This window comes from Deinococcus sp. YIM 77859, assembly GCF_000745175.1.
Taxonomy (GTDB): Bacteria; Deinococcota; Deinococci; order Deinococcales; family Deinococcaceae; genus Deinococcus.
This window is the reverse complement of the sequence record NZ_JQNI01000002.1, coordinates 1,863,432-1,918,631: the sequence shown is the minus strand read 5'-3', so window position 1 is coordinate 1,918,631 and position 55,200 is coordinate 1,863,432. Positions and strand designations below refer to the sequence as shown.

Sequence of the window (55,200 nt, the reverse complement as noted above, 5' to 3'; positions counted from 1 at the left end):
CAGCGAGGTCACGCCCTCCCAGGTCCGCACGTGGGCGATCCCCGCCCGCAGCAGGGCGTCTCCGCACCCCCGCCCCCGGGCCTCCGGCTGCACCGACACGCCGAAGATGCTGGCGCGGTGCCTGAGGGCGGCCCGCTCCTCCCGCACGATGGTCAGGAGGCCAACCAATTCACCGGCCACGAACGCACCGAAGGTGACGGCGTCGGCGCGGGGCTCCAGCTGGGCAGCCACCTCTGTCAGGGGCCGCCCGGCGAATTCGGCAGCGGTGGTGATAAAGGCGAGCGGGTCGGTCTGCAACGCCCGGAGACGCACCTCGCGGTAGGCGGGCGCATCGGCGGCGGTCAGGACGCGGACGGTGGCGGCTTCAGGCACGGACGGCCTCACCCAAGGTCACAACTTCTGCCGGGCCGGGGCGCGTCTCGCTGGCGGTGCGGTCACGCCAGTTCAGCACGTGGCCGTCCTCGCGCACCTGCCGGATGAGGGTGAGGTCGAGATCGGTGACCAGCCAGCCCGGTTGCCCCCAAGCCCCCTCGGCGATCAGGCCCGTCTCGGGAAGGCCGCCATCGGCGGGGGCGTACACAGCCGCCTGCCCCACCGCCTGCTCGACGGCATAGGTCCAGTCGGCATCCGCGAGGAGAGGGGCGTGGACCGCGTAGATCTGGTTTTCCAGCGCGCGGGCCATGCTCCCCACTCGCACGCGGGTATAGCCGGACCGCGCGCCCGTAAAGGACGGCACCACCAGCACCTCGGCTCCCCCCTCGGCCAGCCGCCGGGCCAGCGTGGGAAACTCGCTGTCGTAGCAGATGGCAACGCCGAAGCGCACCCCGAACAGCTCAAACACACGGGTGCCCGCTCCCGGCGAGATCAACCACTCCTCGGCCTCAAAGCGGGTCATCAGCAGCTTGTCCTGGTGGCTCTGCTGGCCGTCCGGGCCAAACACATAGGCGCGGTTCACAAAGCCTTCTCCCTGCGCCACCGGGAAACTTCCCGCCACGATGCCAACCCCGTGCTCACGGGCAAGGCGGGCGTGCAGGGTGAGAAAGTCCGGCAAAAAGGCCTGCAGGGCCGGGCGCATCCCCAGGATGTCGTGGTGCAGCTCGCGGGGCAACAGGCTGATCAGTTCCAGCGAGGCGTACTCCGGAAACACCAGCAGCCCCGCGCCCCTTCCCGCTGCCTCCGCCACCCAGGCCGTCACCTTCGCCTCATAGGCACGCTTGTCCGGGTGGACATCCACCGGATACGCCGCCGCCGCCACACGCAAGACCGTCATGGGAACGAGTGTAGCGGCCTCCTTCCACGCGCTGGGCTCTCCCTCGCCTCCCTGGTGTTCGTGGCCCTGGCCTTTTTCGTGGGCGGGATGGACGCGAGGGGGGAGGGGATCAGCCCTCAGCAGGAAAAAGATGCCTCGGCAACGGCCGGGGCCTTTTTGTTTGTTCTGCTGACTGCTGACGGCTGACCGCTGGCCGCTCTAGAGTCCCCCCATGACCGGACTGGTGTGGCTTGCGCTCGACGGCGTGGGCCACCCGCAGGACGCGCCGCGGGAGTCGGTGTGGGAGGCAGAACTGCCGGTGCTGCGGGCGCTGGTGGAGGGGGCCACGCGCTGGACGCGACGCTGGGCGTGCCGGGGCTGCCGCAGTCGGGCACCGGGCAGGCGTGCTGGCTGACCGGGCAGGACGCGGTGCGCCTGATGGGCGAGCACTTCGGGCCGTACCCGGGGCCTACCCTGCAACGGCTCCTGCGCGCCGAGGCGCTTCCGGGGCGGCTCGCGCAAGCTGGGGGAAGGGTCGCCCTGGCGAACCACTATCCGCCTGCCTACTTTGCGGCGCAGGCTCGCCGCCCCCGTATGGGCTGCTTTCCCTACTCGTTTCAGGCTGCGGGTCTTCCCCTCAATCCGCCCGCTGTTCCTCCGGTTTCCCCCACGCTTGGTCTAGGCTACGCCGAACCCTGGCCGGAGCAGACCTCCCTGGCGGAGGTGGCGCGGCTGGGCGAGGCGCTGGCCAGGGCTGCCCGCGCGTATGACCTCCTCGTCTGTGACCTGTGGTTCGGAGATCACCTGGGGCACCGGGGCCGTGAGCTCCTCTCCCCGGAGGTTCACCGGGCCGGTGCCGCCTACCTGCAACGGGTGGACGCTCTCCTCAGCGGCCTGCTGGAGGCGGGCGCACGCGCCGTGCTCAGCAGCGACCACGGGAACCTGGAGAATCTGCGGATCAAGACCCACACGGCCGCTCGGGTGCCCTTTGCCGGGGTGGGCATCAACCTACGAACTCCGCAGAATGTGGTGCAGGGCGGGCAGATCATCGCCCACTCGCTGGGCCTGGCCGAGAACAGCGGCGGCAACGAGAAAAGGTAACGCAGGGCAGGAGTTATCCACAGGGTTATCCACAGCTGGTGTGGATAACTCCTGGGTGAGCCTGCTGCTTCCGCCCAGTGCCAGTGCTCTTTTTGGTGTGTCAGACGCTCTTTTTTGGAAGCCTCTGCGGCAGGGGGCTCGACCGTGGAGTTATCCACAGGAGCAGGTTTCACTGTGGATAACTCGTTTTCACGCCTGCCGCGCCGCCCGCACAAAGGCCCGGACCCGCTCTGGATCCTTGATGCCGGGCTCCTGCTCGAGGCGGCTCACGGCATCGACACCGGCAGGTGACAGCACCCGAATGGCCTCGGCCACATTCGCTGGCCCCAGTCCTCCCGCCAGCCAGGCTCCTGCCGGAACCCTCTCCCGCAGCGCCAACCAGTCGAGCGGTACACCGCTCCCCGGTTCCGGCGCGTCGAGCATGGGCGTGACTCCAGGCCAGCCCAGTGTTTCCAGCACGTCCTCCCGCCGCAGGTCAGCGGGGCTCAGAACGCGCAAGACGGGATAATAGCGGGCGACTTCCCGCACGTAAACCCCCGGGCAGTCCCCGTGCAGCTGCACGGCGCTCACCCGCGCCGCCTCGGCCGTTCGCAGCACCTCGTCCAGCGGCTGATTCAGAAAGACGCCGACGCGCCCCACCGCTGGACCCACCCGCAGCCCTGCTTCCCGCGCCACCTGTGGCGAGACGAGACGCCGACTCACCGGGGCGAAGATAAACCCCAGGGCGTCTGCACCCGCTTCGGCTGCCAGCAGGGCGTCACGAACCGAGGTCGTCCCGCAGACCTTGACCCGCACGCTCAAGGCCGCGCCTCCAGGGCCGCCACCCGCGCTTCGAGGTGACGAACACGCCGGGTCAGTGCCAGCAGCAGCAGGGCGTAGTGGTCGTACAGCTTGGGGCGTTCCATCCGGATCTCACCGGACATCCAGTCCAGAAGGAGGCGCTCGGCCTCGCGCAGCACCTCCTCATCGGGCACGTCACGGAAATTCCGCTCGCCCAGAATGGCGCGGGCAAAGTTGAGTTCGCGGTCAGAGGCTGGCATGGCTCTATTGTGCCGAAGTCACCTCGCTCCCCGGCACCCCGGCCTCCGCAAAGGTCCGCATCTCGCGCAGAGTGGCGGCGGCCGCGAGCAGCAGGGGCGCGGCCAGGACGCCCCCGGTGCCCTCGCCCAGGCGCAGGCCCAGGCGAAACATCGGTTTGAGGCCCAGGTGCGCGAGCTGCGCGCCGTGGCCAGCCTCGGCACACTCGCCCGCCGGAAACAGGAAGTCGCGCAGGAATGGGGCCAGGGCCACGCCGATCAGGGCCGCTGCCCCCTCCACGAAGCCGTCAAGGATCACGGCCCGGCGCAGGGCGGCTCCCTGGAGCATCATCCCCAGCATCGCCGCGATCTCGAAGCCGCCCAGGTCGGCGAGCACGCCCAGGGGATCGGCGGGTGTGCTCGCCTGCCGCTCCAGTGCCGCCCGCACGGCGGCCACCTTGCGCCCCAGCGCCGTGTCGTCCACCCCGGTGCCCCGGCCCGTCACCCTGGCTGGATCGAGGCTCAGCATCCGGGCGGTAATCGCGGCGGCGGGCGTGGTGTTGCCAATCCCCATCTCGCCGGGAACGAGGAGGTCAGCCCCCTCCTCCACCGCGCGGCGGGCGAGGGCCGCACCCGCCAGCACGAGGGCTTCTGTCTCAGCGCGGGTCATGGCCCCCTCGCGGCGCAGATCGCGGGTGCCGCGCCGCAGCGCCGCCCGCACCAGCCGGGGGTGATCGGGGAGGTCGGCGTTCACCCCCGCGTCCATCACGTAGACGCGGGCCCCCACGGTGCGGGCGATCGCGTTGACGGCGGCGCCGCCCGGCCCGGCGGGGGTGTCGGCCAGGAAGTTCGCCACCATCGCGGGCGTCACCTCGGGGGGATAGGCGCTGACGCCCGCCGCCGCAACGCCGTGGTCTCCGGCAGCCACGAGCACGGCCACACCGCGTGGATGGGGCCGGGGGCTTCCCAGAACCCCGCTGAGACGAATGGCCAGGTCTTCGAGGTCACCCAGCGCCCCAGCGGGTTTGGTGAGCTGGGCCTGGCGCTCCCGGGCGGCCTGCATGGCGGCGGAGTCGGCAGGACGAATGGCGGCGATCAGGGCGGCAAGGTCAGGGTGCATAAGGCTCCTTTTGCAGGGGGAAAAGCGGCGCGGGGTTGAGCTGGAGGGGCAGGCCGCTCAGCAGCAGCCAGGCTTCGTCGCTGGCGGCGGCCGCCTTTTGATTCACCCAGCCCAGCAGGTCGCGGTAACGCCGCGCGAGGGCATTGTCCGGAACGATCCCGAAGCCCACCTCGTTCGTCACGAGGACGGTGAGACCGGGCCGAGCACGGGCGGCGGCAAGCAGGGCATCGGCACGGGACAACACCGCCGCGTCGGGAAGGTCCGCGAGCAGCAGGTTGCTCACCCACAGGCTCAGGCAGTCGAGGAGGACCGTGGGGGTGGGGGCGGCCTGTAGGGCGGCGGGCACGTCCAGCGGCTCTTCAGCCGTGAGCCAGGAGGCTGGGCGGTCCGCGCGGTGGCGGGCGATGCGTTCCGCCATCTCGGCATCCAAGGCCTGGGCAGTGGCGAGGTAGGTGACCTCCGCACCGGCCGCGGCAGCGCGGCGCTCGGCAAAACGGCTCTTGCCGCTGCGGGCACCACCCGTCACGAACACGATCACAGCAGCCCCCGCACAAAGTCCCAGTCCAGGCTGGCCCGCACCCGCTCGGCGATGGCGTCAAGGCGCGCGTCCAGGCTGGGGAGGGGCGTGGGCGGCGTGAGACCCGCCCAAGCCAGGAAGCGTTCGAGGTAGGCCGGATGTTCAAGCAGGCCGTGCAGGTACGTGCCGCGCACGTTGCCGCTTCGCCACAGCTGCCCCGGCACGAGTTCTTGCACCCCCGGGCCGCTCACCGTCTGCCCGTGGTGAATCTCGTAGCCGGTGAGGCGCAGGCCGGTTTCGGGATCGGTGCAGGCCGTCAGACGGGTGGTTTTGTCCGGCGCGAACTCGGTCTCCAGGTCAAGGAGGCCCAGGCCAAGCACCTCTCCCCCGCCTTCCACCCCGTGGGGATCGCGGATGCGGCGGCCCAGCATCTGGAGGCCGCCACACACGCCCAGCACCGGCGTTCCCGCCTGCGCCGCGCGGGTCAGCGCCCCCGCCAGTCCGCTTGCCCGCAACCAGGCGAGGTCGGCGGCGGTGCTCTTGCTCCCGGGCAGGATGATCGCGCGGGCCCCTGCCAGCTCGGCAGGCGTGCTGACCCAGCGCGCGAGAGAACCGAGGGGAGCAAACTCGTCCAGGTTGGACACCCGCGGCAGGCGGGCGAGGGCCACAAAGCCGTCCTCTGCGGTGCTGGGCCGGTCTTTCAGGGCCACCCCATCCTCTTCTGGAAGGGGGATGTCCAGCAGGGGAACCACGCCCACGGTGGGGACGCCGGTCTGCTCTTCGAGCCACGCCGGGGCGGGGGCAAGAAGCGCCGGATCGCCCCGGAAGCGGTTGAGGAGAAAGCCCTTGAGGTGGGCGCGTTCCTCTGGCGTCAGGCAGTGCCAGGTGCCCAGCAGGTGGGCAAAAGCGCCCCCCCGATCGATGTCGCAGGCGAGGAGAACCGCAGCCCGCGCCTCGCGCGCCACCCGCATGTTCACGATGTCGGAGGCGCGCAGGTTGACCTCGGCGGGGCTGCCCGCCCCCTCGATCACGACGGCGTCGTACTCCGCAAGGAGGCTCTGCAGCGCCTCCCGCACGTGGGGCCACAGGTGCGCCTTGCGTTCGCGCCAGCCCAGGGCGGTGAGGCCAGCGTCCGCGCGGCCCAGCAGCACGACCTGCGAGCGGGTGTCGGCCTCGGGCTTGAGCAGGACCGGATTCATCCGCACGTCGGGCACCACCCGCGCGGCCTGCGCCTGCACGAGCTGAGCGCGGCCCATCTCCAGCCCCTGGGGCGTCACCCCCGCGTTGTTGCTCATGTTTTGTGCCTTGAAGGGGGCCACCCGGCAGCCCTCGTTCGCCAGCAGGCGGCACAGCGCCGCCGTGAGATAACTCTTGCCCGCGTGGCTGGTGCAGCCCTGAATCATGATGGCTTTACCCACAGCATTCCTCCTGGACCTCCAGCAGAGCGTCCACCAAGCGCCCATTCTCCTCCGGCCGCCGGGTCGCCACCCGCAGGCGGTCGGGGAAGCCGTAGCTGGTGCAGTCGCGCACCCGCACGCCGCGCGCGAGGAGCGCCGCAGCTCCCCGCGCGGCGTTCCCCACGGTCAGGGTGAGGTAGGGCGTGCCGTGATGTTCCACCGGGCCCAGCGGGGCGAGGGCGGCGGCCAGCGCCCGCGCGTCGCGGGCCACGCGCGGCAGGGTGCGTGTCAGAAAGGTGGCGGCCTCCGGCAGCGCCGCAAGCACCGCCGCCGTGCCCGCGGGCAGGTGCCAGGCGGGGGCGAGGTTATCCAGCCGGGCCACCACCTGCGGCGCGGCAAGGGCGTAGGCAGGACGTACCCCCACCAGGCCGTGGGCCTTGCCGGGGGACAGGACCCGAACCACTCCCGGGTGACGAGGCGGGGGAGGCGCGCCAGTAAAGGGCGCATAGGCCTCGTCCACGATGAGGAGAGCCCCGCTGAACAGGCAGCGCTCGGCCAGCGCCCGCAGCTCGGCGGCCCCCAGCGCGTGCCCGCTGGGATTGTGGGGGTGACCCACGTACACCAGGCGCACGCGGGGCGGCAGAACGGCCGGAGCTCCTGCCACCACCTCCACCCGTGCACGGGCCAGAGCGGCGGCACGGGCGAGCTCGCCAAAGGGGGCGTGCACGCTGAGCAGGCTTCCGCCAGCGGGCAAAAAGGCGCGCACCAGGCGGTGCAGCAGGTCCGAAGCGCCCACGGCGAGGGCCACCTCGTCCGGCGTGACGCCGTGCCCGGCGGCGAGGCGCTCGCGCACCGCTCGGTAGGTCGGGTCAGGGTAGTGGGCATGGTCGGCGCGGCGAGCGGCCCGCAGCAGGTGGGGGTTGGGGCCGTAGGGATTGGTGTTCACACTGAAGTCGAGGCCATCAAAGGGCTCGGAGGTGGGCCCGCCGTGGGGAGAACGGGGGAGCAGGGGTGGCAACTCAGCCACGGCGTCTCCCGGGAAACACGAGGGCCACGAGGGCCAGCGTCAGGGTCCAGCGGGCCAGCCGGCGGGCGCGGGCGAGGTCGGCCGCGCCGGGAGGTCGCCCCCCGGCATTGAGAACGTACACGCCGCGCTTGTCGAGCCGCACACCAAGCGCCCCAGCAAAGGCGCTCATGGGGTGGCCCGCGTTGGGGCTGGGGGTCTGCCGGGCCTCCCGGCGCCACACCCGCCAGGCTCCGCGCGCGTCGAGCCCGGCAGGACCGGCGGCAAGCACCGCGCACAGGCCGGTCAGGCGGGCGGGGAGGAGGTTCAGTAGGTCGTCGGTGCGGGCCGCCAGCTTGCCCGCATGTTCCAGCTCCGGGGTGCGGTAGCCCCACATCGCGTCGGCGGTGTTCGCGTAGCGGTAGAGCGCCGCGAGGGGCAGTCCTCCCACCCGGAACCAGAAGAGCGGGGCGACCACGCTGTCACTGAGGTTTTCGGCCAGGCTCTCGATCGCTGCTCCGGCCACCTCCGGCGCGGTGAGGGCCCCGGGATCGCGGCTGACCAGGTGCCAGCCCAGCAGCCAGCGGGCCCGCTCCAGGTCGCCGGCTTCGAGCGCGGTCTCCACCGCGCGTGTCGCCTCAAAGAGCATCCGGCGCGCGAGGAGCGGCTTGAGCAGGGCGGCCTGCCACAGCCCGCCTCCCTGTTCAACCGGAAGCCGTGTCAGGCGCGTGCCCAGCAGCCCTGCTCCCACGGCCAGGGCCGCGCCCGCCCCCCAACCGAGCGCCCCCTCAGCGACCTGTCCGGCGGGCGTGGTTGCTCGCCAGCGCCGCCGCGCCCCCCGCAGCCAGCTCCCCATCCAAACCACCGGGTGCAGCCGGGGGGGCGGCTCGCCCAGCTGGTCGAGCAGGAGGGCGAGGAGAAGCACGCGGCCCCTCACCGGCAGGCCTCCACCAGCCGCTGCGCCTGTTCGGGGGTCGCGCCCCAGTGCAGGTGCAGGTAGCTCGCGAGGAGATTCCCCTCGGCGTAGCCCTCCTCCACGCGGGAGCCGCTCGCGTCCACCCAGGTGTAGGCGGGCCGGGTGGGCGGATGGGTCAGGACGCTGTGGTGAAACTCGTGCCCGCGCAGCACCGCCCCCGCCGGGGCGAGGGGCGAAGGCGCAAGCGCCGTCGCCTCGCGGTAGCCCAGGGTGAGGCGCGGGGCCATGCGGGTGCGGTAGGGAACGGCGCCGCACATCTCGAACGTGCGTCCCGCGGCGTCTTCCAGGGTCTCTCCCAGGTACATCAGGCCGCCGCACTCGCCGATCACGGGCCGCCCGCTCGCCGCAAAGGCCCGGATGGCCGCGCGCATGGAGGCATTGGCACTCAGCTCGGCCGCGTGCGCCTCCGGGTAACCGCCCCCCAGGAGTAGGCCGCTTGTCCCGGGGGGCAGGCCCGCGTCCCGCAGGGGGCTAAAGGGCACGAGCTCGGCCCCTGCCGCCCGCAGCTCGTCCAGGGCGTCGGGATAGTAGAAGTGAAAGGCCTCGTCGCGGGCGTAGGCGAGGCGCACGCGGGGCCCGCTTCGAACGGGCAGGGGCGGGGGCAGGGGCAGGGGCGGAGCGTCCGCCGCCGCAAGCAGCGCGCCGAGCTTCAGGTGACCCGCGAGGCGCCGCGCCTCCTCCTCGTTCCAGCTCGCCTGCTCGGCGCTCAGCAGGCCCAGGTGCCGCGCGGGCAGGTGCAGGGCTGCGTCCCGGGGCACAAAGCCGAGCACCGGCAGGTCAATCTGCGCGAGCGCCACCTCACACAGGGCGGCGTGCCGCTCTCCCGCCACCCGGTTGAGGATGACTCCCGCCACACGCAGATCCGGACCAAAGACGCGCAGGCCCTGCGCCACGGCGGCCACCGTACGGGCGCTTCCCGAAGCGTCGATCACCAGCACGACGGGTGCTTGAAGCAGGCGGGCGAGGTCAGCGGTGGAGTGGGCGTCGCTCGCGGGGTCGCGGCCGTCGTACAGGCCCATCACGCCTTCGAGCACGCTGATCTCCGCCCCGGCTGCCGCCCGCGCGAAGAGGGCGCGCAGGCGCTCGGGGGCCAGCAGGAAGGAGTCGAGGTTGCGAGCGGGCTGCCCCGCCGCGCGGCCGAGGTGGGTGGGGTCGAGGTAGTCCGGACCCAGCTTAAAGGGGGCCACGCGCAGGCCGCGGTGCCGCAGCGCGAGACAGAGCAGGGCGGCCACGGTGGTCTTGCCGCTGCCGGAATGTGGAGCGGCGAGGATGAGACGTTTCAAAGCGGGCCTCCCAGCGTGGCGACTTCGGCCCCCAGCGCCTGCGCGAGCCGCGCGGCGCGCTTCAGCCGAACATGCCCCGTCTCGGTATCCACGACCAGGGCGGGCACGCCGCGCAGGGCGCGGGCCATCTGAAGGGCCTCGGCCCAGGCGTCCCCGCCGGGCGTCAGGGGCACATTCGCCCGGCCATCGGTAAAGAGGACGAGTTGGGCCTTTGGCTCGCCCGCCAGCACGTCGGCGGCCAGCCTCAGCGCGTGCGCCAGGGGCGTGCGGCCCCCGGTGGGCGCGGCGGTGATGGCCGCCTCGGCCGCGGCGGCGTCTGTGGTGAAGTCCAGCACCAGGGTCGCCCCCACGCCCCGAAAGGTCAGCAGCGCTACGCGGTCACGCCGTCCCTGTTCACGCAGCACGTCCAGCATCGCCCCCTTGACGGCCCCCATGCGTTCGCGGGTGCCCATGCTGCCGCTCGCGTCCGCGACAAACAGCACGCGGCGGCCCGCCACCTCCTCCCGGAGGGGCGCGTGAAAATCCTCGCGGGTGAGGGTCAGCGGGCCGCTTCCCCTGCGGGTGAGGGCCGCCCGCAGGGTGGCGGGCACCGCCAGGGTGCTGGGGTGGGGATCAGGCACACTGCTCAGCACGCGGCCTGGTCTTCCCTCCCCCGGGAGGGCCCCCGCCGCGGGAACGGAGGGCAGGAGCAGCGGCGCCGCCTGCGGGGCGGGCGCGAGGACGTCCTCGGGCGTCTCCTGCGGGCCGGAGCCGTGGTGTTGGGATTCCTCCGGTGCGGGCGGCCGCTGTGCCGGCGGGGGCGGCGGCGGCGGCAAACGGGGATCGCGGCGGTGACTGAGAACCAGGGGCGCAACCCGCTCCAGGTCAGCCGTCTGGACCTCGCTGCGGCCCTCCAGCGCCGCCTGGGCGCGGGCCGCGCGGTAGAGCACGAGGTCAGCGCGCAGGCTGCGAACACCCGCCTCGGCGCTGAGGACGGCGATGCGGCTCAGCAGGGCCTCGGGAACCGTCACACCGGGCAGACGCTCGCGGGCCGCGGCGAGCCGGGCCGCCCAGGCCGCCTCCTCGGGCTGCCAGCGCTCGACAAAGGCGCAGGGGTCGGCCTCAAAGGCCACGCGCCGCCGCACGATCTCGGCCCGGGCCTGCGGGTCACGGGGCGCCTGCACGTCCACGCACAGGCCAAAGCGGTCGAGAAACTGCGGGCGCAGCGTTCCCTCTTCAGGATTCATGCTGCCCACCAGGGCGAGCCGAGCGGGATGTTCGGCGCTCAGGCCGTCACGCTGCACCCGGTTCACCCCCATCGCCGCCACGTCGAGCAGCACGTCTACCAGGTGATCGGCGAGCAGGTTGACCTCGTCGATGTACAGCACCCCGCCGTCCGCCGCGGCCAGAAGCCCCGGCTGAAGACGCAGTTCGCCCCGCAGCGCCGCCTCGAGGTCGAGGGTGCCCACCACCCGGTCCTCCGTGGCCCCCAGGGGCAGGTTGACAAAGGGGGCGGGCGTGCCGTCCGGACGGGGCGGCAGCAGGGCAGCCAGGCCACGCGCCGCCGTGCTTTTGGCCGCGCCCCGATCACCGCGGATCAGGACGCCGCCGATCTCGGGCGCGACCGCCAGCAGCGCGAGCGCGAGGTGCAGGTCAGGCTGATGCACGACCGCCGAGAAGGGATAGAGGGGAATCACCGCGAACCTCCGCGAGGAACGTGAGTGGGCGGGCTCGCCCGGCTGCTGGTGAGAAAAGGGGCCCGGCGCCCGGTCATCCTCGCCCCCCATAGGTCTCGTCCTGTGCCTCGAGCAGGCCCTCGCTCTCGGCGAGCAGGCGTTGCAGGGCCTCTCGGGTTGCCGGCTGCGGCGCCCACAGGCCACGTGCCTCGGCTTCCAGCAGCCGCCCGGTGATCGCGTGCAGCGCCCAGGGGTTGGACTCGCGCAAAAAGGCCTGGTTCTCGGGGTCGAGGGCATAGGCCTGCGCCACCCCCTCGTACATGAAGTCGTGGGCGATGTGGGCGGTCGCGTCAAACCCAAAGAGGTAGTCCACCGTCGCCGTCTGTTCCAGGCCGCCCTTGTAGCCGTGGCGGCGAATCCCCTCCAGCCACTTGGGGTTGACGACGCGCGAGCGGTACACCCGCAGGGCCTCCTCGCGCAGGTCGCGGACGCGGGCGCGCTCCGGGTTGGCCGTGTCGCCGAAGTAGTGCCGCGGCTGCGCCCCGCTGAGGTGCCGCACCGAGGCGATCATGCCGCCGAAAAACTGCAGGTAGTCATCGCTGTCAAAGACGTCGTGCTCGCGGTTATCCTGGTTATGCAGCACGAGTTGCGTCTGGGCGAGGCGGGCCCGAAAGTCCTCGCGGGCATCGGTCCCGGACTCGGCGGCGGTGTAGGCGTAGCCCCCCCACTGCACAAAGGCGCGGGCGAAATCGGCCTCCCCCTGCCAGTTGCCCTCGTGGATGAGATCGAGAATGCCGGCCCCGTAGGTGCCCGGCGCGCTGCCGAAGAGGCGGTAGCTCGCGCGGGTCTGGGCCTCTTCGGGGGGCAGCTCGGCGAGGCGCCCCGCCAGGTCCGCGAGGTAGTGCTTGCGGGGGAAGTTCTGGTCTTCCGGCTCGTCCGCCCCCATGGCGAGGTTCACCGCCTCGTCCAGCAGGGCGATCAGGTGGGGAAAAGCGTCGCGGAAAAAGCCGCTGATTCGAACCGTCACGTCGATGCGGGGGCGGCCCAGTTCCTCCAGCGGGATCAGCTCCACGCCGGTCAGGCGGCGGCTCTGGGGATGCCAGACGGGCCGCGCTCCCAGCAGGGCAAGCACCTGCGCGACGTCGTCCCCCTGCGTGCGCATATTGGAGGTGCCCCAGATGCTGATGGCGACGTGCTCGGGGTAGGTGCCTGCCTCCTTCAGGTGCCGCTCGAGGACCTCGCGGGCCAGGGCGCGGCCCACCGCCCAGGCTGCCGCCGAGGGGAGCGCGCGGGGATCCACCGCGTAGAAGTTGCGCCCGCTGGGGAGGATGTGGGCGAGGCCACGCGACGGGGCCCCGCTGGGTCCGGCGGGAACGTAGCGCCCGGAGAGGCCCGCCAGGAGGTGGGTGATCTCGTCGGTCGTCGCGTCCAGATTGGGCTTGAGGACCCGGCAGGCGTAGTCCAGGGTGGCGGGCAGGGTGCCGTAGTCTTTCTGCACGCCGAGCGTGAGTGCCAGCGTGTCGGGGATGGCCGCTGCGTCAAAGCCGCGCAGCTGCAAGGTCTGGTAGAGGTGCAGGGCGAGGTCATCGAGGAGGTCAAGGGCGTCCCCGTGGGTGAGGACGGGGCGGCCCGCGAGGTCCGTCAGCGCGGGGGGCGCTTCCAGCCGCGCGCCGGGGCGGTCCAGCAGCGCGGCGAGGTCCAGCCCAAGCACTTCCGCCAGCCCCGCGTGCAGGCCGGGCACCTCGGCATTCGCCAGCCGGGTGAGCGCCCGCAGCATCTGGGGCAGCGCCTCCCCCTGCGGCGCCTGACCCAGGACATGCAGGCCGTCTCGGATCTGCGCCATTCCGAGTTCGCAGAGGTAGCCGTCGAGGTCTTCCAGAAAGTGGGCCACGTCCGCCCCGTTCATCTCGCTGAGGGTGACGGGCACGCCGTCCTCGGTCACCGTCTCGTCCCACTCGTGGACGTGGTCACCGTGGTCGCGCCGCAGCAGGGTGCCCAGGTCGGTGCCCAGGTTCGCCCGCTGCACGAGGTCCCAGATCTGGCGCTGGAGGAGGGGCAACTTGGAGGGGTCGAGCAGTTCGAGCTGGTAGTACTCGTCCACCAGCGCGGCGAGCTCGGCCAGCGGCCCGTAGGTGTCTGCGCGGGTCAGGGGCGGCGGCAGGTGGTCGAGGATGGTCGCGTGGGCCCGCCGCTTGGCCTGGGTGCCCTCGCCGGGATCGCTGAGCACAAAGGGATAGAAGAGGGGCAGGTCCCCCAGCAGGCTGTCTGGAAAGCAGGCGGCACTCAGGCCCACGCCCTTGCCCGGCAGCCATTCCAGCGTGCCGTGTTTGCCCATATGAATCAGGGCGTCGGCTCCGAATCCGCCCGCCTCGGGGGGCTCGCGCAGCCAGCGGTAGAGGGCCACGTAGTGATGGGTGGGAGGCAGGTCGGGCGTGTGGTAGATCGCGTCGGGATCCAGGCCGTAGCCGCGCGGGGGCTGCAAGCCCACAAAGACCTTGCCGAAGCGCAGCCCCGCCAGGGCGAGCTGCCCGTCATGAACGTACGCTTCTCCCGGCGGCTCGCCCCACTGCCGCCGCATCCGCCGCTGCTGGCTTTCGGGCAGCTCGGCAAACCAGCGAGCATAGAGCGGGGCCGGAACGTGCGCGGCGGCCTGCGCGAGCTGCGCCGGGGTAAGCAGCGTCTTGTCGTAGGTGGTGCGCTCCAGCAGGGCGTGCATCAGCTCGTCACTCGTGGCGGGCAGCTCGCCCACGTCGTAGCCCTCCTCGCGCAGCGCGTGCAGCACCCGCAGCAGCGAAGCCGCCGAATCCAGCCCCACCGCGTTCCCCACCTGCGACGCTTTGGCGGTGGAGTTGGTGAAGAGGACGGCGAGGCGCTTTTCGCGGTTGGGAAGGCGGCGCAGCCGAGCGAGGCGCACGGCTATCCCCGCGAGGCGCGCCGTGCGTTCGGGGTCGGCCTGAAGCCGCCGGACCTCCCCGGCCTCCTGCTCCTTAAAGGCAAAGGGCACGCCGATCAGGCGCCCGTCGAATTCGGGCAGGGCCACATTCATGGCGGTATCCAGAGGACTGAGGCCGCGCGCGCTCGTCTCCCAGGGACCGCGCGGTCCGCCGCTCGTGAGGCCCTGCACGGCGGGCACCCCCAGCCGGGCAAAAGCCCCCACGTTGTCCCCCGCTGCGGTCACGGCTCCGGCCTGAACGTCGGCCATCGCAAAGGAAAGGGTGGAGATCAGGGCGTCTATCCGCCCGCGCAGCAGGGCAAACGCCTGGGGATCGCCCGCCGCGTCCACGTCCTTGAGGCTGGTTGTAAAGACCGGTAGGGCGTCGGCTCCCGCCTCATCGAGGGCGGTGACCAGAGCGTCCACAAAGGCGGTGTTGCCGCTGAGGGCATGGGCGCGGTACAGCAGGATGCCGACCGCGGGCCGCTCGGGGCGGCGCAGACGTTCCCAGTCCTCCGGGGTGGCAAATTCCGGCAGGTCGGGGTGGTAGAGGCCGTGTTCGGGGAGGGCAAGGGGCGGCTGCGCGCCGTACCCGGTCAGCCGCAGGGAGTCACTCAGCGAGAGCAGCAGCTCCCGCATGTTTTGCCAGCCGCTTGCGGCGAGGTAGGCGCGGGCCGTGTCGAGGGCGTGCAGCGGCGCGAGGCTGAGGGCCGCCAGCTCGGGGTCAGGCTCATTGGTGCCGCTCACGAGCAGCAGTTGCTGACCGGCGCGGCGGGCGTGCGAGCGCAGCTCCTCGGCTCCGGGCACCGCCGTGAACCTGCCGTGAATCCGCACCAGCACGATCGCGGCGCGGCCCACCGCCCCGGCGAGCAGCGTGGCCATCTGCGCCTCGCTGCGAATTCCCCCGAGCGCGGCGCCGGTGACCGGCCCGAAATCCGCCGGAAGGGTCTCCTGCGCCGCCCGCAGGTTGAGCAGGTCGGTGTCGGCGTGGGTGAGCAGCGCAAAGCCCGCGAGTTCGCTGGGGACCGCCGGAGCGCTGACCGCGCTGGGGGCCGCCGCGCTCGCCGCCTCCCAGCTGTAGCCCTGAAAGGTGTACTCCACCAGTTCCGGAGGCGGAGGCTGGTAGCCGTCTGCGGCGAGCATCGCCTCGATGTAGTCGAAGATGGCCCGCACCAGCCAGGGGTCATTCACGGAGTGAAACCACACGTCGTGCCCGTCGAACACGAGGTGGGCGACGTTGGCCAGGGGGCAGGGCCCCAGGCAGCCCGACTTGGTGAGGTGCACGGCGTTGCGGATGCGCCGCCGCACCCACTCCTCCTTGTACACATCGGCGGGCGCGGGGGCGTAGCCGCGGTCGGTGCGCCCGCAGCAGCAGCCGTGAAAGCAGTAGCTCAGGTGCCCACGCTTGCGCACCACGTTGATGACGCGCCCGTCGGCCCGAACCACACGTTGCCGCCTCATGCCCGCCGCGCCCGCGCCCAAAGCTGCGCGCCTCCGTACAGCAGCAGGGTGAGGCCCGCCAGCCCAAAGCCCAGCGGGGAGACGTCCACGTCCTGCAGGGCCGCGAGAGCCAGGCCCGCCGCCGGGAAGTGCTCGCCCGCCCACTGCGCGAGGGTAACCGTGCCGATCACCAGGGCCACGGCGCCCGACAGCCCGGTCACGAGCAGGTTGTAGGTGCGCTTGCGGCGCGGCTCGTGAAGCGCCCAGCCGTAGGCATGCGCCATCGCGATCCCGTCGAGCGTGTCAAAGAGGGTCATTCCGGCGGCAAACAGCAGCGGCAGCGCGAGGATGGCCGCCCAGCCCAGCCCCTGCTGCGCCGCCGCGCCGGAAAGGGCGAGCAGAGCGACTTCGGAGGCGGTGTCAAAGCCCAGGCCCATCAAAAACCCCAGCGGAAACACCTGCCCCTGCCGGCTCACCAGCCGGATGAGGGGGGCAAGCAGGCGAGCAAGCGGGCCGCCGTGGGTGTGGGGCAGGTCCTCTCCCGTCCGCAGCAGGCGCAGGGTGGTAAACAGATTGACGGCGGCCACGGTGAGCAGGTAGGCCCCCGCCACAAAGGGCCCCACCCAGCCCCCAAAGGTGCCGATGCCCTCCTGCGCCTCCAGCAGCGCTCGGCCGATCACCGCCGCCGCCACCGCCATCAGGAACACCACCGCCGAGTGTCCCAGGCTAAAACAAAGCCCTACCCCGTAGGCCGGGCGCCTCAGCGCCAGCAGCTTGCGTACCGTATTGTCGATGACCGCGATGTGATCGGCGTCCCAGGCATGCCGCACCCCCAGCAGGTAGGCCGTGAGGCCCACCCCCCACAGCAGCGGGGCAGCCAGGGCGGAGGGCACCCACAGCAGCAGGGCGAGCAGGTGCAGGGCGGCCACCACCAGCAGGTAGGGCAGGCCCCGCCGCAGGCTTTGCCGCGCGGTGAGGGGAAGCGGCCGCTCCGCCGCGTGCCCCACGGGCGCGGCCATCAGCTCCACCTCTGCGGCAGGGCCTTTTGCAGCGCCTCGGTCACCTTTTTGCGGCTGACGTGGTAGCCGATAAACACCAGCTCATTGGGCCCCTCGCGGCGAGGCGCGGGCTGCACCTCCACCCGCGAGCGCACCGCCTGCAGGGCGTAGCGCGCCCCGTCCTCCCCCTGCACAAAGCCCTTCACCCGCAGCACCGGAAAGACGCGGGCCACGTTCTGTACGGTGCGCACCAGCTCCGGAATACGCTGCACCTCGTCACTCGTGAGCCGGAAAGACTGCCAGCCGGGGTCATGCTCGTGGAAGTGCTGATGGGTGCTGAGGCTGTGGATGTGGGCCTCCATGTCGCCGTGGCTGTGGCCGTCGAGCCTCGAGTGGTCGTGCAGGGGCTGCATGCCCTCGCCCGGCGCGCCGCTGACCGGGCCGTGGTGAACGCCCCGGCGCGAGCCGTGCAGATTCAGGCCCAGGGTGAGCTGCGGATCCAGCCGCGCCCCGTAGGCGAGCTCCAGAAAACGCACCCGGGGAGCGCGGTGCCGCACGTCCGCCTCGGCCTGCAACAGCTCGGCGTCCGTCAGGGCGTCAATCTTGTTGAGCACCGCGACGTCGGCATACTCCAGCTGCGCGTCAAAGACTGCCGCCGCACTGCGGCTCGCCTCGTCTGCCGCCCGGGGGTCAAAGGCGCCGGCGAGCAGCAGCGGCGTGTCCACGACCACCAGCGTGGCGTCGAGCAGGAAGTCAGCGGCAAACTCGGGTTCCTCGAGGGTGACCATCACGGCGGTGGGCACCGCCAGCCCGCTCGTCTCGATCAGCACGTGGTCGAAGCTGTGGCGGCGCCCGCGCAGCGCCCGCAGGGTGCGGCGAAAAGCGTCCCCCTCCCCGCCGTAGGCGAGCAGGCCGCCGTGCACGTCATGCAGCTCGACGCCGTCCTCACGAACTTCGAGCAGGGGACCGTCGATACTCACCTCACCGAACTCGTTGACGATCAGGGCCAGGGTGCGGTCGTGGGTCTGGTTCAGCAGGTGGCTGAGCAGGGTCGTTTTGCCGCTGCCCAGAAAACCGCTGACGATGGTCACGGGCGTTTTGAAGGTGGTCATACCGGCTCCTTGAGTTGGGAAAAAAGGGCGGAGAGAAGAGCCCCGGCCGTGGCGTAGGCTCCGGGCACGGGCGGGGGGCGGCGCACCACGATGAGGGGCAGGTCCAGCGCGCGGGCCGCAGCCACCTTGGCGGGAAAGCCGCCTGCGGCCCCGCTCTCTTTGGTCACCACGGCCTGGATGTTCCAGGCGCGCCACTGAGCCACATTGAATTCAAGGGAAAAGGGCCCCACCATCGCGCAGATGCGCTGGGGAGGCAGGCCGAGTTCCTGGGCGCGGCGCAGCACGTCCGGCTGCGGGGTGAGGCGCACAAAGACCTCGGTCTCGGGAACCGCCCGCAAAAAGGGTTCCAGGTCCTTGCTGCCGGTCGCCAGAAACACGCGGTCGTAGGTGCGGGCCAGAGCCGCCGCGTCTTCCAGCCGGTCCACGAGCAGCAGGCCGTGCGGATCGGCGGGCAGGGCGCTGGGGCGCTCGTAGCGGAAGTAGGGCAAGCCCAGCTCGGCACTCAGGGCCCGCAGTTGGGCCGTCATCGCCTGCGCGTAGGGATGGGTGGCGTCCACCACCGCGCGGGCCCCGCGCAGCGCCCGGCGCCGGGCCTCGCTGCCCCCCGGACCGCGGAAGAGGTGGATGCGGGGATGCTGGGGAGCCACCTGCGCGCCGAGCTCGGTCGCCACGCTGAGGGTGACGGTCCAGCCCGCCTCCGCGAGCTGCCGCGCCAGGGCGTTACCGTCACTCGTTCCGCTAAAGACCCACACGCTCCCGGCGGGCGGCGCGGCGGCCTGCTCCGGCGCGACCGGCCAGGCGTTGTAGCCGCGCGGGGTGTACATCCAGCGGCCCCGGCGAGTGGTGAAGCGGTTCCCGATCACCACGGTGGTCAGCATGTCGAATTCGTCGGCGAGAAGCGCTTCTAGGGTGGTGACGCGCACCTCTTGCCCCGGACGGTAGGCGTTGCGCACCACCCCGCACACGGTGTTCGGGCGCTTGTGTTCCAGCATTCGGCGCAGCACCCGGTACACGCCCTCCCGCCGCGTGCGGCTCTGCACGTTGTACAGCACGCAGGTCAGGTCCGCTTCGGCGATGCGGCGCGCCCGCTCCTCGATCCACTCCCAGGGGCACAGCAGGTCCGAGAGGCTCAGGGTGGCAAAATCGTGGGTGAGGGGTGAGCCCAACAGGCTCGCGCAGGCGGTCGCGCTGGTGATGCCGGGAATCACCTCGACGGCAAAGGGGGGGTCATCGGGCAGTTCCTCGAACACCAGGCCCGCCATCGCGTACACGCCGATGTCACCCGAACTCACCAGGGCCACCCGCTGTCCCGCCTGCGCCCGCGTGATGGCGAGCCGGGCCCGTTCCTTTTCCTGGGTGAGGGGTGGGGTGAGGACTTCTTGCCGGGTGAGCAGGGGCCGCACCCAGGTGAGGTAGAGCTCGTAGGCAATAACCACCTCGGCCTGCTGAAGGGCCTGCCGCGCCCGCTCGGGCACCAGGGTGAGGTCTCCGGGACCCACCGAGACCAGGCTGAGGTGCCCGGTCATGCCCAGCCTCCCGGCGAGTCCTCGACCACAGCCACCGTCACGCCGTTCAGGGCGGTTTTGGGCACGAGCAGGCGCCCGCGCGGACTGGCCATCAGGGCGCAGGGTTCACACACCCCGCCCAGGCCCACCTGCTGCTGTACCCACGCGCTCGCCCGGGTCAGAAAGGGCCGCTCCCGCAGGTCGGCCGCAGCAAAACTTCGCAGCGGCAGGCGGTGGCGCTCGCAAAAGGCGAGCAGCCCCGGCTCATTCGCCTTGAGGTCCACAGTCGCCACCTCGCGCACCTCTGTGAGGGAACGCTCGCCCAGGGCCGCGGTGACCGCCGCCGTCACCTGCGCCTCGCTCACCCCCCGGCGGCACCCCAGCCCCAGGGTGAGGGGCCGCGCGGCCTCGGTCGCGGTGGTGATCACCGGCACCGCCCCGGTGTGGCGGGCAACCGCGTAGGCCAGGGCATTGGCGCCCCCCTCGTGGCCGCCCAACAGGGCAACCGCAAAGCGCGCCGCGTCGTCGAGCACCACGACGGCGGGATCCACTCGCTTGTCCGCAGGCAGGCCCGCCAACAAGCGCACCGCGATTCCCGCCGCGCCGATCAGCACCCAGGCCCGCGCGTCCCGGTAGCGGCGCCGAAACTGTTCCTGTTGCCGCTCGGCGCTCTCCCAGGGGCGGTGCAGGGGGGCCTCCAGGGCACGGGACAGACGCAGGCCCAGCGCCTCGGCCTCGCGGCGTACCGGCCACACGGCGAGCGCGGTCACTGCGGCCCCCGTTCGGCGCGGCGAAAGCGGTGGGCGTAGCCGGGGTCGTACAGGCGGCTGCGGGTGCTGGCTTCCGCCAGGGCCGGGCTCACGATGAGCATGGTGGTCAGGGCCCACTCGGAGGAGCGGATTTCGGCCAGGAGGCGGCCCAGGGTGCTGCGGTGCTGCCGCTCGCTCGGCTGGGTGGCGCGCTGCACCAGGGCAGCCGGGGTCTCGGGTGGGTAGGCGGTCAGAAGCTCGGCGATCACCTGCGGCAGGTGCTGTCCGCCCAGAAACAAGCAGAGGCTCGCCCCGTGCGCGGCGAGGCTGGGCAGGTTCTCCCGCTCGGGCAGCGGGCTCGCGCGGCCCGCAGCGCGGGTGAGAATCACGGTCTGGGTCACGCCCGGCTGGGTGAGTTCGGCCCCCAGCCGCGCCGCGCTCGCCGTAAAGCTGCTCACCCCCGGCACCACCTCGTAGGGAATCCCCAGCTCGCGCAGGGCACGCATCTGCTCGGCGGTTGCCCCATACAGGGCGGGATCCCCGGAATGCAGCCGGGCCACATCCCGGTTCTCGGCCTGTGCCCGGCGGTAGAGGGCCAGCTGCTCTTCGAGGTGCAACCCGGCCGTGTTGATTCGCTCGGCCTGTGGGTGGGCATGCTCGAGCACCGCCTCGGGCACCAGCGAACCGGCATACAGGATGAGGCGGCTTTGCGCGAGCAGCCGAGCCCCGCGCACGGTGATCAGGTCGGGGGCACCGGGGCCCGCGCCGATGAAATAGACCTTCACGTAAACCTCCGGGGGGCTGACTTGCGAATAAGCAGCACGCTGAGGTAGCCCAGGCGTTCCGGCTCGGGGGCGGGAAAGAGGCTGGCCCGCACCTCCTCGCCCTCCAGGCCCAGACGGTGGGCCAGGGCGCAGTGGGCCAGGATGCCCAGCTCGCCAAGCAGCGTGAGCACGGCGGGCAGGCGGTGGCCCACCTTCATGAGCACGACCACGTCGTGGGTGAGGATGTCGGTGCGCAGGGCCGCCATGTCGTCGGGGCAGGGCAGAATCAGCACCCGCTCCTTGCCCTCGCCCAGGCTGAAGCCGGTGCGGGCCGCCGCCGCCGCGTAGCTCGTCACGCCGGGCAGCACCTCGCGGGGGAGCTCGGGGGCCTCGCGCGCCAGGGCCGCCACCAGGTAGCCCAGGGTGCTGTAGGTCAGCGCGTCCCCCAGGGTGAGGTAGGCAACCGTTCGGCCCGCCCGCTGCTCCCCGGCGATCTCGCGGGCAAGGGCGGCGTAGTGCTCAGCCAGCCGGGCATCATCCCCGTCCATCAGGAATTCGACCTCGCGCACCCGCTCGCGGGGGATCTCCAGCCCCGCCAGGGCGCGCAGGGCCACCGAACCGGCCGACACGCGGGAACGGGGAGCATAGATAAGCTCCACGCGGCGCAGCACCTCCAGCGCCGCCAGCGGCAGCAGCCCCGCCGGGCCGGGACCCACGCCCAGGCCATAAAAGGTTCCGGGCTTCATCCTTCCGCCTCCCCCAGCTGGGTACCGTCGAGGGCAAAGAGCGCCACCCGCACCCGCGGCACGGCGGGAGCGCGGCCCCGCAGGGCGCGGGCCACCTGCCGGGCCACCTCGGCCCAGACCGCCGCCCCCTGCGGGTGGGCCGCGAGCAGGGCCACGCAGGCGTCCACCGTATTGGCCGCCGCCAGGGCCTGCACCGCCCGCGCTTCCAGGCCCAGCCCCGCCGCGACCCGGGCCACCGCGTTCATCGCCATGCCGCTGTGGGCGCTGTGGGTGTTCCAGTCGCCGTTGAGCACCTTGGCGAGCTTGCCGGGATGCCCGGCGACCAGCAGCAGCGGGAGGGCGTAGCCGGTGTCCGTCAGGGCCGCCTGCAGGGCGTCCAGGGCCGTTCCCACGAAGTTACTCATCTGAACGACCGCCCGGGGGGGCACCCGCAGTGTCTGGCGCGCCCAGTCGCGGCCCAGCTTGCCGGGGGTGAAGACGATGGCGGGCGGCGCCGCGTACACCGCGACCCGCACGTACACCTCCACCGAGGCGGCATACGCTTCCAGGCTCATCGGCTCCACGAGGCCGGTGGTGCCCAGGATGGAGATGCCGCCCGTCACACCCAGCCGGGGGTTGAGGGTGCGGCGAGCGATGGCTTCGCCCTCCCGGCAGCCCACGGTCACCGCAAAGGCTTCGTGGCCCGCCACCTCGTGGGCGGCGCGGCGCAGCATCGCGCGCGGCACCGGATTGATGGCCGGTTCGCCCACCGGGACGCGCAGGCCAGGCGCCGTGACCGTGCCCACGCCCTCCCCCGCGGAAAAGGTCATGGGCAGGCCGGGGTCGGGCCGGGGGGTAACCCGGACCCACAGGGTGGCCCCGTGGGTGGCATCGGGGTCGTCGCCGCCGTCTTTGACCACCTCGGCATACGCGCCCGCCGCGATGCGGCGCACCTCCTGCACCGGCAGGCGCAGGGCGTCTCCCTCCGGCAGGGTGATCTCCACCTCCGCGGGGCGTTCGCCGCGCAGCAGAAAGAGGAGCGCCGCCTTGAGGGCCGCCGTCGCCGCGCTGCCGGTGGTAAAGCCGCGCCGCAAGCCGTTGGGGGCGGGCACGCTGAGGTCCAGGAGCCGGGAAGGCACCGCCCACCTCACGAGGCCGCTCCGGCAGCGGCCGCCAGGCGGTTTTGGGCCTCGATCAGCAGGGCGTTCACCACGCTGCTCGCCCAGGGACTGCCCCCCCGGGTGCCCGCGTTGGTGATGCGCGGTACCCGCAGGCAGGCGCGCAGGGCCGCCTTGCTCTCGCGGGTGCCCACAAAGCCCACCGGCAGGCCGATCACCAGCCCGGGTCGCCAGCGCCGCTCCTCGATCAGGCGCACCGCCTCAAAGATGGCGGTGGGCGCGTCCCCGATGGCGACGATGCAGTCGTTACCAAACTTTTCATAGGCCCGCCGAATGCCCGCCGCCGAGCGGGTGATGCCCGCCTGACGGCTGAGCAGGTGCGTTTCCGGGTCGTGAACGCCACACCACACCGTGAGGGCCAGGCGCCCCAGCAGCTCGCGCTTGAGCCCGCTCTGCACCATGGTCACGTCGGTCACGATGGTCAGGCCGCGCAGCAGCGCCTGCACCCCCGCCTCGGTCGCCCCCGGTGAAAAGTACAGGTCCTCCACGATGCCGGGATCACCCGCCGTGTGCACCAGACGCTGTACGGCGGCGAGGTCCGCCGGGGGCACGTCCGACCAGTCGCGCAGGCCCGCGATGATCGCCATGGACTCGCGCTCGATGGGATGGGGCACGTAGGGCGTCCAGGCGGGCCGGGGCTCCTCCTCGCGGGCGAGCAGGCCGCGCACCGCCCCGTGGTGGCCGACCTGCGGCGCACCCACCTGGGCCTCGTAGCCCACCACCGCCACCCGGTACTTGCACAGCGAGCAGTTCATGTGGCCCCGGCCCTCGATGCCCTCGCGGGCCCGCTCCAGCAGCACCCGCGCCACCTGCGGATGCGGTCCCAGGTGACCCGCCGCGCGAAACTCGACGTCCGGAAACCGCTGCGCGGCCGCCGCCACCGCCGCCCGCACTCGGCGGGCAAGCACCCCGTCAAAGAGCAGGTAGGGCAGCACCACCACCCGCCGGAAGCCCAGCCGAGCGGCGCGGGCGAGCCCGGTGGGCAGGTCGGGCCGGGCCGTGCCGCTGTAACAGACCAGGCTGCCGCCGTAGCCCAGGCCCTCTTCCAGAAAACGGGCGAGCTTGTGAATGTCCCCGTTCGCGTCCGGGTCAGTGGTGCCGCGCCCCACCACCAGAAGCAGCGTGTCGGCACGGCGCACCTCGGGAGCGCCCGCCTCGGCGGCCAGGAGGCGCTCACGGCACACCTCCAGGAGCGCTGGGTGCAGGTCCAGGGCAGCGCCCAGATGAATGTCGACCTCCGGAAACTCATCCCGCAGGGCGCGCAGCTCGCTGGGCAGGTCGTTTTTGGCGTGGCTGGCAGCCAGCAGCACCACCGGCACCATCACCAGGCGGCGGGCGCCCGCCGCGATCGCCGCACGCGCGGCCTCGTCCAGGGTGGGCGTATTGAATTCCAAAAAGCCGTGGGTGACGATTCGTTCCGGGGCCAGCGCCCTCACCTGCGCGACCAATTCCCCGAACTGGGCCGCGTTCGCCGGGTCACGGCTGCCGTGCGCGGCAAGCAGCAGGGCGTCGGCGGGCGCGCTCACGCTTCTCCCTCCAAGCCGGTGGGCAGGGGCTTGAGCGCCCGAATGAGGAGAATACTGAGGTCCGAAAAGGCGCGGCCCTCGAGCTCGCCCAGGGTACCGCGCCAGGCGGCCTCCTCGCGGGAGAGGTTCTCCCAGACCTCGACCCGGTGCGCGGCGCTCAGGCCGCTGCCCAGCAGGTAGGCGGCGATGTCCCCCGGCATCAGGTCCCAGGGCCGGGGAATCACGATGGCGTGACGGCCTGCCCGCAGAACGTCGCGCAGGTGCGTCTTGAAGGGCGTGAGGTCACCGCGGCGGTGAAAGGTGACAAAGGTGGTCTCGTCAAAGCAGACGCGGCCCCGACTTGCCAGCAGCTGGGCGCTGGAGATGCCCGGCACCGTCTCCACCGGATGCCCGCAGGCCCGCTCCACCCGCTCCAGGTACTGAAAGCCCGAAAAGTGAACGTCCCCCATGAACACCACGGCGCAGCGCTGCCCGGCATGGTGCAGGGCCGCCACCTCGGCAAGCCGGTCCACCTGGTCGCGGTAGCCCATGGTGATGACCCGCTGCTCCGGCCGCAGCAGGGGCCGCACCACCTCCACCACGGAGGCAAAGCCCGCCACCACGTCGGCGGCCGTAATGAGCGCCGCGCCGCGCCGGGTCAGCCAGTCCAGGTGGCCCGGCCCCACCCCAATACAGCTGATCATGTCTGGCCCCCTAGTGCTCGATGCCGGCCTGCGCGCCGATCCCGGCCTCATAGGCGTGCTTGACGGGCTGAATCTCGCTCACCGTGTCGGCCAGGGCGATCAGCTCCGGCGGGGCGTCCCGCCCGGTGATCACCACATGCAGCCGGGGAGCACGCGTTCGCAGCGTGGCCTCGACCTCCGGCCAGGACACCCAGCCGTACTTGAGCGGATAGGTGAACTCGTCGAGCACGATCAGGTCATCCTCGGCCGCGAGGATGGCGGCCCGCGCCCGTTCCCAGCCGTGCGCGGCCAGGGCGGCGGAATGTTCCAGGTCGCGCGAGCGCCAGGTAAAGCCGTCCCCCAGGCCCTCGTACGGAATCCCCAACAGGTCGAGCGTGCGGTGCTCGCCGAACTTGGCGTGCTCGTGCTTCAGAAACTGAAAGAGGCGCACCTTGAGACCTCGGCCGTGCGCGCGCAGCATCAGGCCCAGGGCCGCGGTGGTCTTGCCCTTGCCCTTGCCGGTGTTCACGATGAGGAGGCCGCGGCGGCCCCGGGTCAGGTCTTCCCGCTTGCGGTGCTGTGCGCGCGCCTCCTCCAGTTCACGCATGGCCGCCTCGCGGCGAGCGGCGGTCGCGTCGCCGGTCATTTGAGCGCCTCGGGGTGTAGGAAACGGATCAGGGTGCGCAGCGCGTCGGGGAGGCGTGGACCAGGTCGCGAAAGGGCGTCACGCTCCTCGGGCGTGAGGGCGTACACCCGGCCCGACCGCACGGCCTGCACCCCAGCCCAGCCGGGGCGGTTGCGGGCGTCGTTGAGGCTGAGCCCCACCATCACCTGGGGGTTGGCCTTGACGATGAATTCGGGGTCGAGCTTGGGAAAGTCCCCTAGGCTGGCGGGCACGATCGTCCGCCCCCCCGCCTTGGTGATCAGCGTGCCGATAAAGGAGTTGGGGCCGACCGAGTAGGGGCTGGGATCCACCTCGTAGTAGGTGCTCACCTTGGGAAGCCCGGCGACGCTCTGGCTCAGGGCGTTGAGCTCGCTGCGCAGGCGCGTGATCAGGCGGGTGGCCCCCGCCTCGCGGTTCGTCAGCCGGCCCAGCACGGCGATTTTTTGAAACACCTCGTTGTAGGTCTGCGCGGTGCCCCCGTACACGGTGAGGCCCGCCGCAGCGAGCTTTTCGGTCAGGCGCGATCCCGCCGACTCATCCGCCAGCACCAGATCGGGCTTGAGGGCCAGGATTGCTTCCAGGTTGGGCTGATAGGCGCTGCCCACCTTGGGGAGCTTGTCGGTGACGTTTTTGGGGAAGTTGCTGAAGCGGTCGACTGCGACGAGCCGGTCTCCGGCGCCGATGGCAACCAGGGTCTCGGTGTGCGAGGGCAGCATCGCGATGATGCGCCTCGGCTCGGTCCGGAGGGTGACGGTGCGGCCAAGGTCGTCGGTGACGGTGAGGGGGTAGGTGGTGGCGGCGGCCCCAGGGGCCAGGCTCAGAACAGCAAGCAGCAGAAGACGGCGCATAGACTCCGGCGTGCAGGAGGGACAGCAGGAGCGGGCGCACGATAACCCCGCTCCAGCCGCGGGCCAGAGCGGGGCAGACAAACACGGTCAGCCTCCTGAAATTCGGCCCTCTAACGGCGAGAGGTGTCCTCGCCCAGTCAGCGGGCGGGACGTCCCTGGGGGGCATTCGGGCTTGACAGGCCAGGCCTGCTTACCGTTGCGCGACAGCGCCGGATTCTCACCGGACTTCCCCGCTCCCAGGTGGGATCAGGATAGCAAAAGGGCGCGGAGTGCTAGCGTGCCGGACATGTCCGCTGGTTCCGCCGCTCCGCCCCAGGGCCGCACGCGCGAGCTGCTGCGCCTCGCCTGGCCGCTGATGCTCTCCAACCTGGCCTACACGGCGGTGGGGTTCACCGACACCCTGCTCATGGGCCGCCTGGGTGTGGTGGAGGTCGGCGCGGTGGGCTTTGCCAGCATCTGCCTGCTCACGCTGGTGCTGCTCCTGCGCGGCAGCGTGAACACCGCCGCCACCTTTGTCGCTCGGGCGCTGGGAGCCGGCGATCCGCCGGGGGTGCGCCGCTGGGCGTGCGTGTTTCTCAGCGTGGCGCTGCTTGGGGTGCCGCTGGCGCTGCTCGGCCCGGCACTCCTTGACGGGCTGTTTACCCTGCTGCACCCGGACCCGCAGGTCACCGCCGTCGCCCGCGGGTATGCCCAGGTCCGCGTGTGGGAAATCCCGCTTGTCATGCTGGGAAGCGCCGCCCTCTCCGTGATGGTGGGCCTGGGCAACACCCGCACCCCCATGGGGCTCGCCTGGCTGGTGGTGGTGTTGAATGCCGCCCTCGCGCTGCTCTTCATCTTCGGGCTGGGGTGGGGCGTCGTGGGAGCGGCCTGGGCCGCCGTGATCGCGGTCAGCGTGCAAAACGGGCTGGCGCTGCTGCTGCTCGCGCGCCAGCACGGGCCCCGCTTTGGGCCGTTCGGGCTCGTGCGGCCCACCCGCGCCGAGGTGAGGAGCCTCGTCCGCGTCAGCCTGCCCGCCGGGATCACCGAACTCGCAGAGGTCTCGGCCTTTACGGCCTTTCAGGGGGTGATTTCCCGCCTGGGCCCGGTGGAGCTCGCCGCCTCCCAGATCGCCAACCAGCTTGCCAGCCTGGGGTTTTTGCCCGCCTTCGCGCTCGCGTCGGCCACCGGGAGCCTCCTTTCACGGGCGCTGGGAGCGGGCCGAGCCGAGATCGCCACCCGCATCGGCTGGCGGGGAGCGAGCATCGCCGCGGGGCTGATGGGCCTCCTCGCGCTGCTGTTTCTCACCCTGCCGCAAGCTTTGATCGGCCTCTTTAATCGCGATCCGGCGGTGCTTGCGGTCGGAAAGACAGTCCTCGCGGTGATGGCCGCCTACCAGGTGTTCGACGGCGTGGCGATTGTCCTCGGCGGGGCCCTGGGTGGCGCGGGCGATACCCGCTTTCGGCTGATCGTGACCCTCGCGGGCGCGTGGCTGGTGATGGTGCTGGGCGCGACTTGGCTGGCACCGCGCTTCGGGGTCGTCGGGGCGTGGGCGTCGGCGCTCGTCTTTATCGCCTTTGCTGCTGTGGCGTATGCCGTGCGCTTCGCCTCGGGGCGCTGGCGAAAGGTGGGGCTATGAGGGGCCGGTCAGTTCGGTCAGCCACCAATGGCCCCCGGCGCGGCGCAGGGTCGCCACCGTACCGGGGGGCGTGGCGACGGCGCGCAGACCAACCGTCAGGCGCAGGGCGGCCTGCAGGGGCCCGGCGTGGGTAAAGGCCACGGCCTCGCCCCGCTCGGGCAGCGTGGCAAGCCAGGTCTGCAGGCGGGCGTGAAAGGCCGCGCCCGTCTCCCCTCCTGGCGGTCCCAGGTCGGAATGCGGGTCGGCCAGCCCGTCAATCCAGGCCCGGGGCGCTTCTCCAAAGGCCGCTTCCAGCTCGGCCCAGGTGCGGCCCGCCATCACCCCGAAACGGGCTTCGGCGAGGGCGGAGACGGGTACGGCCTGCGGAAAGCCGGCGAGCGCCGCCGTCTCGCGGGCGCGCCGGCTGGGAGAGGTGTAGGCGAGCGCCCCGGGGGGCAAGCGCAGGGCGGCAGCCAGGTTGCGGCCTGCCGCAGAGAGCGGCGCGTCCTCGTCCGGGCGGGGATACCGTCCCTCCACGTTGGGCAGGGTGGGGGCGTGCCGAACGAGGTGCAGGGTGAGCGTCAACCCCGGCCCCAGGCGTAGGCGCACAGGGCGAGCAGTTCTGCCGTGACGATCAGCAGGCCGTACACGTCCCCGTTGAGACCCCCGCCCAGGCGCGCCGCCGCGTAGCGGGCGGTCAGCAGCACCCCGGCGAGGGCCACGAGGGCGGCGGCCCAGGCCCCCGGCAGCAGCAGGGCGGGCAGGGCGAGCAGCAGGGCGGGCAGCAATCGGCCTTCGCGCGAGCGGGCCCCCAGCGACTCCTGCCGCGCCGCCGGGTAGAGGTTCATGGGGAGCAGCACCAGCAGCCGCGCGACCACCGCCGCGACCAGCGGGGCAAAGACCGGAAGCGGCGCCGCCAACAGGCTCCAGAGAACCAGCAGCGCGGTCACGCCGCTGGCGAGGCCAAAGGCGCCCACATGCACGTCACGCAGGATTTCCAGCCGCCGCTCGGGGCTTTTCATGGCCAAGAGGGCGTCGGCGCTGTCTACCAGCCCGTCAAAGTGCAGCATCCCGGTGAGGGCCAGCCAGGCGGCCACCGCGAGGGCCGCCTGTACCCCCTGCGGCAGAGGCAGCGGAAGCCAGAGGGTGAGCGCCACCAGCCCCCCCACAGCATATCCAGCGAGGGGATAAAAGGCGCTTGCCCGCGCGAAATCGCCGTCCTGGACCCGGGTGACGTGGGGAAGGGGCAGCGTGGTCAGGAAGGTCAGGGCGAGGTGCGCGGCGCCCAGTTGGCGGTGCCACAGGGAACGCGGGTCCGTCGCAGGCCGATCACGCTCGGCTGCTGCCGGGGGGCTGGGCGGTTCAGGCGGTGGCGTCACCATTCCCGTGCACCTGCACCTGCGCGGCCACGGCCAGCGCCAGGGTGAGCACCCGCTCGCCGGGCAGCGTCACGGTGAGGGTGCCCAGCGCGGCATCCACCTGCCGAACAAGCACCACGGCGCCGGGTGTTAGCCCCGCCGCCAGCAGGGCCCGCAGGCCCGCCGGATCGCGATCGGGAACGCGGGCGACGGTCGCCGTCTCGCCCGGCGCGAGCTGCGTCAGCCGGCGCTCGGCGCGGGTGGGCAGCTCACCCGCCAGCGTGGGGATAGGGTCACCGTGCGGGTCGTGGGTGGGGTCACCCAGCCAGGCGGCAATGCGCGCTTCGAGCCGCTCGGAAAGGGCATGTTCGAGCTGCTCGGCCTCCTCGTGCACCTCGTCGAGGGGCACGCCCAGCGCACGGTGCAAGAAGAGTTCGAGCAGCCGGTGGTGCCGCAGCACCTCCAGCGCCACCCGCTGCCCTTCTGCGGTGAGGCTGGCCCCCTGGTAGGGCGCGTGGGCGACGAGGCCCTGCTCGCTGAGCTTACGCAGCATGCCGGTCACGCTGGCGGGCATCACGCCCAGCGCGTCGGCCAGCGCCTGCGTGTTGACCTTGCCGCGCTGCCCCAGCAGGTACAGATGCTTGAGGTAGTCCTCGGCGGAGGGCGAGAGGGTCAGGCGGGCCATGCCCCCAGTCTAGGGGAGGGGCGACTCACCGGGAACTTTTTCTTCGCCGGCAGTCTCCTACCCTTGAGGTGACCTTGCAATCCCTCAGTGACGCCCAGCTTGTGCCCCTCGCCGCGCACCCCGGCCCGCACCGGGAGGCGGCCTTTGAGGCGCTGGTGCGGCGGCATGCCCCCCGCGTTCACCGCCTGGCCGCAAGCACCGTGGGTCCGGGGGCCGCCGACGACGTGGTGCAGGAGGTGTTTATCAGCGTGTACCACCACCTCAGCCGTTTTCGTGGGGAGGCGCAGTTCAGCACCTGGCTGCACCGCGTCACCCTGAACGCCTGTCACAAGGCGCTCCGCGTTCGCCCCACCCTGCCCCTTGACGAGGCCCCGGAGCCGGCTGCGCCCCACAGCCCCGCCCGCGCCGGAGAGCAGGCGGACCTGCGCGAGCGGCTGGCCTGGGCGATGCGTCAGCTGCCGCCCGAGCAGCGCGACGCCGTGGCCCTGCGGGAACTCGCGGGCCTCGAGTACGCGGAGATCGCCGGGGTGCTGGGCGTGGAGCTGGGAACCGTGAGGAGCCGGATCGCGCGCGGGCGGGCAGCCCTACGGGCACTGCTGCTGGAGATCGGGGTCACGCCGTGAGGAGAAGGCGATGATGGATGACTTTGAACTGGATAACCTGTTCGCACGGGCTCGGGAGGAGACGCCCGCCGACGCGGGAGCAGCCGAGCGCTTCCTTGAGCGGCACCGGTCGGCAAGGCAAGACGCGCTGGCTCGTCCCCGGGCCGTGTGGTGGCCCTGGCCGCTCGCGGGCGCGGCCGTGCTCGCCGGGCTGCTCGCGGCGCGGCCCTCCCCCGCCCTGCCGGCGAGTGCGGCCTACGACACCTACCACAGCGTTCTTGGAGAGGGCTGGTGAGCCGGCGCCTCTGCTTGCTTGCCGCGCTTCTGGCGGGAACGGGGCGGGCGAGCGACCTCGAAGCCCTGACCGCAGCCCTACAGCAGGCGCGGACGCTGACAGCGCGGGGCAGCGTGGAGGTCCAGGTCTTGTTTCCCCCCCGCGCGGTGCCCACCCGAACGGCGCAGGTTCTTCCCCGGGTGCCGTTTCGACCCGCCCTGATCGCGCAGCACTTTCACGTCACGCAGCGGGAGGCCGCGCCGATCGCCGGGCGGGACGTGACCCGTTTCGACCTCACACCCAAAGTCGGGCAGGCGGCGCGTTGGACCCTCTGGATCGACCGCACCTGGAATGTTCCCCTGGCCTATGAGGAACGGATGCCGGACGGGAACCTGGCCCGCCGCGCCGCCTTCACCCGGGTCAGCGCGACCCCGGTGCGCCGCTCGCAGCCGGTACCCGCGGTGCCCGCAGGCCTGCGAGCGGCGGTCCTGGCGGCCCTCCCCGGTCTGCGCTTTCCGCCCGGCTTCACCCCGACGGAAGTCCAGGCGCGGGCAGCGGGTGGAGTGGAGATTACCCTCAGCGACGGAATCAACGTGCTTGCCCTGGTGATTGCCCCCCGAAACGTCCGCGCCGCGCCGGGGGTGGCCTCGCGCCGAGTGGGGCAGCACTTCGTGTGGCTGGTCGGGAACCTGCCGGACGCGCCGCTTCGCCGGGCGCTGGCCGAGATCGAAGAGGTGAAGACAAGGCGGCTGGGAACTTTCCTGGGGGCCAGCGCCTCCAACACTTGACCATGTGCCCTGCTTCGTGTTTGGAGGTTCCATGTCCCTAAAGCCCCTCTCCCGCCCCCTTACCCTGGAGGACGCCGCGCACCTGCTGCGCCGCACCGCGTTCGGTGCGACAGACGCGCAGATCCGCGCTCTGGCTGGCCGCGACGCCCGCGAGGTGGCGCGCGAACTGCTCGCCTTTGATCAGAGGCTCGCGCCGGACAACCCCTTCAAGCCGCAGGAGGCCGCCACGCCCGGCGCAGGACTTCAGCTCACGCGGGCCGGGTGGCTGTACGAGCTGCTGTACGGGCCCCATCCCCTGCGCGAGGTGCTGGTGCTCACCTGGAGTAACCACTTTGTGATCGGCACCGACAAGGTGCGGAACGTCCCCATGCTCGCCGCTTACCTCGCGCTGCTGCGCCGTCACGCCGCCACCGCCGATTTCACTCGCTTCACGCTGGAGGTGGCACAGTCCCCCGCCATGCTGCGCTACCTGGACAATGACCAGAACCGCCGGGGCAAGCCCAACGAGAATTTCAGCCGCGAGCTGCTGGAACTGTTCACGACTGGTCTCGGCCACTACACGGAAGAGGACGTACGCGAGGGGGCTCGCGCCCTGACCGGCTGGACCTTTGAGGGCGGGCGCGGCAACCAGAGGTTCCTCGAAGAGCCGCGCTTCGTGTTCCGGGCCGGACAACACGACGCGGGCCGCAAAACCTACCTGGGAACAAGCGGCTTCCTGGGGGGCGAGGACGTGATTCGCCTCGCCGCCACGCACCCAGCCACATCCGTGTTCATCGCCCGCAAGCTGCACCGCGCCTTGGTGGCCGATACACCCGACGAGCAGGCGGTCACGGCGAGCGCCACGACCTTTCGCCAGACCAACGGCAACATCCGGGCCGTGCTGGAAGAACTCCTGGCCAGCGAGGTCTTTTACGCGAGCCGCGCCGCGATCATCCGCAGCCCGGTGGCCTACATCGTGGGTGCCGTGCGCGCCCTGGGCCAGCCCAAGCTGGAGGCCAAGCAGATTCTGAACCTTGCCCAGACCGCCGGAAAGATGGGACAGCTCCTTCTCCAGCCCGACACGGTCAAGGGCTGGGACGGCGGGCGCGAGTGGATCAACGACTCGGCGCTGCTCCTGCGGATGCAGGTGGCGGCGGCGCTCACGCTGGGCAGCAAGGCTCCTCAACGAACGGAGCCGCCCTCCACCCTGGCCCTGCTGGGCACCGAACGCAGCCCGTGGCAGGCGGCCCTCGCCGGCCTGAACGCGCAGCAACGCACGTACCTGACCCTGATCAGCCCGGAATTTGGGCTCGCCTGAAGAGGCGTACACAAGAGCAGCTGCCCCCAGCTTTTCTTCACGCCTTACCCCTGAGGTAACCATGGACCGACGTGAATTCCTGAAGTACTCCGCCCTCGCCGTCGCCGTAACAAGCGGTATGCCGGGCTTTCTGGCGCGGGCCGCCGCCCAGGCAAGCGGCACCAAGACGCTGGTGGTGGTGCAACTGACCGGCGGCAACGACGGCCTGAACACGCTGATTCCGTACTCCAACGGCGCCTACTACGCCGCACGGCCCAGCATCGCCATTCCCAAAAAGGACGTGCTGACGCTCACGCCCGACCTGGGCATGCACCCGGCGCTCAAACCCCTGATGGGGCTGTGGGACGCGGGGCAGCTCGCCTGGATGGAGAACGTGGGCTATCCCAACCCCAACCGTTCGCATTTCGCCTCCATGGCGATCTGGCACACCGCCGACCCCACCCAGGGCCAGGCAGAAGGCTGGATCGGACGCCTTGCCGAAAAGATCGGCGATCCTTTTTGCGCCTCCAACCTGGGGGGCATCACGCCCCAGGCCCTGCGGGCCTCTGCATTCAGCCTGCCCTCTATCGACGGGGTGGACAGCTTCCAGGCCAAGCTCCCAGCGGGCCTGGAGGGCGCGTTTGAGGCGATGTTGAAGACCCCACGCACGGGCGAGGCCGCGTACCTGGGGCAGGCCACCCGGCAGATGCTCGCCAACACGCGCCGAGTGCAGCAAAACGTGCGCCGCTACCGGGAGGGTGCGCGCTACCCCGAGGGCCGGTTCGCCGCCGCGCTGCGCGACGCCGCCCGCCTGATTGCCGCCGGAACCGGCCAGCGTGTGCTGTACGTCTCCCTGGGCGGCTTTGACACCCACGCCGGGCAACGGGCCGAGCAGGATGGACTGCTCGCCGAACTCGCCGCGGGCCTCGCAGCCTTTCAGGCCGATCTGGAGGCGCAGGGTCTGGCGGACCGGGTGATCGTGATGGGCTTTTCGGAGTTCGGGCGGCGAGTGGCGGAGAACGCCAGCGCGGGCACCGACCACGGCAAGGGCAGCGTGATGTTTGCCCTGGGCCGCGGCGTCCGGGGCGGCATTCACGGCGAGAGCCCCGACCTAGAAGACCTTGCAGACGGCGACATCAAGTACCGGCAGGACTTCCGCGGGATCTATGCCGAGGCCCTCACAAGGTGGCTGGGCCTGGACGCCCGCGAGATTCTGCGTGGGGACTTCGGGGGACCGCGGTGGATCGCGTAACGGCGCGCCTGGGCGCTGCGCTTGCCGGGCTGGTGCTGCTCTCCGCCCCCGCCGCCCTGGCCCTGCCGAAGTACCGCCTTCAGGCCGCGCAGCAACTCGGCCATGACCGGGACGATCCGCTGTGGCAGCTGTCCGGGAGGGTGATGCCCTGCGTGACCTGCCACCTGCGCCCACAGGGCGGCGAGGGCTGGAACGCGTTCGGCGAGAGCCTGCGCGCGGGCTTCCGCCAGCACCCGGGGGCGAAGTTTGGGGACGTCCTGTACAGCGTTCTCACGGCAGAGGCCGACGCGGACGGCGACAGCTACCCCGACGCGCTGGAGTTCTACGCCCGCACGCTGCCCGGTGACCCGAACAGCCGCCCGCAGCGCCCCCTCGCGGACCTTCAGGCCGAATTCGAACGGGCAGGCGGCCTGAAGCAGTACGCGCCCCCTAAAGGCACGGCCCGGTAGGGCTCACCGCGGGAGGAGAGTGGACAGCAGGGGGGCCTCCAGGCAGGAACATGGGCGAGGTGAGCACTCCTTCCCACGTCCGGGACGACGCTTGCCCCGCGCAGCGCCGCTCCCCCTGCCCCCTCTGGGGGTGGGGGCAGCCCGCACCAAGATGCCCGGCCCCATCCCACACCAAAGAAAACCCCGCCGCGGCGGGGCTTGTTTCTCTGGACTGCTTAGGCCGCGAGTTCTGCCTGAATCACCTGAAGCCGCCGTCCTCCCGCCAGCTGCTGCACGATCTCGGCGCGCAGTGCGTTGGCCTTTTCCAAGCCCAGATCCTCGATCAGCCGAACGAAGTCGATGGGCTGGTAGGCGTGCGCCCCGTTCGCCTGGGCGTGGAAGAAGTAGGACACCAGCTCTTCGAGGGTCAGCCGTGACATGCTCTTAATATACCCTTAACCTCTGAACTTTTTCTTACTCCTGGCCGAGTTCTGTGAGGCTGTCTCCTGCCCCTTTCCCAGCGGTCACCTCGGTGAGTGAGGCGGGCGACCGAGCAGGCGAAGCAGGCCCGAGGGGTGCCCGGTGCATATTCACCCACAGCCCATCCCCCAGAAGCCCTCCCCATCACCCTGCCGGGAATTCATCTGCAATTCAGAACTGGGCCACATTCACAGATCAGCTTGACAAGATTACGCCATCACCGTATTCTGTCCTTACCGGAATGGGAGCGCCGTGGTGTGCTCGTTCGCCTGCCCGGAGGGACCCCAAAGCGGCCCCAACTTCAGCTTTAGACGGTGCCCCTGCCGGAAGAAGGTGGGGGCACGTGCTTGGCTGATCGCGTGTGGAGACACCTCCGCGCTGGCCCTCACGCTGCCCGGTACACTGCTCGCATGACTGCCGTACAACAGGATCTCGATCAGCTCAGCATCAACACCATGCGAACGCTGGCGATCGACGCGGTGCAGGCGGCCAACAGCGGTCACCCCGGCGCGCCCTTGGGAGCGTCTCCAATGGCCTATGTGCTGTGGCAGCGCTTCCTGCGCCACAACCCGCGGAACCCGGAGTGGCCGGGCCGTGACCGCTTTGTGCTCTCGGCCGGGCACGCCTCCATGCTGATCTACTCGCTGCTGCACCTCACCGGCTACGACATGCCGCTTGAAGACATCAAGCGCTTTCGCCAGTGGGGCAGCAAGACGCCCGGACACCCCGAGTTCTTCCATACCAAGGGCCTCGACGCGACCACCGGTCCCTTAGGCCAGGGCGCGGCGATGACCGTGGGCATGGCGCTTGCCGAAGCGCACCTTGCCGCCCGCTACAACCGCGCGGGCTTCCCGATTTTTAACAACTACACCTACGGCCTGCTGGGCGACGGGGACCTTCAGGAGGGCGTGAACCACGAGGCTGCGGCCCTTGCCGGACACCTCAAGCTCGGCAAGCTGATCTGGCTGCACGATGACAACCAGGTGCAGCTCGACACGGCCACCGCCAAGGCCGAATCGGAGGATGTGGCCGAACGCTACCGCGCCTACGGCTGGCAGGTGCTGCGGGTACAGGACGGCAACGACCTCACCGAAATCGAGAACGCGATCCGCCAGGCCCAGCTGAACACCGAGCAACCCACGCTCATTCAGGTTCGTACCGTGATCGGCTTCGGCAGCCCCCGAGCGGGCACCAGCAAGGCGCACGGCGAGCCCTTGGGCGAGGAGGGCGTCGCCGCCACCAAAAAGGCCCTGGGCTGGAACTACCCGCCCTTCACCGTTCCCGACGAGGTGCGCGCCCATATGGACGCCCGGGAACGCGGCGCGGCGTGGGAAGCTGAGTGGCAGGCCCTGCTCGACCGCTACCGTGCCGAGTACCCCGACCTCGCCGCCGAGGTGGACGCGCTGCTTGCCCGCCGCCTGCCCGAGAACCTGGCCGAGGCCCTCCCCTCCTTTGAGGTGGGTGGCAAGGCGATCGCGACCCGCAACGCCAGCGGGGAAGTCATCAACGCGCTGGCCAAGGTGGTCCCGGGTCTGATGGGCGGCAGCGCGGACCTCTCCGGCAGCACGAAGACCACCATCAAGGACGGCGGCGAACTCCTGCCCGGAAGCTACGAGGGCCGCAACGTGTACTTCGGCGTGCGCGAGTTCGGCATGGCCGCTGCCGGCAACGGCCTGGCGCTGTACGGGGGGCTGCGGCCCCTCGTGGGCACCTTCCTGGTGTTCGCCGATTACCTCAAACCCGCCTTCCGACTCTCCGCGCTGCAATTCCAGCCGGTTACGTACGTCCTGACGCACGACTCCATCGGTTTGGGCGAGGACGGCCCCACGCACCAGCCCATCGAGCAGCTCGCCATGCTGCGCGCCGTGCCGGGAGCCCGGGTGATTCGTCCCGCCGATGCGAACGAGACCGCCGCTGCCTGGCAGATGGCCCTGGAGTACGGCAAGGGCCCGACGGCGCTGGCCCTCTCCCGCCAGGATCTCCCGGTGCTCCCGCGAAACCACGCGGGTGTACGCAAGGGGGCCTATGTGGTCCGCGACCCCCAGGACGGTCCGGCACAGGTCATTCTGATCGCGACCGGCTCGGAAGTCAGCCTGGCCCTCGACGCGGCCGAGGCCTTGGCCGGGGAGGGCATTCGGGCCCGGGTCGTCTCTATGCCCTGCATAGAAGTCTTCCGTGAGCAGGACGCCGGGTACCGCGACTCGGTGCTGACTCCCGGCGTGAAACGGGTGGCCATCGAGGCAGCCAGCCCTCTGCCCTGGTACGAGTGGGTGGGAACAGACGGCGCCGTGATCGGCATGACCACCTTCGGCGCGTCAGCCCCCGCGCGGGTGCTGTTCGAGAAGTTCGGCTTTACCGTGCCCAACGTGGTCAAGGTTGTCAAGGGCGTGCTCTGACCGCTCAACGCCCTGGCAAACGCTTCCTTGTGGAAGTTGTCATGGAATTCATCGGGGGGCAAAAAGCCCACATACCGAAGCCTTTTTCCGTCCAGCACGGCCTTTAGCCCGTCTCAAGCTTGTGAGCCAGACACAGCGGGCGGGCGGGACGCCGTGGAAGAGTGCCCGACATGACGAAGGATGACAGGAAGCAAAACGTCCAGTCCGAGTCGGCTCCGACGGAGAACTTTCCCCAACAGGCTTCGGGCGAGACCCAGGCCCAGGAGCCGGGTCACCAGTCGGAGATGAACCAAAAGCCCATCACCATTCGCGATGATTACCGTGGCAGCGGCAAACTGACGGGCAAGGTCGCGCTGATCACCGGGGGGGACAGCGGGATTGGGCGGGCCGTCGCCGTGCACTTCGCGCGCGAGGGCGCTGACGTTGCCGTGGTGTACCTCGACGAGCACGAGGACGCGCAAAGCACCGTGGCGCTTGTGGAGGGCGAGGGCCGCCGCGCTCTGGCGATCAGCGGGGACATCGGCGACCCGCAGTTTTGCCAGCAGGCCGTGCAGCAGACCCTTCAGGAGCTGGGTCGGCTCGACATTCTGGTGAATAACGCCGCTGAGCAGCACCCGCAGCCCAGCATTACGGACATCACGCCCGAGCAGTTGGAGCGCACCTTCCGCACGAACATCTTTGGCATGTTCTACCTGACCCAGGCGGCGCTGCCGCACCTGAAGCAGGGTGCAACCATCATCAACACCACCAGCGTCACGGCCTACAAGGGAAGTCCCCAACTGCTCGACTACTCCAGCACCAAGGGTGCCATTGTCGCCTTTACCCGCAGCCTCAGCCAGAGCCTGGCGGAACAGGGCATCCGCGTGAACGCTGTGGCTCCGGGACCGATCTGGACGCCCCTGATTCCCAGCACTTTTGAGCCGCAAAAGGTCGAGAGCTTCGGCCAGGACGTCCCCCTGAAGCGCCCCGGCCAACCCGCTGAAGTCGCGCCCGCCTACGTCTTCCTGGCCTCGGAGGACAGCAGCTACATGACCGGACAGGTCCTGCACCCGAATGGCGGCGAGGTGGTGAACGGGTAGGAAAAAGCGAGAGCGGGAAGGGCGCTACGGCTTTTGCCCAGCGCCCTTCTTGTTGTTCTCCAAACCCTCCTGCCCGGCGCCTCTCCTCTACCAGAGGGGGTAAGCAGCCCACCGCTGGTGGCACGCTCGGCAGGGAAGGGGGCGTTTGGTGAGTCGGCTCCAGCAGCAGCGCACTCTGCGAGCGGAGCCGCACCCTGCCAGACATGCCCGAGAGCGGGCATCGTGCGGGTTAGGACCGGAGGGATGTTGGAGGTCGCCTTCGTCGATGGCGGCGATATCGGCAAAGAAACCCCGGGCGCGGCCAGGATTCGCCTGGTTGTCCCGGTTTCGTCGGCTGGAACGTGGCCTTCATTCCTCGCCACCCGCGTTCTGCGCTGGCCTCCCCGAGCAGGAGGGCCACTCGGTGTTGGAAAGCAGCGGGCCAGCTCTCATCCCGCTCCGCCATGCTGGGGAGGTGCGCCGCCTCCTTCGCCTCCTTCTCGTGCTCGCCGTACTGGTCGGGGCCGCCTCTCTGCTGTGGCCCGCCACCAGACAGGCCTGGCGGTACGTGGCGCTGCTCTCCGCGCCGGCGCCCACCGAACAGAGCCTTCCCAATCCCCTGCCGGGCCAGCGTTTCGTGGACACCTGGGGCGCAGCCCGCAGCGAGGGGCGGCGGCATGAAGGGGTGGACATCTTCGCGCCGCGCGGCACGCCCATCCGCGCCACGACGCGCGGCCTCGTCCTCAACGTGGGCGAGAACCGGCTGGGGGGCCGCACCGTGACCCTCCTCGGGCCCGGCGGACAGCGGCACTATTACGCGCACCTCGACCGCTATCCGGACCTCCAGGAAGGCGACTGGGTGGAGGCTGGGGACGTGGTGGGCTATGTGGGAGACAGCGGCAACGCGAAAGGCACGCCCCCGCACCTGCACTACGGGATCTATGAGCTGGGGGGCGCGATCAACCCCTATCCGCTGCTGCGCCAGGATTGAAGCCACGCCGTCTCGTCCTGCTTCTTGAGGGCGGTGAGTTCGTGGCTGAGCGGCGAGAGACGAAGCGGCGACTCCCGGCCAGCGCCAGGAAGGCTTGCCCCTGCTCTTGGGTGGGGCACAACCGAAACCTGTAGACCTTGCGCAGCGTCGCCACCGAGTCCCTCGTTTTTTGGGCGGCGATGAACTCCGCTGCTGACCCAGGAGGAGCGTGTCTCCCTTGAGCGCGTGCATGACCTGAGCCGGAGACACGTCCGGCCCCGTAGCAAGGGACAGGTGAACGTGGTCGGGCATGACCGCAAGGGCGTTGACTGTCCAGCCCATCTCCGCGCACTCCTCGTTGGGCAACTCCTTCAGGGGTGCCGCCACCGGGCCGACGAGCACCTTCCGTCTGCGGCGCGCCCACCGTATGGGCGGCGGGCGGTCAGTTGCGACCATCCACCGGCACGCAGGGCACTCCGGCTCCGGTTTCAGCCCACACTCTTGGCTGTAAGCGCCCGGTGCGGCGTGAGATTCACGCGGTCAGCAGTCGCGCCGCAGGGCCGCAACCCGGCCATCAACCCGCGGTCCCCGTGCTCGACCCAGACAAGGCACGGCCGGTGCGGTCGGGGGAAGGCGAGAGGTCCCGTGGACCTGGCCCCGGTCACGGGGCCCCTCCACCCAGAACGCCCAGAACGTCCCCCAGGGCTGCCCCAGCCGAGCGCAGGGCCTGCAGGGTGCCCCGGTCATGCAGTTCGTGTGCGGCGGCGAGGTCTTCTCCATACTCCTGAAAGGCCTGGAGGACAGGCCCGAGTCTGCTGTGCCCCGCTTCCAGAAAGCCCACCAGCGCCAGCCGCAGCGCCAGCCGCTGCACATTCTCCGGCGCGCGGCCCACCTGAATCCTCTTCCCCGACACGTAGGGATCGTCGGTCAGCAGCCGGGTGCAGCCCGCCCAGGGGTCCGGCGCAGCATACTCCACCGCCCGCAGCCCGCTCATGGCGATGGCCCCCGCACACTGCGGACAGGGTTCCACCGTGGTCAGCACCGTCCAGCTGTAACACTCCGGACGCGGCGTGGCAGACAGATTCAGCAGGGCATTGATCTCAGCGTGGGCCAGGTCATGCCCGCTGATGACGCCCCCCGCCGCCCCGCGAGGCTCGCTCAGCCGGTTGCGCCCCCGGGCGATCACCTGCCCGGCCCCGTCCACCACGACGGCTCCGATGGGATAAGAACCCCGGCAGTAGGCCATCCAGGCTTCGGAGAGGGCGGCGTGCCACCCTTCTGACAACCTCTCCTGGGGGCTCTTCTCCCCCTCCCGCGAAGCTGCCCCGGTCACAACGCCTCCCGGTACCGCTCGATCAGGTGTTCGAGCGCCTCGCGCAGCAGGGACGCCTCGGTCCGGCCCAGCGCACCCGAGAGCTTGGCGAGGCGTTCGAGCTGGCTTTTGGGGTAGTAGTTGGACTTCAGGATCATCTTGCTCTCCACGTAGATGCAGGCCCGGCTGCGGCCCTCGCGTTTGGCGCGCAAGAGTGCCTCGTCAGCCGCACGGTACAGGTCGGCAAAGGTGTGGGCGTGCGCGGGCCGAGCAGCCAGGCCAACGCTCAGGCTGAGGGTGCGCGGCCAGTGCGGATCGCGGTGAATGTGAAAGTGCCGAATCACCTCGTCAAAGAGAATCAGGGCCGTCTCAGCAGCCGTTTCAGGCAGGATCACCCCATACTCGTCACCCCCCACTCGCCCGATCACGCTGCCCGTGGGGAGGCTGCCCGACAGCAGGCGTTCCACGTCCCGCAGCACGCGGTCCCCTTCCGCGTGCCCGAGGGTGTCGTTCAGCAGCTTGAAGTGGTCAAGGTCAAGCACCGCCAGGGTCACCGGAGCCCCGTTGAGCGCCTCAAACGCGTCTTCAAACGCTGAACGGGACAGAATGTTGGGTCGGGGCATAGGTCTCCTCCAGGAGAGGCACACAACGTTTGCTAGATATATGTATTACGTATATACGTTGGGCATTGTGATGTCAAGACATGGGCCCAAAAGCAGCGTGCTGGCGCAGCTTGAGCGCACAAGACTCAGATTGTCAGATTCAAGGTGTTGACTTTCTTGAGCCGAGGGGACTACTATTCCGTCTGGAACGGCAAAAAGCTGCCGGACTGCTCGGCAGCCTGCCGCCACGCTCACATTTCACTTCACAGGAGGGACACCCATGCTGAAACCACTGGGCGACCGCGTTCTCGTTGAGATTATCGAAGAAGCCGAGCAGAAGACGGCTGGGGGCCTGTACGTTCCCGATACGGCCAAGGAAAAGAGCCAGCGCGGCAAGGTCGTGGCCGTTGGCAACGGCAAGCTGCTCGACAACGGCACGCGCGTCGCGCTGGACGTGAAAGAAGGCGACACCGTGTACTTCGCCAAGTACGGCGGTACGGAAGTCTCCCTGGACGGTAAGAACTACTCCATCCTGAACGAGCGCGACATCCTCGCCATCGTCGAGTAATTCTCAACTTCACTTCACCTGAGGAGGAAGCCACATGCCCAAGCAACTCGTGTTTGAAGAGAATGCCCGCCGTAGCCTGGAACGCGGCGTGAACGCCGTTGCCAATGCCGTCAAGGTCACCCTGGGGCCGCGCGGCCGCAACGTCGTCATCGAGAAGAAATTCGGCAGCCCCACGATCACCAAGGACGGCGTGACCGTCGCCAAGGAAGTGGAGCTCGAGGACAAGCTCGAGAACATCGGCGCGCAGCTTCTCAAGGAAATCGCCTCCAAGACCAACGACATCACCGGTGACGGCACCACCACCGCTACGGTGCTCGGCCAGGCCATCGTGAAGGAAGGTCTGCGCAACGTTGCGGCGGGCGCGAACCCCCTTGCCCTCAAGCGCGGCATCGACAAGGCGGTTGCCGCCGCGACCGAGGAGATCAAGCGCCTGGCGGTGCCCGTTGAGGACAGCGACGCCATCAAGAAGGTCGCGGGCATCTCGGCCAACGATCCGCAGGTTGGCGAGGAAATCGCCAACGCGATGGACAAGGTGGGCAAGGAAGGCGTCATCACCATCGAGGAGTCCAAGGGCTTTGACACCGAAGTGGACGTCGTGGAGGGGATGCAGTTTGACAAGGGCTACATCAGCCCCTACTTCATCACCAGCCCCGATACGATGGAAGCGGTCCTGGAAGACGCCTACATCCTGATCAACGAGAAGAAGATCAGCGCCCTCAAGGATTTGCTCCCGGTGCTGGAAAAGGTCGCGCAGACCGGCCGTCCGCTGCTGATCATCGCCGAAGACGTGGAGGGCGAGGCGCTTGCCACCCTGGTCGTGAACAAGCTGCGCGGCACGCTGAACATCGCGGCCGTGAAGGCTCCTGGCTTCGGTGACCGCCGCAAGGAGATGCTGCGCGACATCGCGGCCGTGACGGGCGGTCAGGTCGTCAGCGAGGACCTGGGTCACCGCCTGGAGAATGTCGGTCTCGACATGCTGGGCCGTGCCAAGCGGGTCCGCATCACCAAGGACGAGACGACGATCATCGACGGCATGGGCAACCAGGCCGAGATCGACGCCCGCGTGAACGCCATCAAGGCCGAGCTGGAGACCACCGACTCTGACTACGCCCGCGAGAAGCTCCAGGAGCGCCTCGCCAAGCTGGCGGGCGGTGTGGCTGTGATCCGTGTGGGGGCCGCGACCGAGACCGAACTCAAGGAGAAGAAGCACCGCTACGAGGACGCCCTCTCCACCGCTCGCTCGGCGGTCGAGGAAGGCATCGTCGCGGGTGGCGGCACCACGCTGCTGCGCGTCATTCCCGCTGTTCGCCGAGTCGCCGAGAGCCTGGAGGGTGACGAGGCCACCGGTGCGCGCATCCTGATTCGCGCCCTGGAAGAGCCCGCCCGTCAGATCGCCGCGAACGCGGGCGAGGAGGGCAGCGTCATCGTGAATGCCGTCGTGGGCAGCGACAAGCCCCGCTTCGGCTTCAACGCTGCGACGGGTGAGTACGTGGACGACATGATCGCCGCGGGCATCGTGGACCCCGCCAAGGTCACCCGCACGGCCCTGCAGAACGCTGCCTCCATCGGCGCTCTGATCCTGACGACCGAAGCCATCGTCAGCGACAAGCCCGAGAAGGAAAAGGCCCCCGCCGGTGCTGGCGCGCCGGACATGGGCGGGATGGACTTCTAAAGCAGGCGAGCAGCCCACAGCCCAAAGGAGCCGGAGCCTAGGCCCCGGCTCCTTTCTTGGTGCAAGGGGACGGGGGCGAACAACCCCTCAGTCCCCCTATTTGGCCCGCTGGCCGCTTCGCTTCCTACGCCCCGTACTTTTGCAGCTTCAGCGCGTTCGCCATCAACAGCGGCATCACGTCGGTGCCGCGGCGCAGGCCCAGGCTGCCCTTCCCCGCCTCCTCCTCGGTGTAGCGCCCGGCAAGGTCTTTGCGGCCATAACGGCTCTGAATCAGCAGCGGAACGGGGTGCCAGGAGTGGCTGGCGAGCTTGCTGGGCGTAGAGTGGTCGCCCACGATGCACAGCACGTCGGGCTGAAGGGCCCGCAGCTGGGGCAGCAGCGCGTCGAACAGCTCGATTTTTTTCACCTTGGCGAAGAAGTCGCCGTCCTCTCCGGTGGAGTCGGTTTTCTTGACGTGCCAGTAGAAAAAATCGTAGTTGTCCCAGCTCTTTTCCAGGGCCGCGACCTTGCCTTCTAGGGCATCCTCCTCGCCCTCGACCTCCAGCACGTCCATGCCGACGAGGCTGGCCAGGCCCTTGTACATCGGATAGCTGGCGATGCAGGCGGCGCGGAGCTGGTAGATGTCCTCAAAGCTGGGGAAGTGGGGCACGTCGCTGTAGCCGCGAAACAGCACCCCATTCACCTGCGGCTCGTCCGCGAGGGCAGCCTCGGCGCGGGCGACAAAGGCGTTGACGAGGCGAGCCGTGCGCTCGCTGGCAGGGTCATGGCCTTCGGCGACCCGGGGGGGCACGCCGGTGACCTGCGGGTCCACATCGCTGATGTTGGCACCCAGGCCCTGCCCGGCCTCGTCCAACCCCTGCCCACGAAACACCACCACAAACCGGTGTTCGGATTCGGTGTAGATCTCAACCGGCGTGCCGTCAATCTCGGGGATGGCGGCCCGCAGTTTGGCCACAACCTCGGCGTTTTTCTCGTTGCTGGGGCGGCCCGCGCGGCGGTCAGCGATGATGCGGTTCTTGCCGAGCGAGGCGAAATTGCCGCGCACCGCCACGTCTCCGGCTCGCAGCTTGACCCCGATTCCCACCGCCGAGAGCGCCCCGCGCCCCACCACGTACTTGAGAGGATCATACCCGAACAGGCTGAGGTGACCCGGACCGCTGCCGGGGGTGATCCCCGCGCCGACAAGTTCGACCAGGCCAAGTTGCGATTCCCGGGCCAGCGCGTCCAGGTTGGGGGTCTGGGCGGTGGCGAGTTCGGTATCACCGTTCACGGTGAGGGGCAATCCCCCCACTCCGTCGAGCACGACCATCAGGATCTTGCTGTCGGTCTTCTTGGCGAGGGGACGGATGGTGTCGATCAGGTCCATAGGGGTACTGTAGCGCTGCCCTGCGGCCCGGCAGCCGGAACCTATAGGAAACCGGCCACCCCGAACGAGGCGGCCGGGCACCGGTGCGGCCTAGCGTCCGTCGACTCGCCCGTCGGCGGCGTCCGCGACGGTGTCATCCATCTGATGCACAACGGCTTCGGCCCGCGCTTCGGCCTCCGCATCACTCATGGCCGGCTTGCGGGTGGCGATCACGGTGCCGATGATGGCGATGGCCGCCATCCCACCCCAGAAGACCGCCTGCGGGAGGTGCAGCGTGGGCACAGCCGGGAAGTGCTCGTGAGCCGCCTCCAGCGTCTCGATGCCGAGCTTCACAGCGATCCAGCCCACCAGCGCGTAGGCGACGTTGTCAAAGGCCGGGTACTTGTTCAGCAGCTTCAGGAAGATGGTCGCGGCAAAGCGCATCAGGATGAGGCCGATCACCCCACCGATCACCACGATGGTAAGGCCCTGCTCGGGGGGCATGTCCCGCGGAATCAGCGCCACCCCCGCCAGGATGGAGTCTACGGAAAAAGCCAGGTCGGTGAGATTCAGCAGCACCACGGTCGCCCAGAAGCCGCGGCCCCGAGCACTCGCCGCCGCCTCATCCTCACTGTGGCCCTTTTTCACGAAATGGCTGATTGCCAGGTACGCGAGGTACAGGGCCCCAAAGGCCCGCAGCCACCAGTACTCCAGCACATAGGAGGCGAGCAGCACGCCCAGGATGCGCAGCACCACCGCGCCGCCGATCCCGTACGCGAGCGCCTTGCGTTGCAGGTTCACGGCGAGGTGCCGCACCATCACGGCGAGCACCAGGGCGTTGTCAGCCGAGAGCAGGCCCTCGAGCAGGAGCAGGGTGCCGAGAATCGCCCAGGTCTCGGCGTTCAGGGGGGGCATTTCGAGTCCGAACATAAACACGTCAGTCTAGCCCCCCGAGCCAGGCAACGGGAGGCGTACAAAACAAACGGAATGCAAGAAGGGCGGCTGCGCCCTAGCGAACGATCTGCCCGGCCTCGTCCAGCGCCGGATAGGGCTCCCCACGTTCACGGTACCCGGCGGCAAGGTCCGGGTACGCCCACTCGAAAGCGAGGCGGTGGAGGTCATGGGGCGCAAGCTGCGGCGTGCCGTACATGCCCGCCCTCAGGCGCTGCCGCTGCGCCTCAAAGAGGATGGTCGCGGCAGCCACCGAGACGTTGAGGCTCTGCACCATCCCGAACATGGGAATGACGATGTTGGCATCGGCCGCGTCCGCCGCCTCATCGGAGACGCCCCACTTTTCTGCCCCCAGGAGGATGCAGGTGGGGCGGGTGTAGTCTGCCTCGCGGTAATCCACGCTGCGCTGTGAAAGGTGGGTGGCCAGCACCTGCATGCCCTCAGCTTGCAGGGTTCGCACGGCGGTCAGCGCGTCCGAATGGGTTTGGACGGCCACCCACTTGTGGGCACTGCCGCTCGTCGCGTCGAAGGTAGGAAGCGCGCCGCTTTTGGGCGGGACGGCGTGTGCGGTCAACACGCCCACAGCGTCACAGGTCCGCAGGATGGCACTGAAGTTGTGGGGCTTATTCACCTCGTCCATGAGCACAGTCAGCGTGGGCTGCCGCCGGCGAAGAACGCGCAGGATCTTCTCGTACCGTTCAGGCGTCATCGGGGAGCCAGGGTAGCGCATGGTGAGGCAACGTGGCCCCCAAAGCCCAGTGATCCGCGCCTCAGTCCCCGTCCGCTCCGGCGTGCTAGCAAGGCGCTATGAAGGTCCCTGCCGCCCTGCTCGCTCTGCTGCTCGCCGCACCCGCCCTCGCTGCCCCCACGGGACAGGATGTGACGCGGGCCGCCACGCGCACCGCACAGGCACTGGGTGGGGTGCTGCGCGACTGCCCGGCCAGCTTCGCCCGCATCGGAACGGATCAGAAAGAATGCGTGGGCCTCAGCGCCAACGTGGAGCAGGCCCGCACCCGGCTCACGGCGGCCTTGGCGGATGACCTGTACGGCGTATGGCGCAGCCGTGACGGGCAACGCAGCGTGTACAACTGGGTACGTACGCCGGGCGGATACGTTTACCTCCGACTGCAACCCGACCCGGAAGGCCGCGCGCGGACGCTCGCCTACCTCGACCTGCCGCCCAGCCGTCAAGACAGTGCCGCGCCCCCTTCCAGCACAACCAAAACACCGAAGACGCTGGCACCCGTGCCCTTTGCGCGTACCCTGGAGCTGCGAACACCCCGTCTACACGGCGCCGATGTGCGAGCGGTACAAAACCGGCTGATCGCCCTTACGCGCCCGAGCGGGGGCGGCCAGGGAGACGGTTGGTACGGTCCCGTCACCGCGGCGACTGTCCGGGCTTTTCAGACCGCCAACGGGCTTCCTGCCACCGGCCGGGTCGACCGCACGACCTGGGACGTCCTCTTTCACCCGCAGGCCAAACCCTTTGCAGCAAGCAGCATTCGCCGGTGACAAAGCTCCCGGCACGCAACCGGGAGCGATTCCTGCCCGACTTCACCCGGCCGGGTTGAGTTGTGGAACGTCCTCAGCCTACGGGGCCTTTCTCACGCCTCCATTTGGACCGGGTCAGGGAACCTTCATGAGGGTCCCTTCTGAAAAGGCCGTGGGAAGCAGTGAAGGAGGCTGCTTCCCACGGCGGCTTGTTCTGGTGCACTCGCCGCGATTCGAACGCGGGACCTGCCCCTTAGGAGGGGGCCGCTCTATCCAGCTGAGCTACGAGCGCGCAGCGGCAGGAGTATAGCAGCCCAGGGCCAGGCCGGAGTGTCACGCCGAGATCAGCGGTTCATGATGTGAATCGCCTGCTTGTGGCTGGCCTCGGCAGCTTCCAGTACGCTCTCCCCAAGGGTGGGGTGCGCGTGGATGGTCAGGGCGATGTCGGTGGCGGTGGCGGCCATCTCCAGCGCCAGACTGGCCTCGCCCAGCATGTCCGAAGCGTGCGGGCCCACAATATGCACGCCCAGCACCAGGTCAGTGTCCTTTTCCACCACCATCTTCACGAACCCGTCGGTCTGCTGAAGGGTCATCGCGCGGCCCGAGGCGCTGAAGGGGAAAGTCCCGGTCTTGACCTCGTAGCCCTTGTCCCTGGCCTCCTGCTCGGTGAGGCCCACCCAGGCGAGCTCGGGGCTGGTGTACACCACGCCGGGAATGGCGACCGCGTCCTGCGCGGCAGGTTTTCCGGCGATCACCTCGGCCGCAACCAGCCCTTCTTTCATCGCCTTGTGGGCCAGCATCGGGTTTCCAGCCACGTCGCCGATCGCATAGATGTGGGGCACATTGGTACGCTGCTCGCGGTCGGTGGGAATGAAGCCGCGCTCGGTCACGGTCACCCCTGCCGCCTGTACGTTGAGGCCGTCCGTGCGGGGGCGGCGGCCTACCGCGACCAGCACGCGGTCAAAGACCTCGGTGCGCTTTTCTCCGGTCTTGACGCTCTCCAGCTCCACGTGAATACCGTCCGGCTTCTTCTCCGCTCGGTTCGCCTTGGTTTCGGTCTCGATCTCGATGCCTTGTTTCTTCATTGCCTTGCTGAATTCACGAACCGCGTCGGCATCAGCTCCGGGGATGATGGTGGGCAGAAACTCGATCACCTTTACCTTGCTTCCCAGATTGGTGTACACGTGCGCAAACTCGAAGCCGATCACGCCGCCCCCCACGCACAGCATCCGCGCGGGGATGGGATCGGGGACGACGAGCGCGCCGGTAGAATCCACAATCTGCTGCTGGTCCACCTCCAGCCCCGGCAGCCGGGCAGGCTCCGAACCGGTGGCGATAATGATGTTTGCGGCGGTGTAGGTCTGGTCACCCACCCGGACGGTATGCGGGTCTACAAAGCTCGCTTGGCCCTGGAGATGCGTCACCTTGTTCGCCTTGAAGAGGCTGCCCACGCCACCGGTCAGCCGCTTGACGATGCTGTCTTTCCAGCCGTTGAGCTGGGCCACATTGAGCCGCTGCTCGCCAAAAGAGAGGCCGAAGTCCGCGGCGTGGCGAGCGGCGGCCACCGTCTCCCCCGCGTGCAGCAGGGCCTTGGTGGGAATGCAGCCCACGTTCAGGCACACGCCGCCCAGCGCTTCACGCTCGGCGCAGGCAACCTTGAGGCCGAGCTGCGCCGCTCGAATCGCGGCGTGGTAGCCCCCCGGCCCAGCCCCGATCACGAGCAGGTCAAAGTCCATCTGTTTCGTCATGGGGGCAGTCTAACGCGCGCCCCAAACTCGCACCAATGACCGCTGGCAGAAGTTGGACAGGAGGCACTGACCAGCCGTGCTGGTGAGTCGGGCGAGGTTCACGCCTCCAAAAAGTCCGTGACCACCCGGTTGAGCAGCCACCAGCCGGACGGTGTGGCGCGGAGCTGCTCACCCTCCAGCACGAGCAGGCCCCGGCGCACGTTGGCCGCAATGGCCGCCCGGTACCGCTCCTGCACGTCCAGGCCAGCGCGCCGCGTCAGGTCCGCGAGGTTCACGCCCTGCCGCAACCTCAAGCCCATGAAGAGGGCATCGGTGACGTACTCCTCGGCGTCTACCGGTTGCGTTTCTCCCCGCGCGCCCTCCAGCCACGCGTGAAGCTGAGGGTTGGTGCGGCGCAAGGTCAGGGGGGAGGTGTGCGGCTCCCAGGCCTCCGTCAGGGGATAGTGCCCCGCCGCTCCCGGTCCTAGCCCCAGGTACGTCCGGTTATGCCAGTAGGCGAGGTTGTGGCGTGACTCCTGACCGGGACGCGCGTAGTTGCTGACCTCGTAGCGGGTAAACCCCAGCGCGGTCAGCAGCGCCTCTGTCTGCTCGAAGCCCGCGCGTTCGTCCTCCTCCTCGACCGTCACGCCGCGGCGGGCAAACTCGGTGCCCGGCTCGACCGTCAGGGTATAGGCGCTGACGTGACCCACGCCCAGGGCCACCAGCGCGCGAATGTCCTTTTCGAGGGGCTGGCCGGGCACCGCCGTGATCAGGTCGCCGCTCACGCGAAAGCCCCTTTCCACCAGCAGCGTGACCGCCTCGCGGGCCTGCCGGGCATCGTGCTGGCGACCCAGAAACTTCAACGTGGCGTCGTCGAGGCTCTGCACGCCCACCGAGGCGCGGTCAAACCCCAGATCACGCCACAGGACCGCTCGCCCTGCGCTCACGGTACCCGGATTGATCTCCAGCGTGTTTTCCAGACGGCCCCAGCCCAGGTGACGGCGAATGCCCTCCGTTAGGGCCGTGAGTTCCGCGTCTCGCAGAAAGCTTGGGGTCCCTCCACCGATGTACACCGTGTCGAGGTCCACGCTGTACTCTTCTGCCAGCCGCGCGGCCTCCTCCTCCACCCGCACCAGATACTTCTCGACCAGCCCGGCCCGGCGCGTCAGCACATGAAAATCGCAGTACGGGCAGATGGTCGGGCAGAAGGGCACGTGGACATAGAGGTGACGAACAGTCGGGTCGAGGACGGGCACGGGGGCAGGGTACGCGGAAACGCGAAGGCGGTGCGGGGTGAAGGTCGCGTTTGCTGCCCTTCTGCCCTTAGCGGCCGTGGGGCGTCGCGTCCATCCAGGCTTCGAGCACCGCCTGCACACGGTCCGCCACCGTGACGACGACGGGCAGGCCCAGGGACGCCACTGCGCTCGCGGCGGGGCACTCTCCCGCCTCGTCCGCCGTCTTCAGGGCGCCCCGCCAGGCTGGAAACTCGCCCCCCTCACGGTACTCGGTGCCGCCCGCGTCGTCGATTCGGCGCTCGGGAACGTGGACGGCCGGACCCGCAGCAAGGGCCCGTGAGGCCACGACCACCACCCCGCGCGGTTCCAGTTCGCGCAAGGCAGCAAGGAGCGGCGTCAGGCCGTCGTGGACGAGCAGATTCACCTGACCCTTGCCGTCCAGCGCGGCGAGTTGCGGCGGGACGCCCGCGGCGAGTTCGGGTGGAGCCGCCACCAACCAGCGGTGTCCACCCGCCCGGCCCTCGAACCCCGCATGGGCCGAACCGTACACGTCCGTCCAGGTGCGCTTGTGTTCCATGGCCGCCAGGATACGGAAGGTGGGCGCGACCCTGGCGAAACGGCGCGGAGCAAGACTCCGCCATTCGGCCCAGCTCCCCTGCGTCACTCCGCCGATGCGGGCCGGGGGGGGTCAGGCGCACCCTGGAGGCAGCCGGGCCGGGAACATCCCCACGGCGAAAGGAGCTCGCCATGAGTGACCTGTTCTACCTTCCCAAAGACCGCGCCCAGCAGCTACGTGCCGAAGCTCAGCAGCGCCGCGAAGCGAGCCTCGCCCTGCCTCAGCCTCCCGCACGTTCTCCGCTGCGCCGCCTGCTCTTCCTGTGGCGTCGGGGTCGCCTCGCCTAGCCCCGCATACCCGTCCGGGGGGTCGGGCTTCAGCTGTGCGTCATGTCAAGCGGCACCACCCACCGGTTGAACTCGTCCTCGGTGACGTAGCCCAGCGCGAGGGCGGCTTCCTTGAGGCTGGTGCCCTCCTTGTGGGCCTTTTTGGCAATGGCGGCGGCCTTGTCGTAGCCGATATGGCGGTTGAGGGCCGTCACCTGCATCAGGTTCTTGTCGAGGTTTTCCTTGATCTTGGCCACGTTGGGTTCGATGCCCACGGCGCAGTGGTCATGAAAGGCAAGGCTCGCGTCGCTGATGAGGCGGATGCTTTCCAGCACGGCGTGGACCATCACCGGCTTAAAGACGTTGAGCTGGAAGTTGCCCTGGGTGCCCGCAAAGGCGACGGTGGCGTCGTTACCAAACACCCGGGTTGCCACCATCGTGAGCGCTTCCGACTGGGTGGGATTCACCTTACCCGGCATGATGCTGGAGCCGGGTTCGTTCTCGGGAATGGTGATCTCCCCGATGCCGTTGCGGGGGCCGCTCGCCAGCCAGCGCACGTCGTTGGCCATCTTCATCAGCGCGCCCGCCAGGGTTCGCAGCGCCGCCGAGGTCTGTACCAGCGCGTCGTGGGCCGAGAGCGCCGCAAACTTGTTCGGTGCGGAGCGGAAGGGAAAACCAGTCTCCTGGGCAAACTTCTGCGCAGCGAGGTCACCGAAGCGGGGATGGGCGTTGAGGCCGGTGCCCACCGCCGTGCCGCCGATCGCCAGGTCATAGAGGCCCTGCTCTGCATGCCGGACCTCGGCCAGCGCGTAGTCGATCTGCGCCACCCAGCCGCCGATCTCCTGCCCTAGCGTGATGGGTGTCGCGTCCTGCAGGTGGGTGCGCCCCACCTTCACCAGGTCCTTGTACTGCTCGGCCTTCTGGGCCAGCGTGTCGCGCAGCTTGCCCACCGCTCCGTAGAGCCGCTCATGGAGTTCCAGCACAACGGCGATGTGCATGGCGGTCGGAAAGGTGTCGTTGCTGCTCTGGCCGCGGTTCACGTGATCGTTGGGGTGCACCGGCTTCTTGGAGCCCAGCTCGCCGCCCGCGAGTTCGATCGCCCGGTTGGAGATCACCTCGTTCGCGTTCATGTTGCTCTGGGTGCCCGAGCCGGTCTGGAACACGACGAGGGGGAAGTGCTCGTCCAGCTTCCCGGCGATCACCTCGTCGGCTGCTCGTACGATCAGGTCCGCGATGTCCTGCGGCAGCTCGCCCAGTTCGGCATTCGCCTGCGCGGCACCCTTTTTCAGGATGCCCAGCGCGCGGATGATCGGGCGGCCCCAGACAAAGGTGTCGCGACCAATCGGGAAGTTGTGGATGCTGCGTTCGGTCTGCGCGCCCCAGTAGCGGTCGGCGGGCACCTGGACCTGACCCATCGTGTCGGACTCGGTGCGGGTCTGCCCCTGTGTGGTCTGCGTCATGCCCCGAGTGTACTGGGCAGGAGCGGTCACTTCCCGGGGAACGGGCTGAGCGGCCCGCCTCACCGTCTGTCCGGCACGCCCGTGACACACTTCTGCGCATGAGCGAGATGTACGACGTGGCGATTGTCGGCGCTGGCCCGGTGGGGCTGGCCGCCGCCATCGCCTGCAAGCGCGCGGGCCTGACATACGTGGTCCTGGAAAAAGGGTGCGTGGTGAATGCCATTTTCGAGTACCCCACCTACATGACCTTTTTCACGACGTCGCCACGGCTGGAGATCGGCGAGCATCCCTTTGTCACCCTGCGCGAACGCCCGGACCGCCGGGAGGCCCTGAGCTACTACCGCCTGGTGGCGGAGCGCGAAGGACTGCACATCGAGCAGTACACCGAGGTGACCCAGGTTCATGCCGCGCCCGCGGGCTTTACGGTGGAGGTCAACCGCAGGGACGGCACCGACGGCGTGGTAGAGGCGCGGCGGGTGATGGTGGCCACCGGGTACTACGACCATCCTGTCCGCCTTGGCATCCCGGGCGAGGACTCCGAGAATGTCAGCCACTACTACACCGAGGCGCACCCCTTCTGGGGCCTTCGGGTCACTGTGATCGGCGCGGGCAGCAGCGCTGCTGACGCGGCCCTGGACCTCTGGCGCGGCGGGGCAAAAGTGACGATGGTGGTGCGTGCCCCCACCCTCAAACCCACCCTGAAGTACTGGATTCGGCCTGACCTCGAAAACCGCATCAAGGAGGGCAGCATCACGGCCCATTTCAACGCACAGGTGGTGGAGATTCACCCCGAATACGTCCTCGTGCAGCGGGCAGACGGGACCACCTTCGAGCTCCCCACCCACTTCACCTTTGCGCTCACGGGCTACCGGCCCGATCTCTCCTTCCTCTCGGACCTGAACCTGGCGCGGCACCCCGACGCGTGCCTGATCCTCGACGAGCATTACCAGAGCAGCGTGCCGGGCCTCTTCGTGGTGGGATCGGCGGGCTTCGCAGGCAAGACAAACCAGGTCTTTATCGAAAACGGGCGTCACCACGCGCAGCTCGCGGTGGCGGAGATCGAGCGGCAACTCATGGCCACCCGCACCGCCGCGCCGCTTTCGCGCTAAGCCCGGTGGGGAAGCGGTTCTCTGTCGGTGAGCGGCGCCGTGATACCGCTTCTGGTTGAACAGGGATGACCCATTCCTGTGAACCCCGACCGGCGGAAGAAGGAACAAGGACCGATTCCAGGGTGTTCGCCTTCGGCGCTTTCCTGGAGGCTACGGCGGGGACCGGAATCCGTATGAGATACTGCCGGACATGTCCACGCCCCGAAGACCGGCTGCCCTCCTCGTGAGCCTGCTGCTCAGCGGTGCCCTTGCACAGGTGGACGTTCCCGCGCTGCCTCCGCCCTCCACTCCCGAGGTCACGCCGCCGGTGGCCCCGCCCTCACCGGCACCCAGCCGCCCCGCACCGCCGCCACCCCGCTCGGCTCGGCCGGCTCCCCTGCTGATCACCGTGCAGACCGAATGGCCCGCGCTGATCGACGGGCGCAAGACAACCGTGCCCTTTACGAGCACCTTGACCCTTCCACCGGAGCGCGTCGCGCAGCTGCGGGCACGCGGCATCCTCACCCAGAGCCTGGAAGCTGACCTGAAGACGTTCCTGGCGAGCCTTCCCCGAGAGGCGCAGGATGCCCGTTTCGAGCAGCTGGAAGACGGTTGGGCGGTTGTGCAGCGCAACGGCCTCAAGGTGGACGAACAACAGACCCGCGCCAACGTCCTGGCCGCCTTAAGAGACCCGCGAGGCGTCAAGGCGACCGTGGTGCTGACCGGACAGATCGCGCCAAAACGCACCCTGGACTTTTTCGCCTCGCGTGGCATCACCGCGCATCTGGCGACGGGCGAAACGAACTACTTTGGCAGCAGCGCGGCCCGCATCACCAATATCCACGTCGGAGCCCGCCATTTCCAAGACCGGCTGTTTACCGGAAAGACCTTTTCCTTTAACGAGTTCATCGGACCGGTGAGTACCCGCACGGGGTACGTCACGGGCCTGGTGATCGCCGGAGAGCGCACCGCGAACGGCGTGGGGGGCGGCATCTGCCAGGTCAGCACCACCGCCTTCCGAGCCCTGTACGGGGCGGGCCTCCCCATCGTCGAGCGGCGAAATCACTCCTATCAGGTGCACTACTACGAGCCGCAGGGCCTGGATGCCACCATCTACCAGCCCAGCCAGGACCTGAAGTTCACCAACGACACCGGAGGCGCCCTGTGGTTCCAGGCAGACTGGAACGACCAAGAAGCCCGCCTGAGCATTCACGTGTTTGGTCGGCCCCGCGACTTCACCGTAGACATTGGGACGCCAAGGATCCTCAGCACCACGCCGCCCCCCC

Annotated in this window: 53 protein-coding genes, 1 tRNA gene, 2 pseudogenes and 1 riboswitch (2 of these 57 running past the window's edge); of the genes and pseudogenes, 17 read left to right on the top strand and 39 right to left on the bottom strand. The window is 69.8% G+C overall.

The genetic code is table 11. From position 1 onward, the window contains the following. Nucleotides 1-372, bottom strand: the 5' portion of a protein-coding gene (locus EI73_RS09460; RefSeq protein WP_034386189.1) for a GNAT family N-acetyltransferase. It extends 144 nt beyond the left edge of the window; only the first 372 of its 516 coding nucleotides appear in the window; it begins with the start codon at nucleotides 370-372; its stop codon lies off the left edge, out of view. Further along, nucleotides 365-1,270, bottom strand: coding sequence for a carbon-nitrogen hydrolase family protein (locus EI73_RS09455; protein WP_034386187.1), 906 nt, complete (start codon nucleotides 1,268-1,270; stop codon nucleotides 365-367). The genes EI73_RS09460 and EI73_RS09455 overlap by 8 nt, the downstream gene beginning before the upstream one ends. A gap of 211 nt (nucleotides 1,271-1,481) precedes the next feature. On the opposite strand from EI73_RS09455, the pseudogene EI73_RS09450 reads away from it, so the two are divergent. Continuing rightward, nucleotides 1,482-2,350: pseudogene (locus EI73_RS09450) on the top strand (metalloenzyme domain protein). Nucleotides 2,351-2,539: 189 nt separating this feature from the next. On the opposite strand, the gene EI73_RS09445 reads toward EI73_RS09450, so the two are convergent. The 21 genes from EI73_RS09445 to EI73_RS09345 form a co-directional block, all read right to left on the bottom strand. Then, nucleotides 2,540-3,145 (bottom strand): phosphoribosylanthranilate isomerase, encoded by a 606-nt coding sequence (locus tag EI73_RS09445; RefSeq protein ID WP_034388019.1) that lies wholly within the window; start codon nucleotides 3,143-3,145, stop codon nucleotides 2,540-2,542. 2 nt (nucleotides 3,146-3,147) lie between these two features. Continuing rightward, nucleotides 3,148-3,390, bottom strand: coding sequence for a hypothetical protein (locus EI73_RS09440; protein ID WP_034386184.1), 243 nt, complete (start codon nucleotides 3,388-3,390; stop codon nucleotides 3,148-3,150). Nucleotides 3,391-3,394: 4 nt separating this feature from the next. Continuing rightward, complete coding sequence (gene cobT / locus EI73_RS09435) at nucleotides 3,395-4,486, bottom strand: nicotinate-nucleotide--dimethylbenzimidazole phosphoribosyltransferase (RefSeq protein ID WP_034386183.1); 1,092 nt, start codon at nucleotides 4,484-4,486, stop codon at nucleotides 3,395-3,397. Continuing rightward, nucleotides 4,476-5,024 (bottom strand): bifunctional adenosylcobinamide kinase/adenosylcobinamide-phosphate guanylyltransferase, encoded by a 549-nt coding sequence (gene cobU / locus EI73_RS09430; RefSeq protein ID WP_034386182.1) that lies wholly within the window; start codon nucleotides 5,022-5,024, stop codon nucleotides 4,476-4,478. The genes cobT and cobU overlap by 11 nt, the downstream gene beginning before the upstream one ends. Further along, the gene (locus tag EI73_RS09425) at nucleotides 5,021-6,406 is read right to left on the bottom strand and encodes a cobyric acid synthase (RefSeq protein ID WP_034388016.1); all 1,386 of its coding nucleotides are present in this window, start codon (nucleotides 6,404-6,406) and stop codon (nucleotides 5,021-5,023) included. The genes cobU and EI73_RS09425 overlap by 4 nt, the downstream gene beginning before the upstream one ends. A gap of 7 nt (nucleotides 6,407-6,413) precedes the next feature. After that, entirely contained in the window at nucleotides 6,414-7,427 is a 1,014-nt protein-coding gene (locus EI73_RS09420; protein ID WP_034386179.1) for a histidinol-phosphate transaminase, read from the bottom strand. Then, nucleotides 7,420-8,340 carry an adenosylcobinamide-phosphate synthase CbiB gene (gene cbiB, locus EI73_RS09415; protein ID WP_051935467.1) on the bottom strand — a complete coding sequence of 307 codons (921 nt, stop codon included), beginning with the start codon at nucleotides 8,338-8,340 and terminating at the stop codon, nucleotides 7,420-7,422. The genes EI73_RS09420 and cbiB overlap by 8 nt, the downstream gene beginning before the upstream one ends. Further along, a complete protein-coding gene (locus EI73_RS09410; RefSeq protein ID WP_034386177.1) occupies nucleotides 8,337-9,662 on the bottom strand; it encodes a cobyrinate a,c-diamide synthase in 1,326 nt (441 codons plus the stop codon). The genes cbiB and EI73_RS09410 overlap by 4 nt, the downstream gene beginning before the upstream one ends. Then, nucleotides 9,659-11,338: a VWA domain-containing protein gene (locus tag EI73_RS09405; protein WP_034388011.1), complete on the bottom strand. Its 1,680-nt coding sequence runs from the start codon at nucleotides 11,336-11,338 to the stop codon at nucleotides 9,659-9,661. Before EI73_RS09405 ends, EI73_RS09410 begins: the two co-directional genes overlap by 4 nt. 73 nt (nucleotides 11,339-11,411) lie before the next feature. Continuing rightward, a complete protein-coding gene (locus EI73_RS09400; RefSeq protein WP_034388009.1) occupies nucleotides 11,412-15,710 on the bottom strand; it encodes a cobaltochelatase subunit CobN in 4,299 nt (1,432 codons plus the stop codon). Beyond that, nucleotides 15,707-16,708: a HoxN/HupN/NixA family nickel/cobalt transporter gene (locus EI73_RS09395; RefSeq protein WP_051935466.1), complete on the bottom strand. Its 1,002-nt coding sequence runs from the start codon at nucleotides 16,706-16,708 to the stop codon at nucleotides 15,707-15,709. The genes EI73_RS09400 and EI73_RS09395 overlap by 4 nt, the downstream gene beginning before the upstream one ends. Further along, a complete protein-coding gene (locus EI73_RS09390) occupies nucleotides 16,708-17,799 on the bottom strand; it encodes a GTP-binding protein (protein WP_034386175.1) in 1,092 nt (363 codons plus the stop codon). The genes EI73_RS09395 and EI73_RS09390 overlap by 1 nt, the downstream gene beginning before the upstream one ends. Then, complete coding sequence (cobJ, locus tag EI73_RS09385; RefSeq protein WP_034386173.1) at nucleotides 17,796-19,325, bottom strand: precorrin-3B C(17)-methyltransferase; 1,530 nt, start codon at nucleotides 19,323-19,325, stop codon at nucleotides 17,796-17,798. The genes EI73_RS09390 and cobJ overlap by 4 nt, the downstream gene beginning before the upstream one ends. Beyond that, entirely contained in the window at nucleotides 19,322-20,074 is a 753-nt protein-coding gene (locus EI73_RS09380) for a cobalamin biosynthesis protein (protein WP_034386171.1), read from the bottom strand. Before EI73_RS09380 ends, cobJ begins: the two co-directional genes overlap by 4 nt. Beyond that, on the bottom strand, nucleotides 20,071-20,838 hold the full coding sequence (cobM, locus tag EI73_RS09375) for a precorrin-4 C(11)-methyltransferase (protein WP_034386169.1): 768 nt from the start codon (nucleotides 20,836-20,838) through the stop codon (nucleotides 20,071-20,073). The genes EI73_RS09380 and cobM overlap by 4 nt, the downstream gene beginning before the upstream one ends. Further along, nucleotides 20,835-21,563, bottom strand: a complete 729-nt coding sequence (cobI, locus tag EI73_RS09370; protein ID WP_034386168.1) for a precorrin-2 C(20)-methyltransferase — start codon at nucleotides 21,561-21,563, stop codon at nucleotides 20,835-20,837. The genes cobM and cobI overlap by 4 nt, the downstream gene beginning before the upstream one ends. Continuing rightward, nucleotides 21,560-22,681 (bottom strand): cobalt-precorrin-5B (C(1))-methyltransferase CbiD, encoded by a 1,122-nt coding sequence (gene cbiD, locus EI73_RS09365; protein WP_034386167.1) that lies wholly within the window; start codon nucleotides 22,679-22,681, stop codon nucleotides 21,560-21,562. The genes cobI and cbiD overlap by 4 nt, the downstream gene beginning before the upstream one ends. An 8-nt stretch (nucleotides 22,682-22,689) precedes the next feature. Beyond that, complete coding sequence (locus tag EI73_RS09360) at nucleotides 22,690-24,246, bottom strand: precorrin-8X methylmutase (RefSeq protein WP_034386165.1); 1,557 nt, start codon at nucleotides 24,244-24,246, stop codon at nucleotides 22,690-22,692. Beyond that, nucleotides 24,243-24,929: a cobalt-precorrin-7 (C(5))-methyltransferase gene (locus EI73_RS09355; RefSeq protein WP_034386163.1), complete on the bottom strand. Its 687-nt coding sequence runs from the start codon at nucleotides 24,927-24,929 to the stop codon at nucleotides 24,243-24,245. Before EI73_RS09355 ends, EI73_RS09360 begins: the two co-directional genes overlap by 4 nt. Before the next feature lie 10 nt (nucleotides 24,930-24,939). Further along, the gene (gene cobO, locus EI73_RS09350) at nucleotides 24,940-25,554 is read right to left on the bottom strand and encodes a cob(I)yrinic acid a,c-diamide adenosyltransferase (RefSeq protein ID WP_081908996.1); all 615 of its coding nucleotides are present in this window, start codon (nucleotides 25,552-25,554) and stop codon (nucleotides 24,940-24,942) included. Beyond that, nucleotides 25,551-26,420, bottom strand: a complete 870-nt coding sequence (locus EI73_RS09345) for an ABC transporter substrate-binding protein (protein ID WP_034386162.1) — start codon at nucleotides 26,418-26,420, stop codon at nucleotides 25,551-25,553. Before EI73_RS09345 ends, cobO begins: the two co-directional genes overlap by 4 nt. Before the next feature lie 139 nt (nucleotides 26,421-26,559). Beyond that, nucleotides 26,560-26,676: riboswitch (cobalamin riboswitch) on the bottom strand. Nucleotides 26,677-26,706: 30 nt separating this feature from the next. On the opposite strand from EI73_RS09345, the gene EI73_RS09340 reads away from it, so the two are divergent. Next, nucleotides 26,707-28,035 carry an MATE family efflux transporter gene (locus EI73_RS09340; RefSeq protein WP_034386160.1) on the top strand — a complete coding sequence of 443 codons (1,329 nt, stop codon included), beginning with the start codon at nucleotides 26,707-26,709 and terminating at the stop codon, nucleotides 28,033-28,035. Here EI73_RS09340 and EI73_RS09335 read toward each other — a convergent pair. From EI73_RS09335 to EI73_RS09325, 3 genes are read right to left on the bottom strand one after another with little or no spacing between them, the layout of a single operon-like run. After that, the gene (locus tag EI73_RS09335; protein WP_034388002.1) at nucleotides 28,030-28,599 is read right to left on the bottom strand and encodes a histidine phosphatase family protein; all 570 of its coding nucleotides are present in this window, start codon (nucleotides 28,597-28,599) and stop codon (nucleotides 28,030-28,032) included. The two genes, EI73_RS09340 and EI73_RS09335, sit on opposite strands and share 6 nt — an antisense overlap. Next, a complete protein-coding gene (locus tag EI73_RS09330) occupies nucleotides 28,596-29,396 on the bottom strand; it encodes an adenosylcobinamide-GDP ribazoletransferase (RefSeq protein WP_081908995.1) in 801 nt (266 codons plus the stop codon). Before EI73_RS09330 ends, EI73_RS09335 begins: the two co-directional genes overlap by 4 nt. Further along, on the bottom strand, nucleotides 29,377-30,057 hold the full coding sequence (locus EI73_RS09325; RefSeq protein ID WP_034386158.1) for a metal-dependent transcriptional regulator: 681 nt from the start codon (nucleotides 30,055-30,057) through the stop codon (nucleotides 29,377-29,379). The genes EI73_RS09330 and EI73_RS09325 overlap by 20 nt, the downstream gene beginning before the upstream one ends. 74 nt (nucleotides 30,058-30,131) lie before the next feature. Between EI73_RS09325 and EI73_RS09320 the strand changes: the two genes are divergently transcribed. From EI73_RS09320 to EI73_RS09295, 6 genes are all read left to right on the top strand, one after another. Continuing rightward, a complete protein-coding gene (locus EI73_RS09320; RefSeq protein ID WP_034386156.1) occupies nucleotides 30,132-30,680 on the top strand; it encodes an RNA polymerase sigma factor in 549 nt (182 codons plus the stop codon). A gap of 10 nt (nucleotides 30,681-30,690) precedes the next feature. Further along, complete coding sequence (locus tag EI73_RS09315; RefSeq protein WP_231557316.1) at nucleotides 30,691-30,954, top strand: hypothetical protein; 264 nt, start codon at nucleotides 30,691-30,693, stop codon at nucleotides 30,952-30,954. Beyond that, complete coding sequence (locus EI73_RS09310) at nucleotides 30,951-31,721, top strand: sigma E regulatory protein MucB/RseB (RefSeq protein WP_034386155.1); 771 nt, start codon at nucleotides 30,951-30,953, stop codon at nucleotides 31,719-31,721. Before EI73_RS09315 ends, EI73_RS09310 begins: the two co-directional genes overlap by 4 nt. 31 nt (nucleotides 31,722-31,752) lie before the next feature. Continuing rightward, the gene (locus tag EI73_RS09305) at nucleotides 31,753-33,018 is read left to right on the top strand and encodes a DUF1800 family protein (protein WP_034386153.1); all 1,266 of its coding nucleotides are present in this window, start codon (nucleotides 31,753-31,755) and stop codon (nucleotides 33,016-33,018) included. Nucleotides 33,019-33,079: 61 nt separating this feature from the next. Next, the gene (locus tag EI73_RS09300; protein WP_034386152.1) at nucleotides 33,080-34,249 is read left to right on the top strand and encodes a DUF1501 domain-containing protein; all 1,170 of its coding nucleotides are present in this window, start codon (nucleotides 33,080-33,082) and stop codon (nucleotides 34,247-34,249) included. Continuing rightward, on the top strand, nucleotides 34,237-34,698 hold the full coding sequence (locus tag EI73_RS09295; RefSeq protein ID WP_231557315.1) for a hypothetical protein: 462 nt from the start codon (nucleotides 34,237-34,239) through the stop codon (nucleotides 34,696-34,698). Before EI73_RS09300 ends, EI73_RS09295 begins: the two co-directional genes overlap by 13 nt. A 215-nt stretch (nucleotides 34,699-34,913) precedes the next feature. Here the strand turns inward: EI73_RS09295 and EI73_RS09290 are convergent, their stop codons facing one another. Then, on the bottom strand, nucleotides 34,914-35,117 hold the full coding sequence (locus EI73_RS09290; RefSeq protein WP_034386151.1) for a hypothetical protein: 204 nt from the start codon (nucleotides 35,115-35,117) through the stop codon (nucleotides 34,914-34,916). 450 nt (nucleotides 35,118-35,567) lie between these two features. Here EI73_RS09290 and tkt point away from each other — a divergent pair, with 450 nt between their 5' ends. The 3 genes from tkt to EI73_RS09275 all read left to right on the top strand — a co-directional run bounded on the left by tkt (nucleotide 35,568) and on the right by EI73_RS09275 (nucleotide 39,602). Continuing rightward, on the top strand, nucleotides 35,568-37,553 hold the full coding sequence (tkt, locus tag EI73_RS09285; RefSeq protein WP_034386149.1) for a transketolase: 1,986 nt from the start codon (nucleotides 35,568-35,570) through the stop codon (nucleotides 37,551-37,553). 170 nt (nucleotides 37,554-37,723) lie between these two features. Continuing rightward, complete coding sequence (locus tag EI73_RS09280; RefSeq protein WP_034386148.1) at nucleotides 37,724-38,632, top strand: SDR family oxidoreductase; 909 nt, start codon at nucleotides 37,724-37,726, stop codon at nucleotides 38,630-38,632. A 454-nt stretch (nucleotides 38,633-39,086) separates the two neighbouring features. Continuing rightward, on the top strand, nucleotides 39,087-39,602 hold the full coding sequence (locus EI73_RS09275; protein WP_034387995.1) for a M23 family metallopeptidase: 516 nt from the start codon (nucleotides 39,087-39,089) through the stop codon (nucleotides 39,600-39,602). Here the strand turns inward: EI73_RS09275 and EI73_RS16960 are convergent. The 4 genes and pseudogenes from EI73_RS16960 to EI73_RS09265 form a co-directional block, all read right to left on the bottom strand. Next, complete coding sequence (locus EI73_RS16960; protein ID WP_197050756.1) at nucleotides 39,571-39,756, bottom strand: helix-turn-helix domain-containing protein; 186 nt, start codon at nucleotides 39,754-39,756, stop codon at nucleotides 39,571-39,573. The two genes, EI73_RS09275 and EI73_RS16960, sit on opposite strands and share 32 nt — an antisense overlap. 44 nt (nucleotides 39,757-39,800) lie before the next feature. Further along, nucleotides 39,801-39,998, bottom strand: a pseudogene (locus tag EI73_RS15935) (transposase); the annotation flags it as partial. Nucleotides 39,999-40,242: 244 nt separating this feature from the next. Then, nucleotides 40,243-40,866: a nucleoside deaminase gene (locus tag EI73_RS09270; RefSeq protein ID WP_231557314.1), complete on the bottom strand. Its 624-nt coding sequence runs from the start codon at nucleotides 40,864-40,866 to the stop codon at nucleotides 40,243-40,245. Nucleotides 40,867-40,910: 44 nt separating this feature from the next. Continuing rightward, entirely contained in the window at nucleotides 40,911-41,516 is a 606-nt protein-coding gene (locus tag EI73_RS09265; protein WP_034386144.1) for a GGDEF domain-containing protein, read from the bottom strand. 259 nt (nucleotides 41,517-41,775) lie between these two features. Between EI73_RS09265 and groES the strand changes: the two genes are divergently transcribed. Both groES and groL read left to right on the top strand, forming a co-directional pair. After that, entirely contained in the window at nucleotides 41,776-42,063 is a 288-nt protein-coding gene (gene groES, locus EI73_RS09260) for a co-chaperone GroES (protein WP_034386143.1), read from the top strand. A gap of 34 nt (nucleotides 42,064-42,097) precedes the next feature. Further along, the gene (gene groL / locus EI73_RS09255) at nucleotides 42,098-43,735 is read left to right on the top strand and encodes a chaperonin GroEL (protein ID WP_034386142.1); all 1,638 of its coding nucleotides are present in this window, start codon (nucleotides 42,098-42,100) and stop codon (nucleotides 43,733-43,735) included. 124 nt (nucleotides 43,736-43,859) lie between these two features. Here the strand turns inward: groL and EI73_RS09250 are convergent, their stop codons facing one another. The 3 genes from EI73_RS09250 to trmH form a co-directional block, all read right to left on the bottom strand. Then, on the bottom strand, nucleotides 43,860-45,101 hold the full coding sequence (locus EI73_RS09250) for a 2,3-bisphosphoglycerate-independent phosphoglycerate mutase (protein WP_034386141.1): 1,242 nt from the start codon (nucleotides 45,099-45,101) through the stop codon (nucleotides 43,860-43,862). Between the two features lie 90 nt (nucleotides 45,102-45,191). Beyond that, a complete protein-coding gene (locus tag EI73_RS09245; RefSeq protein WP_051935589.1) occupies nucleotides 45,192-46,010 on the bottom strand; it encodes a TerC family protein in 819 nt (272 codons plus the stop codon). Between the two features lie 79 nt (nucleotides 46,011-46,089). Continuing rightward, nucleotides 46,090-46,740 (bottom strand): tRNA (guanosine(18)-2'-O)-methyltransferase TrmH, encoded by a 651-nt coding sequence (gene trmH, locus EI73_RS09240; protein ID WP_034386140.1) that lies wholly within the window; start codon nucleotides 46,738-46,740, stop codon nucleotides 46,090-46,092. Between the two features lie 98 nt (nucleotides 46,741-46,838). On the opposite strand from trmH, the gene EI73_RS09235 reads away from it, so the two are divergent. Then, on the top strand, nucleotides 46,839-47,543 hold the full coding sequence (locus EI73_RS09235) for a peptidoglycan-binding domain-containing protein (protein ID WP_034386139.1): 705 nt from the start codon (nucleotides 46,839-46,841) through the stop codon (nucleotides 47,541-47,543). Between the two features lie 194 nt (nucleotides 47,544-47,737). Here EI73_RS09235 and EI73_RS09230 read toward each other — a convergent pair. The 4 genes from EI73_RS09230 to EI73_RS09215 all read right to left on the bottom strand — a co-directional run bounded on the left by EI73_RS09230 (nucleotide 47,738) and on the right by EI73_RS09215 (nucleotide 51,061). Then, nucleotides 47,738-47,814 (bottom strand) — tRNA-Arg (locus EI73_RS09230). Nucleotides 47,815-47,866: 52 nt separating this feature from the next. Continuing rightward, nucleotides 47,867-49,270 carry a dihydrolipoyl dehydrogenase gene (gene lpdA / locus EI73_RS09225; protein WP_034386138.1) on the bottom strand — a complete coding sequence of 468 codons (1,404 nt, stop codon included), beginning with the start codon at nucleotides 49,268-49,270 and terminating at the stop codon, nucleotides 47,867-47,869. A 98-nt stretch (nucleotides 49,271-49,368) separates the two neighbouring features. Beyond that, on the bottom strand, nucleotides 49,369-50,505 hold the full coding sequence (gene hemW, locus EI73_RS09220; RefSeq protein WP_034386137.1) for a radical SAM family heme chaperone HemW: 1,137 nt from the start codon (nucleotides 50,503-50,505) through the stop codon (nucleotides 49,369-49,371). Between the two features lie 67 nt (nucleotides 50,506-50,572). Next, on the bottom strand, nucleotides 50,573-51,061 hold the full coding sequence (locus tag EI73_RS09215) for a hypothetical protein (protein WP_034386136.1): 489 nt from the start codon (nucleotides 51,059-51,061) through the stop codon (nucleotides 50,573-50,575). A 170-nt stretch (nucleotides 51,062-51,231) separates the two neighbouring features. Here EI73_RS09215 and EI73_RS16310 point away from each other — a divergent pair, with 170 nt between their 5' ends. Continuing rightward, complete coding sequence (locus EI73_RS16310) at nucleotides 51,232-51,387, top strand: hypothetical protein (protein ID WP_156103505.1); 156 nt, start codon at nucleotides 51,232-51,234, stop codon at nucleotides 51,385-51,387. 29 nt (nucleotides 51,388-51,416) lie between these two features. On the opposite strand, the gene fumC is transcribed toward EI73_RS16310, so the two are convergent. Then, complete coding sequence (gene fumC, locus EI73_RS09210; protein WP_034386135.1) at nucleotides 51,417-52,826, bottom strand: class II fumarate hydratase; 1,410 nt, start codon at nucleotides 52,824-52,826, stop codon at nucleotides 51,417-51,419. Nucleotides 52,827-52,924: 98 nt separating this feature from the next. On the opposite strand from fumC, the gene EI73_RS09205 reads away from it, so the two are divergent. Next, nucleotides 52,925-53,935: a YpdA family putative bacillithiol disulfide reductase gene (locus tag EI73_RS09205; protein ID WP_034386134.1), complete on the top strand. Its 1,011-nt coding sequence runs from the start codon at nucleotides 52,925-52,927 to the stop codon at nucleotides 53,933-53,935. 190 nt (nucleotides 53,936-54,125) lie between these two features. After that, nucleotides 54,126-55,200 carry the 5' portion of a VanW family protein gene (locus tag EI73_RS09200; RefSeq protein ID WP_034386133.1) on the top strand. It continues 188 nt past the right edge of the window, so only the first 1,075 of its 1,263 coding nucleotides appear in the window; its start codon is at nucleotides 54,126-54,128; its stop codon lies off the right edge, out of view.

Bases quoted from the DNA above. Each gene is read 5' to 3' on its own strand.
- EI73_RS09245 (WP_051935589.1), bottom strand. From the start codon at position 46,010: ATGTTCGGACTCGAAATGCCCCCCCTGAACGCCGAGACCTGGGCGATT.
- EI73_RS09400 (WP_034388009.1), bottom strand. From the start codon at position 15,710: ATGAGGCGGCAACGTGTGGTTCGGGCCGACGGGCGCGTCATCAACGTG.
- EI73_RS09215 (WP_034386136.1), bottom strand. From the start codon at position 51,061: ATGGAACACAAGCGCACCTGGACGGACGTGTACGGTTCGGCCCATGCG.
- trmH (WP_034386140.1), bottom strand. From the start codon at position 46,740: ATGACGCCTGAACGGTACGAGAAGATCCTGCGCGTTCTTCGCCGGCGG.
- EI73_RS09300 (WP_034386152.1), top strand. From the start codon at position 33,080: ATGGACCGACGTGAATTCCTGAAGTACTCCGCCCTCGCCGTCGCCGTA.
- EI73_RS09440 (WP_034386184.1), bottom strand. From the start codon at position 3,390: ATGCCAGCCTCTGACCGCGAACTCAACTTTGCCCGCGCCATTCTGGGC.
- groL (WP_034386142.1), top strand. From the start codon at position 42,098: ATGCCCAAGCAACTCGTGTTTGAAGAGAATGCCCGCCGTAGCCTGGAA.
- EI73_RS09250 (WP_034386141.1), bottom strand. From the start codon at position 45,101: ATGGACCTGATCGACACCATCCGTCCCCTCGCCAAGAAGACCGACAGC.
- cobO (WP_081908996.1), bottom strand. From the start codon at position 25,554: ATGACCGGCGACGCGACCGCCGCTCGCCGCGAGGCGGCCATGCGTGAA.
- lpdA (WP_034386138.1), bottom strand. From the start codon at position 49,270: ATGACGAAACAGATGGACTTTGACCTGCTCGTGATCGGGGCTGGGCCG.
- EI73_RS09305 (WP_034386153.1), top strand. From the start codon at position 31,753: ATGTCCCTAAAGCCCCTCTCCCGCCCCCTTACCCTGGAGGACGCCGCG.
- EI73_RS09235 (WP_034386139.1), top strand. From the start codon at position 46,839: ATGAAGGTCCCTGCCGCCCTGCTCGCTCTGCTGCTCGCCGCACCCGCC.
- fumC (WP_034386135.1), bottom strand. From the start codon at position 52,826: ATGACGCAGACCACACAGGGGCAGACCCGCACCGAGTCCGACACGATG.
- EI73_RS09425 (WP_034388016.1), bottom strand. From the start codon at position 6,406: ATGATTCAGGGCTGCACCAGCCACGCGGGCAAGAGTTATCTCACGGCG.
- EI73_RS09455 (WP_034386187.1), bottom strand. From the start codon at position 1,270: ATGACGGTCTTGCGTGTGGCGGCGGCGGCGTATCCGGTGGATGTCCAC.
- tkt (WP_034386149.1), top strand. From the start codon at position 35,568: ATGACTGCCGTACAACAGGATCTCGATCAGCTCAGCATCAACACCATG.
- EI73_RS09290 (WP_034386151.1), bottom strand. From the start codon at position 35,117: ATGTCACGGCTGACCCTCGAAGAGCTGGTGTCCTACTTCTTCCACGCC.
- EI73_RS09345 (WP_034386162.1), bottom strand. From the start codon at position 26,420: ATGCGCCGTCTTCTGCTGCTTGCTGTTCTGAGCCTGGCCCCTGGGGCC.
- EI73_RS09280 (WP_034386148.1), top strand. From the start codon at position 37,724: ATGACGAAGGATGACAGGAAGCAAAACGTCCAGTCCGAGTCGGCTCCG.
- cobI (WP_034386168.1), bottom strand. From the start codon at position 21,563: ATGAAGCCCGGAACCTTTTATGGCCTGGGCGTGGGTCCCGGCCCGGCG.
- EI73_RS09340 (WP_034386160.1), top strand. From the start codon at position 26,707: ATGTCCGCTGGTTCCGCCGCTCCGCCCCAGGGCCGCACGCGCGAGCTG.
- groES (WP_034386143.1), top strand. From the start codon at position 41,776: ATGCTGAAACCACTGGGCGACCGCGTTCTCGTTGAGATTATCGAAGAA.
- EI73_RS09395 (WP_051935466.1), bottom strand. From the start codon at position 16,708: ATGGCCGCGCCCGTGGGGCACGCGGCGGAGCGGCCGCTTCCCCTCACC.
- EI73_RS16310 (WP_156103505.1), top strand. From the start codon at position 51,232: ATGAGTGACCTGTTCTACCTTCCCAAAGACCGCGCCCAGCAGCTACGT.
- EI73_RS09265 (WP_034386144.1), bottom strand. From the start codon at position 41,516: ATGCCCCGACCCAACATTCTGTCCCGTTCAGCGTTTGAAGACGCGTTT.
- EI73_RS09355 (WP_034386163.1), bottom strand. From the start codon at position 24,929: ATGATCAGCTGTATTGGGGTGGGGCCGGGCCACCTGGACTGGCTGACC.
- EI73_RS09315 (WP_231557316.1), top strand. From the start codon at position 30,691: ATGATGGATGACTTTGAACTGGATAACCTGTTCGCACGGGCTCGGGAG.
- cobT (WP_034386183.1), bottom strand. From the start codon at position 4,486: ATGCACCCTGACCTTGCCGCCCTGATCGCCGCCATTCGTCCTGCCGAC.
- EI73_RS09390 (WP_034386175.1), bottom strand. From the start codon at position 17,799: ATGACCACCTTCAAAACGCCCGTGACCATCGTCAGCGGTTTTCTGGGC.
- EI73_RS09205 (WP_034386134.1), top strand. From the start codon at position 52,925: ATGAGCGAGATGTACGACGTGGCGATTGTCGGCGCTGGCCCGGTGGGG.
- EI73_RS09330 (WP_081908995.1), bottom strand. From the start codon at position 29,396: ATGGTGACGCCACCGCCTGAACCGCCCAGCCCCCCGGCAGCAGCCGAG.
- EI73_RS09325 (WP_034386158.1), bottom strand. From the start codon at position 30,057: ATGGCCCGCCTGACCCTCTCGCCCTCCGCCGAGGACTACCTCAAGCAT.
- cobJ (WP_034386173.1), bottom strand. From the start codon at position 19,325: ATGACCGGGCACCTCAGCCTGGTCTCGGTGGGTCCCGGAGACCTCACC.